The sequence below is a fragment of the Paenibacillus sp. FSL W8-0186 genome, assembly GCF_037969765.1.
Taxonomy (GTDB): domain Bacteria; phylum Bacillota; class Bacilli; order Paenibacillales; family Paenibacillaceae; genus Fontibacillus; species Fontibacillus woosongensis.
In genome coordinates this window covers 1559044-1616714 of record NZ_CP150207.1, presented here as the reverse complement: position 1 = coordinate 1616714, position 57671 = coordinate 1559044, and the positions used below count along the sequence as shown (strand labels likewise).

The following is a 57671-nucleotide window of genomic DNA, read 5'->3' as shown; positions in this document are numbered from 1 at the left end:
CGCGGTAGACTTCCCAGCTCAGTGCCTCGGCCTTTCCGCCTACCTTCTCCAATGCCTGGTAGAGCGGGACTGTGCCTACAGGCACCGGTGAATTGCGGATGATCCACTCCCGCGTCGTATGAATGTTTTTCCCCGTGGAAAGATCCATAATCGTGTCAGCGCCCCAACGGGTCGCCCATCTCATCTTCTCCACTTCCTCCTCAATGGAGGAGGCGACGGCCGAATTGCCGATGTTTGCATTGATTTTGACCAGAAAATGACGGCCTATAATCATCGGCTCGCTTTCGGGATGATTAATGTTGGAGGGAATAATCGCTCTGCCTTCGGCAACTTCCCTGCGTACGAATTCCGGAGTCACGTTCTCCCGGATTGAAATGTACTCCATTTCGGGCGTGATGATACCCTTTCTTGCGTAATGCATCTGCGTCACATTGCGGCCGGCTTTAGCTCTTAAAGGCTTACGGCGCAGGCCGGGGAATGTCTCCGTCTGATCAAGCTGCATTTCAGTTTGGTATCCATCATCCTCAGGTCTGATGCTCCTGCCTTCATAAACCTCCACATCCCCCCGCTCCAGAATCCAATTTTTGCGGTTCGCTGGAAGCCCTGTCCTAATATCCGCATGATAGTTAGCGTCTGTGTAAGGACCGCTGCAATCATATACCCGAACAGGTTCATTCTCTTCTACCGATTCTCCGCGAACGGTCGGCGCAAGTGCAATCTCTCTCATGGGCACTTGTATATCCGGCCGTGAACCTTGAAGATACACCTTGCGGCTGCCCGGAAAAGCTAAGAACTCGGGGTTGACTGTGTTGTTGCTGGTTTCGCTTGCCATTTCTATTCCTCCTTAGAATGAATGGGTTCAAGCGGAGATGCTGCTGCCAAGTGCAACACAAAAAGACCGCAACGAAAGAAGCGGTCTCTGTGTACACAAAGGCTCGAACGTTTCCTCCGCTGGCATTACCCAGATCAGGTATTACGGTCGACAGCGCATTAGCTATCCTCTCAGCCTGGTTGGCCCAAGCTCCCGTTTATTCAATTCACCAATATATAATATATGGAAAATAAGGAATTATCAACCCCAAACTAGAATTCCTTCATCAGCCTCAAACAACAAAAAACCTCCTAGTTCCTTTCCTCTCCGGACAAGGAATTAGAAGGCTTACGATTTTTGACGTGTTTTGCCCAAACCGTCAGATCTTCAGCTCCCCAAGCTTAATCAGCTCGACAACCGCCTGCGCACGACCTTTTACGTTCAATTTCTGCATGACATTAGAAATATGATTTCGTACGGTCTTCTCGCTAATGAATAATTGCCCCGCAATGTCGCGCGTCGTTTTATCCTGCACGAGGAGTTCAAAAACTTCCCGCTCACGATGAGTCAACAGAAATTTGCTGTTACGATCGCTGCTTTTCAAAATGCGTCACCCCTCCTTGCTCGGGTTTTGTGGTATAACAAGGTTAAGGGATACAGTCAAAACATATTATGAAAAACAGCGAGTAAGCGTGCGATACAAAGCAAAAATGGGCTGCTTTTGGCAGCCCATTCCTCATTTGAAGGCCATAGCGGCATAAATGGCTTTTTTCCAGCCATTGTAGAGCGATTCACGCTCATCTTCCGGCATTGTCGGTTCAAATCGCCGTTCCAAGCTCCAAATGCGGCGAATTTCTTCAAGATCCCGCCAATAACCGACGGCAAGCCCGGCCAGATAGGCTGCGCCTAGCGCGGTCGTCTCGCGCACAGCCGGACGTTCCACCGGAACATCGAGAATATCGCTTTGGAATGCCATCAGGAACGTATTCGATACCGCTCCCCCGTCTACCCGCATTGTATTCACCTTGTAGCCGCAATCCTTCTCCATCGCCACTAGAATGTCTTTGGTCTGATAAGCCAAGGATTCAAGGGTTGCGCGGATAAAATGCTCCTTACTCGTTCCCCGAGTGAGGCCAAATACAGCGCCTCGAACGTCGCTGTCCCAATATGGGCTGCCTAAGCCGACAAAGGCCGGCACGACGTATACCCCCTCCGTGGACTGGACGCGTTCGGCATACCTTTCGCTGTCCTTCGACTCCCTAAACATCCGCAAACCGTCTCTTAGCCATTGTATGGCTGAACCGGAGACGAAGATACTTCCCTCAAGCGCATACTCAACCTTGCCGCCGATCCCCCAGGCAATCGATGTAATGAGGCCATGACCCGACGAGACTGGCTGATCGCCCGTATTCATCAGCATGAAGCAGCCTGTGCCGTACGTCGTTTTTACCATGCCCCGCTCGAAGCAGTTTTGTCCGAATAAAGCGGCCTGCTGGTCGCCCGCAGCTCCCGCAATCGGCACCTCATGTCCAAAGAAATGGTAAGGCGCCGTCCGTCCGTAAACCTCAGAAGATGAGCGTACTTCGGGAAGCATGGCTTTCGGAACTTGAAGCAGCTCCAGAAGTTCGTCATCCCAGCATAGCTCATGAATGTTATACATCAAGGTCCTCGATGCGTTGGAGTAGTCGGTCACATGCACCTGGCCGCCGGTCAGCTTCCAAATGAGCCAGGAATCGATCGTACCGAAGAGCAGCTCTCCCTTTTCTGCACGCTCCCTTGCTCCCTCGACATGATCCAGAATCCACTTCACTTTCGTCCCTGAGAAGTAGGGATCGATCAGCAGTCCCGTCTTTTGCTGGAATACTGGATTATGGCCCGCCGCCATCAGCTCCTCGCAAATATCCGCCGTCTGCCGGGATTGCCATACAACGGCATTATAGATATGATTTCCGGTCTCCTTCTCCCAAATGATCGTTGTTTCCCTTTGGTTCGTGATGCCGATGCCGGCCACCTGTCCCGGCTTTACCCCTGACTCCGACAAGCAGGAAGCGATCACCGCGAGAGTGGAACCCCAAATTTCATTGGGATTATGCTCCACCCACCCTGGCTTTGGAAAATATTGCGGAAATTCGCGCTGCGCCAAATGTACGATCTCCCCTTGCTTGTTAAACAGAATCGCCCGCGTACTCGTAGTTCCCTGGTCAAGAGCAAGTATATATTGTTCCATAAACATCCTCCGCTCCTTGGTCTTTGCTCAATTTTGCTATTACCCGAGCCCAACATGCTCTCCCTTTCAAGTTCCAGCATCATTTAAAATTGCAGAATTCCAATACATTAAAGATTTAAAATTCGGAAATATTAACCTTATTCTACCTCGTTAGCGGATTGCGTTACAAATGAAAAAACACCCCCGAACCAGTAAAGTTCTGACGTGATGGTTTGTCCAAGGATTTTCCGCACTAAGCATCAGCTAGCACGTCAAACCCTGAATTACCTAGGTTCAACAAGTCATTTAAAGCAACGTATGTATCATTAAGCCAAAAGTATCTCTAAGTAACTAAATTTCTTAAGAAGACTAAAGTATCTTATGCGCAAAATAGCACCAATCGACCGGGAAGCTAACGGACATCAAAGCACTTATTCCCGCTTTTTGCTGATTTTGACGAGCTTACGGACACAGATGCTCTTATCTGCCAAAAAACGCATGTCGTAGACCTATTTTAGGCAAATAGCGGAACTACGCTCCCTTAACGTTGCATTAGGCAACTTTTTGCCTAAATAGCGGAACTACGGTCCGTTGGCGCTGCATTCGGCAGCCTCTCCAACATGGTGGAACCCGCTCCTCCACACTTTCAGCGAAACAAAAAAAGCACCCTCAAGGGTGCTTAATCGCTCTGACCATATACAAGAACTCCAAACTTAATTTCAAAATATCCCGATGACATCGTCAATGCGAGCAAATCCGCATAATATACAAACAACCAGCCGGGCTGGGAACAGGCATCCAGCCACTTCCTAGGATCTATCCGATTCCCTTTCTAGGCTTCACCAGCTTCTTTCTCTTTAAGGCGTAAACGCCCCACCTCATCAAACTTATTAATAACGCGTTCCAGCACTTCCTTCTCATTCTCATCCAGGCAAGCGAAGTAATTGGCCAGCACTTCCCTGGATTTCTTCCGCGCCTTATCATACACTTCCTTGCCATGCTCTGTAACGGATAACAGCACGGCACGGCGATCCTGTTCATCATGCCTGCGTTCGACGTATCCGTTCTGAACGAGACGGTCAAGCATAACCGTGATCGCGCTCGGCTTCACGACCAGTGCCTCCGCCAAATAAGTGACATTGCAGCTCCGCTCCTTCGCTATGAGCGACAGCATATGGAACTGAGGCCCCGTTAACGGCAGATCGCGGTGCTGCATGATTTCGTTTTGCAGCTTCTTGACGACTACCGAAAACTTCGATTGGAGCCGGTCTATATAGTGATCGAGATTCGGATCCACGCTATTCCTCCTCATCGGATTTAATACGGATAACACCGGTAAGCTTAAGCAAATATTAGTGTATTATGCGATTCTTAAAAATACAAGGAATTCGTTTCAAAAGTGTCACTTGGGTGTAATAAAACACCTTGCATTATAAAGTGGAATAATTTATTATGTACTAAAATAGTTTTCATGATACTTGATAAATTCACGAAAATTATTTTCATTGACTTATTGTGTATCTGCTACAGGAAAGAAGGTGAACTTGCATTCTTACTCCTATTCTGCATGCGTTGTCTACACAACTGAACAGCTTGCCGCCCCAAGAAAGACGACTGGCAGAACACATTCTAAACGCCCCTAGTTCCGTCATCCATATGGGCATTACTGATCTCGCTGAGGAGTGCGGAATCAGTCCATCCACAGTGACAAGATTTTGCAAGTCGTTTCATTTCAAAGGGTTTCCCGATTTCAAAATGAAGCTGGCTTTTGAACTCGCTCACAAACCTTCAGAAAGCCACTACCAGGACATTATCGCGGGCAATGATCTGCACAGGATCGTCCAGGCCATGGAGGCAAATCATCTTGCTTCGATTACGGACACAACGCGGCTATTGAATATCAGCCAGCTCCAGAAAGCGGTAGAGATACTTTGCCGCGCTAAACGAATCGATCTTTATGGGGTGGCTACGTCCTCCGTCATCGCGCAGGATTTCTACCAGAAGCTTATTCGGATCGGCAAAAATTGTACTGCGTTTGCGGATTCACACATGCAGATCACTTCGGCATCCAGCTTAAGCGAAGGCGATGCGGCAATGGCAATCTCCTATTCTGGAGAAACGCCGGAGACGATAGATGCGCTGCGCTGTGCCAAAGACAGCGGTGCGATCACCCTTTCGTTAACCCAATACGGGAGCAGCACCCTTGCATCCCTGGCTGACATATCGCTGTTCTCTTCTTCGCTGGAGGAAGGAATGCGCCGGGGAGATATGGCTTCAAGAATTGCCCAACTGCATGTCATTGATATCCTATTCACGGGAATGGTAAGTCTGGAATTTACGGAATATACGCCCAAACTGAAAAATTCATACCAGAACGTTCAAATTTATCGCAAAAGTACAGGAGGCGAATAATATGTTTAATATCATTAAAGTAAACAATGAACAGCAATTCAATGAGACCGGAGCAGGAATTATTGCAAGCCTGCTGCAAACGAATCCACGGGCTGCATTAGGACTGGCTACTGGCGGGACTCCTGTCGGAGTATACCAGCATCTGATTGAGCTTCACAAGCAAGGGCTGGTCAGCTTCAAGGAAGTCCGCAGCTACAACCTGGATGAGTATATCGGCCTTGCGGAGGATCACTCAGAAAGCTACCGCAGATTCATGAACGAGAAATTGTTCAATCATGTAGACATCGATTTGAACAATACGCATGTGCCATCAGGCGTATCCGGTGATGGGCATAAAGCCGCAGAGGAATATACCCAGCTTCTAGAGCAAGCAGGACAAATCGATTTGCAGCTTCTTGGCCTTGGCCACAACGGCCATATCGGCTTCAACGAACCCGCAGACGAATTGAAGGCTGCGACACATGTTGTCGAGCTGGACGAGGTTACCCGCAAAGCTAATGCGCGTTACTTCAACTCCATCGACGAAGTGCCAACTCATGCGATTACGATGGGCATCGGCTCCATTCTGAAGGCGAAGCAAATTCTGCTGATGGCTAAAGGAGCAGACAAAGCTGAAATCGTGGCTAAAGCACTTAAGGGCCCTGTAACAACGCAATGTCCTGCCTCCCTCCTGCAGCTTCATCCAAACGTCGTCGTCATCGTCGACCAAGATGCCGGGAGGTTGCTATAACCATGACTGCCTCGAACCGGAGTTTTCAAATCACTCACGCCGAAGTCGTTACGCCAAAAGGCATAATACACGACGGCGCGGTGGTCGTAGAGGAAGGCTTAATTGCATACGTGGGCTCGACATCAGGAATGCCTTCGGATTCTCCGGCTTCGGCATCCAAGGTTGATGCTGAAGGAAGCTACGTGTTGCCAGGATTTATCGATATTCATGTTCACGGTGGCATGCTGGAGGATTTCTCCATTCCCAGCAAGAAAGCCTTCGACGCGATTACGAAGCTGCACTGCAGCCAAGGCACGACATCAATGCTTGCTACGACGATGACGATGCCGCAAGCTGTGATTGATGAAGTGCTTGAGAAAGTAAACGAGTATATGTCAAAAGACATGCCATATGCTCAGCTGGCAGGCGTTCATCTGGAAGGCCCCTTTATCAGCCCAAAATGGCCCGGTGCCCAAAATCCTTCACATATCGTGCCCCCTAACCGTTCCTGGGTGGAAGCGTGGAACAATAAATACCCTGGCCTAATCAAACAGGTAACCTTTGCCCCGGAAAGAGAAGGAGCGCTGGAGCTGACCCGATACCTTCGCAAAGAGGGCATCGTCGCAGCGGCGGGCCATACTGATGCCACTTACGAAGAGATTATGGCGGCCGTCCAGGTCGGGCTGCATCATGCCGTCCATACCTTCAATGCGATGACTCCGCTTCATCACCGCAAACCGGGTACGGCCGGTGCTGTCTTGAGCACTCCCGGGATCAGTGCGGAAATTATCGCTGACGGCATTCATGTGCACCATGCAGCCATCCGTCTTCTGGCTCAGGTGAAGAACGACAACAATCTGATTTTGATCACCGATGCCATGTCTGCGGCAGGGCTTGGGGACGGCGAATATATGCTTGGTGACCTTCCTGTTGTCGTTAAGGACAATGTATGTACCCTTAAAGACAGTGATAATACGCTTGCGGGCAGCACCCTGACTATGATCCGCGGCTTCCGCCATCTGGTTCGGGAAGTCGGCCTTTCGATCGAAAGAGCCTCGGAAGCAGCCAGTTTAAACCCTGCCAAACTGATCCGAATCGACCATTTTACCGGCTCCATCGAGACGGGGAAACAAGCTGATTTACTGCTTGTCGACCCGGATTTGAATTTGCAGGATACATGGGTCAAAGGACGGAAATTTGAAGTATAATCATAAAACATAATCAAAAGCAGCAGCCAAGGATTTAATAATATTCATCCTTTGAGCTGCTGCTTTTTTGTCACAGCACTATATACTTCTTATCGGGTTACTCCGCCCGAGAAGCCTGTACCGCTGCCTGTTCCTGTGCCGGTAGTACCGGACATGCCCGTGCCTGTACCCGTCGTTCCAGTACCAGTTGTTCCAGTACCCGTATTTCTGTATCCGCTCGGACCTGTCATCGTACCAGCACGTCCTGGAAAGATCCGGTTAACCAGATGCTCGAAATCTCTTACATGCCCCTGCAAAGTACCTCCAGTGCGATGCTGTGTCGCGTAGTTGCTGACGTGGGTCATAAACTCTGGATTGCCGGATACATGCACATTGCGAATATGGGGAGCCGTTTTCTTGACAACGCTGGAAATATGGTCCTTAACGCTTTGTGGCACATTATCAACCACCGTCCCAGTTCCCGTACCAAAACCGCGAGTAGTTCCTACACCATCCACCGTATTTCTGCCGCGCGTACTCTTCATTCCAATCATCCCATCAGTGCCGCCATTCATTCCGTTTACCCCTCTGTTTCCGCGGGTAGTCGTATCAAACAAACTTCCAGCTACACCAGAACGGCCCATCAGTCCTCCGCCAAGCCCATCATAATTTCTTCCACCAGCGGTCCCGTATCCCGTTCCATATCCTGTTCCGTACCCGGTTCCAGTCCCTGCTCCAATACCTGTCCCAGTTCCCGTACCTGTGCCATAACCCGTCGAACCTAATCCCATGCCAGTGCCTGGGCCGTATCCTATCGTGCCGTTTCCAAGGCCAGTCCCCGTTCTCGTTCCATAACCGTAACCTGTTCCCGTACCAAATCCAGCCGTACCGTTAGGGAAAGTACCTGGAGTTCTGCCAAGACCTGTAGTTCCCGTACCTGTCGTGCCGGTGCTTGTCATGCCATAATTGCTCATGCCTTGATTGCCAAATCTTGTAGTCCCTTGATTAACTCCACCGGCTCTTGTACCGGTACCTTGATGGCCCTGTCCATGAAGGGTTACCGCAACATAAGCATCGCGATCGGTAACCACAACATGAGCCGATTGAACCTCTCGCATCTGCGCTACTTTGTTGCTCAAAGCAGGGCTGTACTTCAACGAGTTGATACGCTCGCTTTGACCGTTGCCAAGACTCCGCGTGAAATTCCGATCGCCTGTTCTCAGGGAATTCACGTCGTAATTTCCGTTGTTGCGGACGCTTTGAGATCGCATGTTCGTATTATCGGTTCTAGTCCCGCAGCCCGTTAATCCGACCATTCCGGCAATAAGCGTTGCCGACAAAGACAAGCTAACAACTTTGGCTATTCGCATTTAGTCATCCCCCGTTTTTAAAGTGATGGATAATGAACATCCGTTAGGATGCTCCGGGGAAAGTCGCTGCATACAGGTAAACATACCCTCACCCTTATTTTTTCGGCGCGTACTATATGATATACATTTTTCGAGGTGACACATGATGAAGGTTCTGTTTACGTTTTATGTTCCCAGCGGAGGCGTGGAAACGTTAAATCGCCTGCGATGCGAAGCGCTTCGGGAAGTGGCCATCAAGGGACATCTTCTATATACAAGCACAGGTTCTGGTCTGCAGAACATCTCGGACATCCCAACTTTTATCTCCCCAACAGACCCTGAATTATTCAAAATACTTCAAATGTTTCAATACGATGCCATTATTGCCACTTCCGATTACCTTATGCCGCAAAGAATCCGCAAACTTAAATATACTGGCCCCATATTATTCGAAGCACAAGGGTTCGGAACAATGACAGCAGCCAAAAATACGCTAAACGAAGGAGCATCCATACTCCAGGCTAACTGTCAAGGAGTACTTATGCCCCCTACCCCGCATCTTCTTCAGTTAATTGACGAGTTTTGCCCCTCCCTCTCAAAATTTACTTTTCCTAACCCGCTTGATACTGTTAAATTTTGCTACCAGTCTGGAGAAGTTCCTTCAAAGCCTGTTATTGCATGGATTGGACGTCTCGAAATCAATAAAAACTGGGGCTTATTCCTGGAAATCGCCAAATCTCTGTTTGAGCTTAAACACAACTTGGAGTTCTGGGTATTTTTAGACGATATGCTCAGCCCAGAGGAAACACTTCAATTATTTTGGCAGAAGGTGCACTCTTATGGGCTACACGATCATATAAAAGTTCATGCGAATGCCCCACATGCCGCAATGCCGGGTTATTTATCTCAGGTGGGGGACTCTGGCGGCTTTCTCCTCTCCACCTCCGTACTTGAAGGATTCGGCTATGCCGTTGCAGAAGCGATCGCGTGCCGTTGTCCCGTGCTCAGCACGGATTCGGAAGGAGTGCGTTTTTTTATTCGGCATAACGAAACCGGCAAATTTTTTGATCGAGACAATGAAGATGACGCGGTGCAGCAAGCACTAGAGCTCATGGAAAATTTACAGTTGCGTGAGCATATCCGGAATCAAGGAGCCGAATATGTATTGAACTTCATGTCTCCGCAGCAATACGCCGCAGACTTCCGCAACATGCTGCTAAATTTAAAAGCGAAGCAGGGCTGATCCCGCTTCGCTTTTCTGTTATTGTCCTAAGCTTGAGGCCGAAGTAGATTATTGAATTTGGATCGGTTGGCTAGGAGCTGCGGATCCTGCGGCAAATACTGGAGCGCATGTTCATTATGCCAATCGGCCTTCTCCAGGTTCCCTAGTTTTGCATAACAGATACAAAGCCGGCAGTGGGGAAGCCAGGTGCGAAAGCTGCGATTCTCCATAAACCCAAGTACAAATTCCTCTGCGGTTTGGAGAGCCTGACGATACCAGTAGATCGCTGTCTCCCATTGTCCTCGTTCTTCGAAGCATCCACCGATCGCACAGCAAACTTCACTCTGCGGCGAATCGTATTGAAAGGAACGAAGAAGTGTCTCCAGCTTTTTCTCCTTCAACCCCAGGTTTTCGTAGCAGTCCGCCAATTTGATGCATGCCAGTACACAATCGCTCAGGGCATTTCCAGGCTGCAGCAGGAATCGATTCAAATGAACCACCGCTTCCTCCAATCGGCTTATATCTGCCAGCTCGCTCCCGTAATGCAACAACAGCCGCCCTTCCAGCTGGCCGCCAGAAGCAATCCATTTATCAATAATCCGTAAATTGCGTTCTGCATGCGAGCCCTGCCTCCGGTGGGCTACGGCGACATTGGCAAAACAAACCTCCGCTCCTGCAACGTCGATATATTCATGGACTATTCCGATCCATTTCAATTTTTTGTCCCTTCGGACAAGGCGATGCCTGCGGGATAAGACGAGAGGAATTCCCGCAGAATCAAAGGACAAACAGTAATCCATCATTACGACTTCTCTTTTTGGAGACAAACTCTCCTTAAGCTTCTTCAATTTCTCTTGATCTTCTGGCAATAAAATGTCGTCCGCATCCAGCCACATAATATACTCCTGGGTTGCCTGCTCGAATGAGTAATTTCTTGCAGCAGAGAAATCATCGCACCAAGGAAAATCATAAATTTTTGAAGTATACTTTTGGGCAATCTCTTTAGTTCTGTCTCGTGAGCCGGTGTCCACGATAATAATTTCATCAACAATGCCGCATACTGAATCTAAGCATTCCGGCAGAAATTTTTCTTCATCTTTGACGATCATGCATAAGCTTATTGAAATCAGGAGAGAAAGCCCCCTTCCCGGAGAAGGTCGACGATTTCCTGGTTGGTAATGAGACTGTCATTCGAATGATACTCATCAAAACTTACCCGTGGAAGATGATTGTATTGTTTGAACAGTAGGGCAGAAGGATTGGACGGAAGGATTACGAAGTATTGCTCGTTATATTTGTATGTGTACGGCGACTCATAACGGGAGACCAGTACTTCATGCAGCTTTTCCCCGGGCCTCATCCCGATTTCCTGCAAGGGAACGGTATGGCCTAAATAATGCTCGGCTAGCGCATCTGCAATGTCAGTAATACGGCAGGCTTTCATCTTCATGACAAACATCTCGCCGCCGATGGCCGATCTGGCAGCCTTGAGCAGCAATTCAATCGCCTCATTTATTGTAAGAAAAAACCGAGTCATCAGGCTATGGGTTAATGTGAGATCTCTACCCGATTGCAATTGCTGAATGAACAGCGGTACGACGCTGCCATTTGTCCCCAACACGTTGCCACCACGAATACAAGTAAACCGGGTATGCTCGCTTAAAAGGTTGGCATGAATCATCAACTTCTCGCCAATCGCCTTTGTCATACCGTACGTATTGATGGGATCTACCGCTTTATCGGTAGATACGTCAATAACCTTGGCTACCTTCTGGGCGATACTGGCGCGGATAACATTCTCCGTCCCCATAACATTCGTCTTCAAAGCCTCTGCTGGCTGATGTTCGCATACTGGAACGTGCTTCAATGCTGCCAAGTGAAATACATAATCTGTCCCTTTGCACCCAGACTCAACGGCGTCATAATCACGAACATCGCCAATAACGAATTTAAGCCGGGGGTCATTTCCGAAATCCCGCTGCATTTGCACTTGAGCATATTCATTACGGGAGAAAATCCGGATCTCTGCCGGATTCTCCCGGAGAAGTGTTCGAGTCAACGTCCTTCCCCACGATCCGGTGCCCCCGGTTACAAGAATAATTTTATCCTTAAACATTAAAGCACCTTCCTTTCTTTCGACCCGCCGGAGCTTGCCTTCCCTCTACAAACCGGACTTGTAATCCTGCAATACGGCCTTGATCTCCTCGTGCTTCATCCGCTGCTCCTCCGGTACCTTCTTAGGAGATGTATTCGTAGAATGCACGACGTTGACCCAATTGCGCCCAGCAAGCTTCTCATGCGGAAATTTGATGACATGGCCATGGTCTCTGACTGTATATCGGTCGCCCTTCAAATAACTTTGGACGTTGTAGATCAGTACGTAAAATTGCGGGGAAGCATAAAATTTCGGAGCCATTACGTTATGATCCCGATCCCAGTAGTAACCATGCTGATTAAGCAAAGCCCAGGTCTCAGGCTGATGCTGATATTCATGCAATCTTTGAAAATAAGTCCGATGGAGCAGATCATCCGAGTCTGTTCTGGCAATATATAATTCATCCGCTCCTTGAATGTATTCAGAAACCGCCTGATCAATCTCTCCGACAGGAACAAAGCGAATATTATCCGGCAAATCAATTTGAAGATCGCGAAGCACCTCATATATCACGTCATGCGATCTTGGGTCGTATTTAAGCATCGTGAGAAAATCCTGATTCGTTTGGTGCATTAGGCTATTCATCGTCAAATCCCGAAACAGCTTGATCCGATGCTCTACCCAAGGCCGGGTCAATCGATCCTTGCACATGCCCATGTTATTGAACCGAATATCGATAACCAGCCGCCTAGTCAAACCAATTCCTCCTATTCATTAATTCATAAGTTATAGCCTACTCTTACGCCTTATCTATCCGCCCTCCGCCAAGCACTATAACTTTGGCCTTTCCGGCCAGGCCTGCCGTAGCATTGCGTGTATCGAAGACAAGCCGCGAATGCTCCAATACCTCCACAAGCGGCAGCTCCCGGTGGTCAGTGGCAATGATGACACAGTCCGCAAGACGAAACTCCGATTCGCTCGCCCGTGTTGATTGAAGTGCAACTCCCTCTATATCCAGCTCCTTAATGTAAGGGTCGTAATACAATACCTTAGCTCCCTCCCGGACAAGCAGTCGAATCAGCTCAATTGAACTGGAGCCCCGAATATCCGCTACATTCTTCTTGAAGGTTACCCCCAGTACTAATATTCTGTGCCCCTTTAATTCGTCATGACCTAACGCTTCCTTTACTTTGGACAGGACGTAGGCCGGCATGCTTTCGTTGATGCGGGAAGAAAGCTCTATAAATGAGCTGCTCCCTCCGATTTGCTGCGTTTTCCACTGCAAATAATGCGGATCTACGGGAATACAGTGTCCCCCGATGCCTGGCCCTGGATAGAATGCTGTATATCCGAACGGCTTGGAAGAGGCTGCTTCCACGACTTCCCATACATTGATGTTCAACTTATCGCACAAGACAGCGAACTCATTGATGAAAGAGATGTTCACAAAACGAAAAGTATTTTCAAGCAGCTTCGTCATTTCAGCCGTGTCTGTGGAGGACACTTTAATTACCTTGCTAAAAACAGTCTGATAGAGCTGTTCCGTCCGGTTGGCGCAATTTTCCGTTACACCGCTAACGATTTTGGGGATACCTGTTAGCGGAAACTCTTCGTTGCCAGGATCTACCCTTTCCGGGGAGAAACCGATAAAGAGATTCTTGCCCGTCGTAAGTCCGCTTTGTTCCAACAGGGGTAATAATACTTCCCTGGTCGTTCCAGGATAGGTCGAGCTCTCTAAGGTAACAAGCTGGCCGGGCTGCAAATGATCTTTCAGACTCTTGGCGGCATCGATAAGAAAGGAAAGATCCGGCACATGCTCCTTGGTCAAGGGGGTAGGCACGCAAATAATAATGCACTCGGCAGATTTAATATTGCTAAAATCATTAGATATGCATAATCTGCCCTGCTGAACAGCATTTTCGATGACCTCGTCCGCAACATCAGCGATATAGCTTTGGCCTCTTTTCAAACTCCGAATCTTATCCTGATCCAGATCTATCCCGATGACACTATACTGCTTCTCGAGGAACGCTGCAGCCAAAGGCAATCCAACATAGCCAAGCCCGATAATGGCAATGGTTCGACTCAATTTCAGCCCTCCTTCTCCAATACTGCTAGAGTAATATATGAAGGAGGAATTGTATTAGCTTGGACTTCTGGCTTTAGTTACGAGACTAAATTTTCATCTGCTTTTCACTATATTCTGAATAATTGTAAGAAGTTTCTGCGCACGGACTGCTGTCGTATGCTTCTCATGAATAAATTCGTAGCCTTGTCTCGTTATTTGCTCACGCAGGGCATCATTCTCCGGCCGCAAATAGAACTCTACCTTCTCTTCATAATCTCGCTCCGAAATCGCAACGAAATGTACTCCCGGCCTAAAGCCCAAATCTCTTAAATCCTCGTTCGGCGGGGCCATTAATAGCGTATAACTGGCCAGCACTTCGAAGTATTTGCGCAAAGAATATTTATAAATAGAATCACATGTCAGAAAGATTTTTGCACGGTTGGCTTCTATGGCAAACTTTTGAGCAACCAGCACTTGTTGATCAGATTCGAAATTGACATACCCCGGGTGCTTATGAAAGACAAAGCCCGGCCTTCTCATATACGTATTCTTCATTAAATGACGCAGCGGATATATTCGCCGGTTGATGGCTCCCATGAGCAAAATATCAATGTCCTTGGGCTGATTATAGTTTTGAAATACGGTAGGTTCGGCAAAATGGGGCAGCCAGTGTAATTTCCCCTCATATTCGGGATATCTTTGGCGAAAAGCGCTGCGGTAAATTGTAAAGATATTCTCCGGCCTGTTAGCCAGAAACTCCCTTCGCTTGTCAACATGTCCATGGAGGTCATGCATAATCATTCCCCAAGGGATTTGCAGATCGAATACCCCTTCTACCGGAGGACAATGCGTCGAGTGAAACATATCGTTCAACAGGATAAAATCGGGGGTAAACGGTATCCGTTGCAGAATCTCGTCCAGCCTGCCTCCCTCGTGACAAAGCGCCAGATCAGCATGCTTCGCCAGCTCCAACTGCAAATAATGAAAATTCCGTTCTAAATACTGGCTGAAATCTTTCGTAATAAATAATATTTTAAGCCGCTTCATTAGCCTCATCCTTTCCGAGGCGGCTTTCAAGATTTTTCAAGAAAAAGCTCGAAAGCCTGCCTGATTTATCTGACAAGCTTTCGTACAAGAACAATATTAAGGGGTTGACGCCATGCCGACGAATGATTCTGGGCCGTTTCGAACCGATGTCGAGATGCCGGACACGTAGCTGCTGTAAATGGTTTCCGGTGCAGCCGGCGCATGAATATCAGCAGCCACAAAGTTCGTCAATTGGGTATCTGTAGATTCGCTGACCACATTTTCAATTCTATAGATGACATTCTGGGGAGCGTACGTCGCCCCCCGTACAATTTCAATCGTTACTACATCACCGATGTCCCCGAGAATTCCTATGGAACCGTGCAGGATAACGATCGGATTAGGGACGTTTTGTGTTTGCAGCCCTATGATGCCAAATAGCTCCGGCGATGAAGACAGCGGAGTTCCAGGAAACCCCGGCCGATTTGAATTAACGGATGTTCTTGCATCCAAGAAAGTTCCCAAAACAAGCCACCTCCTGAAAATTTAAAAGTTACAATACTATATGCTCGTTCATTCAACATCGCTTAGACAGTTAACATAAGGCATATGCTTAAATCGAGCCTTTAAACGATAAATATGAATATTGCAGCCCGATCTAACTCATACATCCCGATGGCGGTGTATCAGGCGATGGAAAGGCCTTCTGTATCTGGAGCGTACGGAAGCAATTTCTTGTACGATGGAAGATTCATGACGGATCGTTCCCATCCCGGGATGGCGGCGATAAGCAATTAAGGGCTGGTTCACATAGTGAAATGAGTATCCCGCCAACAAAATTCGGCACCATAAATCATAATCATGGGTGTAAGGGAGTCTCTCGTCGAAGAGTCCTACCCGCTTAAGCAAGCTGCGCTTGATCATCACGGTACAGCCGTTGATAGGATTACCACGGGTCAATATCTCCAGCAGTTCTCGGCGGGTCATGGGCAAAGCGCCTGCCCCAAATTGGGTCACTGTTCCACTCTCATCGATATAATTGAAATTCGTGTGGGAAATGACCGCTTTGTGCCGCAGCATCTCATGTAGCTGAATGCTGATCTTCTCGGGATAAAATATGTCATCCGAGCTTAGCCAAGCGATATAATCTCCCGAAGCATGGCGTATTCCGTGGTTTAGTGCAGTAGCCGTGCCCCCGTTTTGCTTGCCCAGATAATGAATACGATGCCTATAAGGCGCGAGGAGCTCCGCGTAGGAAGTAGAGCCGTCGTCCACCACAATGATTTCAATATTGGAATAAGTTTGAGCCAGAGCGCTTGATACCGCCTGCTCTATATAAGGGCAGTTATAGAAAGGAATGATAATGCTGACCTTTGCACTCATAAATCATCCGCTTCCTCCCTTCGATAATATTGCAAAATATCGCTTACCGAGACTTCCCAAGGGATTGCCGGACTCCATCCCATCCTGTTCAGCAGCTCAGGCTGTATAAGGGCAGCCCTTTCCGGAATACCTTCTGCTGCTGCTTCAAGGACATCTTCCTCGAGCGGACATTCCGTCTCAGCCAAATTAATGAAGCTCTGACATACGTCACCAAGTCTTCTCTCCACTCCGGAACATACCGGATACACCGTGCCCGCACTTCCTTGGCGCAGAAGCAATTCATAGGCGTCTACCGCATCTCTGACATCGAGAAAATCCCTTGTTGCGCTGGCTGATGACAGCCGGAAACGCGGTCTGGGCTTCCCTCGTTCCAGCGCGGCAATATATCCCGCCAGCAGGGAGCAAATGCCCGTAGATGGGCCGGGACCGACAAGATTGCAAGGCTCTGCCAATATAACATGTTGATGGAACAGTTCCCCCCATGCCAGGGAGATCACTTCTTGAATGGATTTGCTCAGTCCATAAGGATGAGTTGGCTCTACAGGGAAACTCAGGTCAAATTTCAGGCGCGAGCCAGCAATTAATATGGGGATTCCCTCCCGCTCCCTCAAGGCGTTTAACAAATGAATCGTCCCCAATATATTGCTCTCCATATATAGGATAGGATTGGCCCAGGATTCAGGAACAGAATTTTTGCCGGCAAGGTGAAGTACATAGCGGGGAGATATGCGTTGAACAAGCTCGCATATATCTGCCGGCCTCTTCAAATCGCACACATGATAATCCACATGATCTATGGGGGACAGTGTTTTAAGGGATGAATGGGATCGAACAATCGCAGCCACTCTATAGCCTTTTTCAGCCAGTCTTTTGCAGGCATGCTGTCCGGTAAAGCCGGCGGCTCCGGTAACTAGTACGGTGCCTTTCATGTTCTTCCCATCCAGTCAGCCATTTCCTCAATCATGCCGCGAAAAGAAGGCAGGGCAAAATGAACATCCTTCCGAGTCGATACCAATGTGCGATCCATGACCGGCTGATCCACGGGAACAATGGTTACATCCTGCTTATTCCAAATCTCCTGAAATAGCTTCAGCATATCATGCTTCGTGAAGGTTTCTGGATGAGCAAGGTGCACCAGCCCGGATAAGGAGGAGTCCAGTACAGAATCGATGGCCTTCGCTAATTGAATCGTTGTCACTCCGTTCCAGAGAACGCGACGATACCCGTTTACTTTTCCTTTTTGGCCTAAGAACCACTGCAGCAATCCGATGCCCTGATCACGGATTTCGGGACCGATTATCGATGTCCGAATCGTAAGATGCCCCTCATCCCGAACCTCTCCTAGCGCCTTTGTGACCGCATAGGTGGATGTACCGTCAGTTAAGTCATTTTCCGTGTACTTCCCTTTACTACCAAGGAATACGCAGTCCGTACTAATGTGGATTAGCCGGGCAGACAGCGCGTCTGCTGCCCGCCGGAGACGGTGCGGGAGGAATCCGTTAATATGGTAAGCGGCTATTGTATTCTGGGCCGCGAAATGGTTCAGCACACCTACGGCATTAATGATGACATCCGGCCTGACGAGCTGAACGGCCCGTTCTACTGCTGAAATGTCATCCACATCAAGAATGAGCGACCCGGGGTCGCTCGTGTCCCGGGTCGTATAAAATACGCGATGCTTCCCCTGCCGCTGGAAATAACGAACCAATACATGACCTGCCATTCCGTTACCGCCGATGATGAGTATTTTCATGATATGAACCCTCCGCGAATCAGTAAATTCCGGATTTCGTCTTTATCCATTAAATTATGCTCCGAGCTGAAGCTCTCAAACGGAACAAGAGGGTACTGGCTGTATCGCTCCTTTAATTCTGGAATATCCAAATTGGGGAGAATAACCAGGTATTCTCGATCGTACACTATGGTAGTCATGCTCTCGTATTCACTCATCAGAATCTCGTGTATTTTCTCGCCAGGGCGGATCCCAGACTCGATAATCTCCACATTTTCCTTGCCCGACGCCTCAATCAGCACCTCTGCTAAATCAACAATCCGGCAAGTCGGCATAGACATCACGAAGATTTCCCCGCCGATACTTTCAATAGAAGCCTTGAATAGCAAGCTGATAGCGTCCGGAAGTGTGAAAAAGAAACGCGTCATTTTCAAATCTGTAATGCGTACATGATTTTTATTGGCTATCTGGCTTTTAAATAAATGAACTACACTGCCATTGGTGCCAAGTACATTTCCACCGCGCACACAGACGAACTTCGTATCGCTTTGCAGCAAGTTGGCATACACGATCAGCTTCTCCCCGATCGCCTTGGTCATGCCGTAGAAATTAGAGGGATTTGCCGCCTTATCCGTTGAAATATAGATTACCTTTTTCACTTTATTTTCCATTGCTGTCTCAATGACATTCTGTGTGCCGACAACATTCGTCTTCAAAGCCTCATAAGGCTGATCTTCACAGACGGGAACATGCTTCAATGCAGCCAAATGATATACGATATCCACATTCTTGCAGGCATCCATCAGGGCTTCTTTATCGCGAATATCACCGATACGGAACGTGAGTCGCGGATCCTCAAATGCCCGGCTCATAGCAACCTGGGTAGACTCATTACGTGAAAATACGATGATTTCCTTCGGCTGCTGAAGCAAAAGCTGCTTAACCAGCTCATATCCCCATGACCCGGTTCCCCCGGTTACGAGAATGACTTGATTAGTGAACATTCACCTTCCCCCCCAGCACGAATTTAACAACCTTTTGCGAGACTCGTTCTTCCAAGTATCCTTCGGGACAAGACCAGGACCGCTCCAGACCAATCATCAGCTCCACTGCAGCCGCGATTCTCTGTGAATCGAGTCCGGATACGACGTTGCTGCCGCAATCCACGGTTTCGGGCCGTTCTGTCGTTCTGCGAATCGTAACCGTGGGCACTTGCATGATGCAGCACTCTTCCTGTACGGTACCGCTATCTGTTAAGGCGCAGCGGGCATGCCGCTCCAACTTCACGAAATCGAAGAAGCCGAAGGGCTCATGGAACTCGACTAACGGATTCATTCTTATTTTCAAATCGCTGTCGATCCGGGACTTCGTTCGGGGATGAATGCTGCAGATTAAACGCTGGCCATGGGCCTCGGCTACTTTGTTCAATCCCTCCATGATCTCTTGCAAATGGCCGGGATGATCCACATTCTCCGCACGGTGCGTCGTAACCAGAAAATACTGGCCCTGCTTGAGTTTCAGCCGATCCAGTATATCGCTGTTGGCAATGAAGGGCTCGTAATGCTTCATGACCTCATAGATCGGATTCCCCGTCAAAATAATTCGCCTACTCGGAACCCCCTCCGCTAGGAGATGCTGCTTGCTTTGCGGGGTATAAGGCATATTAATTGTAGATATCGTATCTATTAGTTTGCGATTCTTCTCTTCAGGCACCTCTAGATCAAAGCAGCGGTTCCCTGCCTCCATATGGACAACGGGAATACCCATCCGCTCAGCCAATATGGCGCACAGCGCACTGTTCGTATCACCAAGAAGCAGGATCCGGTCCGGCCGCTCCGCGCTTAATATCGATTCCATCTGCGAGAACATGGCCGCCAGTTGATGACCTAGCGTAGTATTGCGGTTTTTAAGAATATAATCCGGCTGTCTGAGACCGAGCTCTTGAAAAAAAATATCACTAAGACTGGTATTGAAGTTTTGCCCGGTATGCACGAGTATATGCTTATCGGCATAACGATCCAGCAGAGGAATAATCAAGCTGAGGCGAATAATTTCCGGACGTGTTCCGAGGATCGTCATTATCTTCACTTTCTCATCTCCCTGTTCACAGTCTCTTCTTATCTTTTCTTCTTCGCATATGGCTAACCCGCCGGATGGAGCGTATACTCCGCGCGCCGCGTTTCACTCGAGCCTCGCTTCCCCTACGCCCCCGTTTTAGACGCTTCAGATTCATGACGAGCTTTCGGCTCTTTATGCTCTGCAGCCGTCTTCGCGCAGAGGGCAACAGCCTGGCCTTTTTAGCCCTGCGCCGAGTCTTTGGACTCGATCGTACGGGGCGAAGCGAAGGCAGATCTGCCACAGGGACCGCACTAGGAGTCGCGCGGCCAATATGGTTCAACATGGCCTGCAGATTAGCTTCATAAGCCTCAGGACCGAAGCAGGCTTCAATCTGAATTCGGTTGTTGCGGCCGACGGATTCTATTAAATCCGGCTCATCAAGGAACCGGGATACTCTTGCGCTAAGCTCGGAATACTCTCCGACAGGAGCGAGAAACGGCTGATTTCCTGTTAATCGCAATATTTCTTCCAGGCCTCCGGAAGCATAAGCAATGACCGGCTTTTCCATGATCATGGCCTCCATCGCCGTTAGGCCGAAGCCTTCCTCCTTCATACTAGGGACAATAACCACATCCATCGCGCTAAATGCTGATTCGATATCTGACACATAATCGATAAATATGAACCGTTCCGCATAAGGGGATTCGGTGATCCTTTGCCGAAGCTTAAGATAAAACGGGTTACTCAATTCAGCGCCGATAATCACAAATTTGCTCTGCTGATATTGCCCTGCCAGTATCAGGGCTGCTTCGATAAAATGATCCGCACCTTTCTCAGGGATCAAAAAAGACGATATATAGCCAATCACCCTGTCATCGGAATTCACTTTCCATTGCTGTCTCTGCTGCTCGCGCAGCTGCGGCCACATATGGGGGTTAAAATCACTCCAAGACCAAGAAGGATATAATATTCGGAGTTTCCCGGCAGAGCAACCGCGGAAAGGGGCGGCTGCAGATTCCGAAATGCATACAATCCAGTCACTGTACTGGTCGATATTTCGAATAGAAGTTCCCGTATAATCGTTGCTGGCAATCACTTCGGTAATATGCCAAATAACGGGGACACCCATAGATTTCGCTGCCATTGCCGGGACCACGTGGGTGCTGGTATTAACTAGTACATAATCCGGCCGTTCTGCGGCTAGAAGCCGGGAAGTCTCTTTAAACGCTGCTCCCCTCAGCAAATCGTCGGCATGCTGCGCTAAACCTTCATGAGGCAAACACATTCCGTATAGGAGCGGAATATTCTGTACAATCGTTCTTATGCCGCATCTGCCGGCTAGCCGTGTTAACAGTCCTTCTTTGGGAACGACGATGACGCACTGGAAATAAGGCGATAATCTCGTGGCCAGAAAGAGCAGCAGCTTCTCCGCTCCTGTAATATTCCTCTTGTTGCAAATATGCGAGAACAACAACAGCTTCTTCAATTTTGACATAATGGCCTCTCCTTCTAAGGGGCAAGGAGAGCCTCACCTCCCTGTACGGTAATGACAAACCGGCTAACTAAATATCCGGCTGAGCATTTCATGAAGTCGGTGGGAATACGTATGCTCGCGATACGTTCTTTCCAAAGCGCGCAGCGCAATCTCACGCCGCTCCGTCTCATGATCCAAATAAAAATTAACTTTGTCGTACAGCTCGCTTGGATTGCTGAAGGTCTCGATTTCCTGGCCTGGAACATAGAAGCTGGCCAAGTCATCCCGCACATCAGCAAGCTGCAATGTTCCGCAGGCGGAGATTTCAAATGTTCGGGGATTGGGAGATGCAGCCGTAAGGCCGACCGAATTGTTATTTACGGTCGTATCATAAGGAGAACGGTGCATATTCAGCACGATTTTTGAGCCGCTATATACTTCTGCCGTTTCGCCAGGCCCCATCCATTTACCAATTTCAATCCGGTCTGGATAGGATGCATATTCAGGCAGCCGGTCCCACCAAATTCCATTAATCGTTAAGCCCTTTTCCATGAGGCCGCCAATGATCGGCTGCAAAAATTCAATCCGATTCCAGTAGGCCGAGCCGATAAAACTGATTGCACGCCGAACAGGGGAACGGGTTAACGTAGGGCGGTAATGGCCTACATGAGCTGCAAAAGGTAAATAATGTACATTGTTGCACCCTGCAGAACGGTAGAAATCCAGGCAATTGCGCTCCAAGGTAAATACATAATCATAATGAGGCGCAGTTCTTATGGTTATATCCGTGTAATAAGGATCATCCGTCAGCCAAATAGCGGTTCGAATCCCTTTAGCACGTACCGCGTCTACTTGCTCAACAGGCAGCTCCATCCCATCCAGTACAAGCATCAAATCAGGCAAAGAGCTCGACGCAAGTTCCGACACCGGCTGCTTGGGCCCCGCTACGCTCACTTCTGCTGCCAGCGTTTGGAGAGTCGCAATAATGGCCTCATCGATGGGAGCATAAGGGAAGCCCTTGCCTGAGGACACATAGAGAACCTTTAAAGCTCTTTTCGGGAAATGAATAGGGGCTGCCTCCACGATCGCTTTTGCACGCCCGCGTAAATATCCCTCCTCGAAGCCATGCTTTAACCCAGCCTCCCTTCCCCTCCTGCTTGAATCATGAGCTTCTCCTTCCCGTATAGCCGTTGATTGTAAATCCGAATGAACGAACATATCGTCACTCCCTCTTGATTATCGCGTCGCTAGTTGCTTACTTGATTTCCAATGCAGCAAGCAAACTTGTAATACGCCGATGAAACGTATGCTTGGATCGAGTCGTCCACAAGGCGCGCCAGGCCATTTGGATACGTTCATGATCGTGGCTCAAATAATAATCGATTTTAGCTTGAAGCTCAGCCGCATCAGCAAATGTCTCAATGTCATACCCTGGTTTATAGTGCTGTGTCAAATCGCTCCGGCAATCCGTCATTTGCAATGTTCCGCATCCGCCGATCTCATAGGTTCTAGGATTAATCGAGCCCCCGGGAATGTTCAGCCCATTCCGGTTATCCGATCCGGCCTCCGTAGGACGATGAAGATTAATAACAATTTTGGCCCCGTTATAGTACGACACCGTCTCTTCTGGCTCGATCCATTTGTTGCTAATGAACCTGGACAACAGGTCATAGTTAGCCAGGCGCTCCCAATGCTGCCCCGCAATGAACACTTTTTTGTCTTGCAGGTAGGAAGCCATCTGATCAAATAGCTTTACTCGGTTCCAAAAAGCATTGCCGATAAAGCAAATATCGTAATGGTATTGCAGTGAAGAACGCACCGGGCGAAACATTTGCGGATTCGCCGCAAGCGGAAGATAATGAACCCTCCGGCAGCCGATTCTCTGATAGAGCTCGACGCATTCCAGTTCATGCGTAAATACTTCATCATAGGCTGGAGCCATCCGAACCGTATCATCCGTAAAATAGGGGTCGTCGACAAACCATATCGCCGTACGGATTCCCAGCCCGCGGATGGCCTGGATTTGCTCCTCATGCTCAGGAGGAAATACATGGAGACCATTCATTACGAGGACCAAGTCAGGGCGGAAGGAGACCGCCATAGCCAATGCGGACCCAGGGGCGGCCACAGCGGACTCTTCCGTCAGCTCGCTTAGCGCCTCCGCTACCCCGCGATCGATCGCCTCGAAGCCTTGAGGAACATAGAGGACGCGGCATTTGCTTTTGCTGGGCGATTCTTGCTTAGAGACTCGCTCCAGAACAGCCTGGCACCCGCCGAACCTATAGCCCTCAAGAAACCCATCCTGGTAGGCTTTGCTAGTATCCGGATTATTCAAAATTTCCAAGGCATTCATCCTATCTATATTGAAATTTCCTAGGTCTGTATAAATATATGCTTGGAGGGCATGTGCATCATGGACGACTACCCGGAAACCTCATAAATTGGCGAATGCCACGAGAAAGCGGGCCTCCCCGGTAGTGCCGGAGTAATAGCCCGCTTACAGTCAAACTCTATTCTTATAAGATAATTTATGGCCATCTTCAAAGCCTTTAGAGAATCCCGAATTGAATCCCTCCTGGTAGGCTTCATCATAGGCCTGTTGAAACAAGGCCGGATCATGTACCGGGGGCGCTGGCAAATCAACTGGCAGTTCTTGCTCTGGAATCCCTGCTGGGGAAGTTACAGCGCGAGCCGGCGAAACGGCCGTTTTTTTCCGCCGCGATCGCACACGCCTGATTCTGTGGCCCGATTTCCGGACAAGATGCCTGCGTCTGCGTCTAACTAATCGTTTGTGTTTGCCCCTTAAACCTGTTTTTCTTCTAACCAGCTTTGTTCGGCGTTTTCGCCGGGTCTTGGTCGTTAACATGGATTAAATCCTCCCGTACTCCTCGGGCTGCGATGTTTGCCGGGTAACAAGAATCCATAATCCAAGGCATTGAAGGAGTTCCATAGTGTACTTGATGCAGTCTAATACCGCATACCGTTTGCGCAATGGCTTGCTGATACCTGGCCAGAACTTGGATATTATGAGCTAAATGGCGGGCCGTCTCAGCCGAATGATCCGTCACATCCGCCAGACTGTCCAAAATTCGCGCCATCGCTGTTTGGCTCCTAGCAATCGAATCTATCAGCCGCAGCTTAGATGCCTCGACAGAGCCGATACCCGCTGTCATTTCTCCGTGTCCTCCAAATCAAAGGAACCGCTGAATAATCCGTCAAATCCGCCATCGTCAGAGCCCGACTCATCCTCATCGGATGTAAGCACAGCCTTCAAATTACTGTTAAAACCGCTCTGCAGCTTAGTTAACCCGTCTATCACTTCAACCAGCTGTTCATGAATATCGAGCGGTTCTGACAGCATCTTCTCGTGGCTTTCGAAGCTCCCCCCGTGCACATGGTTCATAATCCAGTTGCGCGCTTTTTCAACCTCTACTGCCTTTGCCTCTAAAATCATAGCCACATTCCATTGAACCTTGGCTGCCGCATCCAACACATTCATAAAAGACTGCTCTCTGCTCATGATATCATCCTCACTCTAGCAACCTATTCTTCATCCTGATCTTTTAACTCCTTGACCACGAGCTCCAAATTTTCCGCCATGGCTTCCTGCAGCTCGGCAATTGAATTCAAATAGGAGACAACACTCTTGTTAATCCGCCCTGCGCTTTCAATCAACCCATCGGTCCCATCGAAAGCCGGTTCAGCATCAGGAATAGCATGAATGATCTGCGCTATTCGTACTGCAACCTGCCTCTCCGCATCGAGGATTCGCGCGATTTGCGCATGTGAGTGGGACAAATGAATGATGAGTTCTGTGATCTTCTGTTCCACCGGGATTCCCCCTACTTTACTCGATTATGCCGGGTACAAAAGTATGATTGTGCATCGGTCCCGGCTTCACCTGTTCCAGCATATGCGAGGCTCACCCTCGCCGTTACTGCCATGAACGGGGATTTATAGATCCTCCGATTTCAATCGGGGAGGCGGCAGGATCGGCACGCCCTCCTCGAACTTTCTCAACTCCTCTGGTGAAATAGGATCCGGCTCGATAGATAGACCCCAAAGGCCGCAAGCATAATCTGAAGCAATTTCTCGCAGGCGGCCTTGATCGACTTGATATAAATAGCCGTTCCCGCACCGAACTACCGCCCCCTCCCGCACAAATCCTTTTTCCTGATAAGCGGATTTCCCCCTTGAATACCTGGTTCCCGTAGGAATTTGTACCAAATCAATGACCGATAGCCTAGTCGGATTATTCGGCATGTTACCGGACGACGTATCAATGAACGGATATTTAACGCCGTGCTCCAGCCAAAATAGCCTCCCAGCCCCTTCCACCCAGACATGCGTCGGAAAAAAATCACTGGATTTACGAGGGCAGAGCCTGCCCTTTTGGGGATTCAAACGTTGAACAAGTTCAAAGGGTTTTCCCCATTTCTCATGGAAGAGGCTCTCATTCCTATGATTCACGACTGAATATTGATCTTCGCCGAGCCCCTTCATGGTCACGCTTCCGATATGATGGACGAATGTATCCCCCGCAATAATTAAATGCTTGCCCTGCAGCCGCAGGCGCAGCATCCAATCATCATCCTCAAAGTTTCCAACCTCAAATCCCTCATCAAAATAGCCAACCTCTTCAAATAGCTCGCGTCGAAATAATACACAAAAGCCTACAAGCCGATCGGTTTCCCGCCATTTGGATCTGTCCGCCACATTGTAATTCGCCGCGAAAGATTCCATTTCCGATCGGCTGACATAATCAGTATCTATCTGCTGCTCGCCGCCGATATAATTCGTAACCGGACCGATCGCCGCATTAGGATTGCTCTCCAGTACGGCGAGCATTTGCTTAAGCCAGCGTTCAGACACGATAACATCGTTATTTAACAGCACGATCTTTTGCCCCTTGGCCATCATCAATCCAGTATTTACAGCGCTAGCAAATCCTAAGTTCTTGCGATGGCTGCCGACGCGAATTGCGCCCCTTCGCCGCTGCAGCGCCTCAGCTGTTCCGTCTGTAGAGCCATCGTCAACAACGATAATTTCATAGGGCTGCTCTGTATGAGCTTCGATACTGTCTATGCACTGCAGAAGCAGCTCTTTTTGATTATAAGTAGGAATAACAATGCTCGTGCCTTCAAAAGGAATGGCAAAAGTGCGCTGCCCCTCCTCTAACCCAAGCCGGTAACCGGCCTGAAATCCGGCCCGATACTCCACAGCAGATTTCCGCTTTGAGCGGTTAATCGCCTCTGCCCGTTCCTTCTGCACAGCCCGGCGCAGAGGCAGATACCCTCCTCGGCTCATCCATTCACCTCCACTCCCGGCAGCAAAAAGGTCCCCCCGCTCACCAGCAGATCTGCTAAATGCCCTATGTCAAATGACACCTTGCCTAATTCTTGAGCGATGGCTGTGCAAATCATAACAGCGGCTACCCCGGCTGCTACCAAGGCAAGATCAAATTCAATCGAAGCGGCTTGTTCTATAATCCGCTGCACGTCATGCACTCCCTTAACCGGAGTGATGATTCCGGTAACTTCCAAACCGCGGCTGCCTAGCACGTCCGCTAATCCGGCCGCCTTATTTCCGATAAGAAGCAGCTGCCGCCCGGAAAGCATTCGATATAGCAATCCTTGTTCATGCAAGGCGTAGTTCACCGTAGAGAAAGTCATTCTCAGCATACGGTGGGATATGCCGTGCTGATTCAAGGCCGGAAATAACAACCCTTGGAACGAAGGATGACGAGAGACGGGAATTCCAACGATATTCGCTTGGCGGATGGATTCCGCCAATGACCGGCGGGCAGCCGTATCAGGAAGTGTTACTCCCGCGTAGGGCAGGAATGGCCCCAAAAGCTTGGCCTCTTCCACGGAAATGATCATATCATGTGCCAAGGTGAGGACTTCCCCGTCGCCGAGACGTATGACTGATAACGGCTGCCGCTGTTCCAGAGCACGAATGACTGCCGCGCATACTGCCGTGGGGGACATGACTGGAACGAGCGACGCTGTTACTTGCTGAATCCCCAAGGCAATTACGTCGTCTATAGTAAGATCCGGCAGCAAGGTGAAAGGAGGGAGCTGGCGTTCTACCTTGGCTTCACCACCCTCATAATAACCTTGCCGGTAACCTTCGTCATAGTTACAGCCTGCGGCCTTCCCTGGTATAGCTATATCCTCTTCGAGAGGATCGGCCGAAGGCGCAAAAGAGGATTCCACAGAAAGCCGTCCATTTGCCAGTCCCGACCGGTTCCGTGACGGCGCTCGCTTCCCCGTCCTTGTGCGGCGTCTTGCCCTGTTCCAATTACGCCTTCGGCGCCTTGCCCGTCTGCTGTGCATTCTATCCAATTTATGCTCCCTCCTCTCACTCATTATGGTGATTGTTTAAGGAAGCACCCCCCTCATTCGCACCCCAGCCTCCAGCAATGATTCGAATGTTCCTGCATCTCCCCACCATAATTGGAGAATATCGTATTCCAGCTTCCCATCTCTAGCGTATAAATTGTTCACATCGGTAATTTCCAGCTCGCCCCGGGCAGAACGGCTGATCGCATGAATTCGATCAAAGACCACATCATCATACATGTAGATTCCCGTCACGGAATAGTTGGATTTCGGTTTTGCCGGCTTCTCTTCAATATAGGAGATCAATTCGGGACGTGACTGGTCAAACACCGGAACCCCATACCTTCTAGGATCATCAACCGGTTTAAGCAGCACTCTCGCACTTCCGTGGCCTTGCTTCATAAAACTCTGAATATAGGGCGTCAAGTCATCCAAAAATAAATTATCCGCTAAGAGCACAACAAACTTCTCTCCGGGCACAATAAAGCTATGAGCCAAATTTAGAGCCTCGGCAATGCCGCCAGCGGTTTCCTGTATGCGATATGTCAGGTTTACCCCCAGACTCTCCCCGCTACCCAAATAATTGGTATATAGTCCAGCAGATTGCTTGCCAATCACAAGAAGAATATCCTTTATACCTGCTTGCCGGAACCGTTCGATGCCATAGCTTATCATCGGATAGCTCCCGACCGGAAGAAGATGTTTATTTATGATTCGAGTCAACGGGTGAAGGCGGGTTCCCGTTCCACCCGCCAAAATGACGCCTTTCATCTGCTTCCCTCCCCAAAGCCGTTTTTGTCAAAGATATATCCATGGGTCGATCCCCCATTTATCGATAAATTTCTGGCGGTTGCTCTCGATCAAATCGTTCCAGCCGCCTGGATTTGCTGACGCAAAGCTGGCGCTTCCTGCATGATATACGAGTGTATCCCCGCTAATAATCAGCCGAAAGCCATGCTGACGGGCACGGTAGCAGTAATCATCATCCTCGTAATGCCCTGGCGAGAATCGCTCGTCGAACTGTCCGACGATTTCCCACAATTTTCGTTTGAATAAGAAGCACAGGCCGACAATACGCTGGGCTTCGAGCCACTTGGCCGGATTTGAGCGGTTATGCCTGCATGCAATTTGCATGAACTCTTCCTGTGTCTCCCATACAACATCCACTTGCTGGCGTCCGCTCGCATAGTTCGTAACCGGCCCCACAATTCCTACGTCTTCCGCACTGTAAAGCGCAAGAAGCATGTTGGACAGCCATTGCGGTGTTACGTTGACATCGTTATTCAGAAGCAGCAGTTGGTCGCCGGAAGCAATGGCAAGCCCTCTATTGCATGCTGCCGGAAATCCTTCGTTTGTAGGCAGCGCTATAAATGTAAGACCTTCTTGAATGCAATATTCCTGCGTCCCATCCGTAGATCCGTTGTCGACGACGATAATTTCATACGGAACTTCGGTATGCCGGCGGATCGATTCGATGCAGGAGACTAGCAATGACAATCCGTTGTGAGTCGGGATAATGATGCTGGTCAGCTTTGTCTCGCTCATCTGCCATTCCTCTTTCTAGCCAGCTCGCTCCGCGGCAGCCTTGTCATATTCAGTCTGCGCCCCTGCAGGCGCATTACCGCTTCAAACGCTTCAATATGATCGCCAAGGATCAGCCGGGATACTTCATTTCCGTCCCCGACATTGCCGCTGCGCAGCCGGTTGTTCCTCACCACATCCACCGGGCGTGGAGCCCGGATCTTCAATCCCTGCGCGATCGCCAGCGCCAGCGCCTTCGGCGGCACGATTAGCGCTGTGGCTCCAAGGGAAGCCAGGGCACGTCGGGACAAAGCATGGGGAACAGCCGTCAAGGAATTTGCCTTCAAATCGGGGCGCCCCAGCATATAATTAAGAAACATCTTGCTGTGGGTCACAGCATCCTGTTTGGAGAATGGCGGCAGGTAGGGGGAAATGTCATTCAGAACCACATCAATCCCATTTTCGACTTCCACTAGAAATGGAGCCAAGTCCTCAGCAGCAAGGACAATGTCGCCGTCCGCGAACAACACGGTATCGCCGCTAGCAAGTGAGGCTCCGATAGCGCGAGCCACGTCATGCCCCAGCCTCTCGGGGTAGCTTACTACCGTTACTCGCTCATTGCTTTCGATTGAACGGAAGCTGCCGTCCTTGCACCCGTTCAGTACGACGATAATTTCCTGAATGGGCAGCCGAAGCAATTCAGCTATAACGGCTGCGATCGTGCTCCCCTCATTGCAGGCAGAAACAACCGCTGACGCCTTACCATACAGCGGCAACGGAATTCCCTGTACCGTCTGCTTTGCGAACTTGTTGTACCCGCGGCGGTATGCATTCGAAATGGCCAGCACGCTGCGCCAAGGCAGTGTTTCATTGAATTTTTCCCCATACCATTCCTTATAGGAAGTCTGCATATGCTCATACGAATGCGGGTTTTCCGTCTGCGACACAGCCGCGGCATTACCGGCACGATAGGCCTTCTCCTCAAGCTCTTCCCATCTCATTCTGGATTTCATTTGCGGTTTTGAAGTTCTATTCCGCTGCTGATGGCTGGGGCGTCTTCGGACTTGAAATTGATCAGCAGAGCGCCGTCTGCTAATCAACATCTCGTATTTTCTTCTTGGCATGCTTCTCACCTCACCTTGTCTCGCCTGCGCCCGAGATCCCCATATCCCCCACGCGGGCCTTGTTCTAGAATGAGTCGATGCACAGCTTCCAAATGATCTCTAGCGATCAGGCTGGTTAGCGGATCAGCTCTCCTGTTTTTGTATTTAATCGGATTTATTCTGCCGACTTGAATGGCATGCACGGCTTTTACTTTGCATCCTCGAAGCACCGCAATGGCCAGGGCCAGCGGCGGCACCTCCAGCGCGCTATATCCTATGGATTCGATCGCCTTGCGGCTTATGGCATGAGGAACCGCCGTCAGGGAAGCTCCTTTCAAATCGGATCGGCCCAACATGGCATTCAGCGAAAATTTAGCCAACACGACGGGATGAACTTCCCGCCCTGCCATGGGCCCCGAGTAATCGTTCAAAGCCACGTCCACTCCCCCGTGTATCGCCTTGACGAAGGGGCGAAGCTCCCTAGCGGGAATAACCATATCGGCATCAATAAATAACAATATTTGTCCTCTTGCAGCCTCTGCGCCGACACGGCGTCCAACGTCATGTCCGAGCGGCTCCGCAACCGCGATGACGCGGGCGCCGCATCTCCTGGCCAAGGATTCTGTTCCATCCGTCGATCCGTTAGCTACGACGATGACTTCACTGCGAGGATGAACCCTGTGAGCTTCATAGAGAACGCCCTTTATTGTATTTCTCTCGTTCATCGCTGGAACAATGATAGACACTGCTGGGTTTGGATGATTTGTCACGCGCCAATTGGGCCGTTTGTAGTATGGGATCTGCCGCGCAGAGCGGCGTGCCAGCTTGCGTTTCCTAAGCATGTTATTCACCTCCCTGTCCCAGCTGCTTCTGCAATGGAGAACGAATAGGGCTTTTTGTACTACCTTTTACAGTGTATGTTTGCAGGGGGGCGTTGCAACGGCAAACGTACAGTCCTTTTCCGGCCGAAAAAAGACAAAAGACTATACTCGGGCGGATCGTTCCGCGAATCCGAGAATAGTCTTTTGTTTGGCCTGCTACCTGTTTGCTTCCTGGCCTTGCATCAAGCGGACCCAACGGGCCGAAGTATGCTGCCAGCGAAACCTGCGGCGCGCCAGCTCCCGGCCTGCCCGCCCCATCTTCTTGCGCATCTCTTCGCTGCCAAGCAAAGCAACAATGCCCTTCGCCAGATCCTTGGGCATAGAAGCCGGCGGAAGGAGCATTCCCGATTCTCCGTCAATGACGACTTCGGGGATGCCTCCAGCCCGGCTGGCCACGATGGGAACCGCCGAAGCCATCGCCTCAACATTGACCAAACCAAAGGCCTCTTCTTCCCCGGACGGGACGACGACAAGATCGGCCAAGTTATACCAATCGGCAACGCTTGGATAAGGTGCATACGGGAGAAACGCCACTCTATCCCCAAGCGACTCCGCCATTCTTTTCAAGCGCCTGACATACTGACTCTCCCGGTTGATCCCATAATATGCGCCGCCTACAATAACGAGCATCGCATCCTTCTCTTGCTGTAAGACTGCAGGCAGAGCCTTGAGCAAATGATGAACTCCCTTGGAAGGCAGCAAGCGGCCGATGAACAGAATAATTTTACGTTGCCTCCACCCCAAATCCGCAAGCCTGGCCTGTCTTAAGTATTCACCGGGCGAAGTCCACCGTGGCGTGAAATCTTCGAGACTTACCCCCAGTGGATTAACGGAAACCGGCGTCTGGAGCGATGGAAAACGCCGCCGAAGCTCCTTGTGCAAAAATTCGCTGTTCACGATGATTCGATCCACCTTATCCAATAAACAGCGCATCCCTGCAGCCGACTGATAGGAGGCAGAAAAAAAAGTCGTTGAATGAAAGGTCAGGAATACCTTGGCCATAGGCAGCCTGCTCTTCAATTGGTAAGCAAGCAATGGACGATTATGAACATCGATTCGGTCAGGATGCCACTTTCTCAAATGGCGCAGCAGCGAAGTTAAATATAGCCTGCCGCCAGGCATGCGAAAGCAAGGGATAGCTGCCGGGCTCCCCGGGCTCTGGACCTGGCCGTCCGATAAGCCGAATATTCGAATATCCAGTTCGCTTGCAGCCAATGAAGCCACCTTCTCGATTACCCGTTCGACGGAGCTGCTATGTCCTGATGGAATCATAAAGGTTCCTGGCGTAATGACGGCTACTTTTACTCTGCTCATTCGATCCGCTTCCTCCCCGCAAAATTACACTCACATTCCAAAATATGCATATTCCCCCGGTAAGGTTAATAACCCCAGAAAGCATCCTGCAGGATGTCCTTCGCCCTAAAACAGGCTGTTGCTACAGCACAGTCGTCCACGCTTTTTAGGACATTACACATAAATTATTCGTAAGAGACATAAACAAAAAGGAGGAAAATCCATGGGGCAAGACCGTGTCGGTATTCTGCTAAATTCCAGCATGTACCGGGGAATTCCCCAGCGTAAAACCGGCCAGGAATCAATAGCTAATTATGAAGAGGCGGCGCGGGCGAACGGATTCATTCCTTGCTTTCTGAGATTAGGGGATATCGATACCGGATCAAACAGATGTGTTGCGTACGTACAGGATGGCTACGATTATGTCAAAAAGACGATCCCTACGCCGAGGGTCATTCATAACCGTGCTCTCTACAAGGACGCAGGCTCGCACCGTAAAATCAACTCCCTTATATCACAAGGGGTTTGCATCTTTAACGTAAACAACCGTTATGGAAAAAACGTCATCCACCGTATCTTGCAGGAGGACCCTCGTCTATCAGAATATCTTCCGGAAACTGTGGAAGCTTCTCCCGCTTCTCTGCGAAGAATGATGTCGGAATACGACGATCTTGTGCTGAAGCCTGTACGAGGATCGGTTGGCTACGGAATTATGAGAATCCAGCGGGACGATGCGGCCTGGAAATTAATGTACCCCGGCAGAACAAAAAGAGGGTGGATTACGGACAGAATCGCCAAAGAGAACGTTCCGGCATGGCTTCATCGCAGGTTCGTCCAAACCCCCTATCTCATACAGCAGCGCATTCCGCTTGCTGAATACGATGCCAGGCCGCTGGATCTGCGCGTTACCGTTCAGCGGGGCGCTTTCGGCACATGGGGCATCACTGGGATGTTCGTCAAGATCGCTCCCAAGAACAGCTTCCTCTCTAACCTTGGCAAAGGGGGACAGCCATATCCCATAGAAGTGCTGGCGCAATGTCTTCCGCCAAAAACGGTACCCGATATCCTTTGCCATGTAGAATATGTTTCGCTCTCTATTGCGAAGCATTTATCCTCACGCCTCCCTCTGCTCGCAGACCTCGGGATCGACATTGGCTTGACTGAGAATGGGCAGCTCTATTTCATCGAATGCAATGGCAGAGATCAGCGTTACGGTTTCAGAAAGGCCGGATTGACAGGCATTTGGAAAGATACGTATCAGCGGCCTATGGATTTCGCGAGATATTTATATGACCGAGATAAAATTCAAGACTGACATAACTAATAGAAGTCCAAATTCGCACAGGCGAATCTGGACTTCTATGGTTCGTGCTATTCAGTATCGTACATCCAAAATTCCAAACAAAGGATATATATTCGCCAGACTGTAAGCCACTGCGAATGCAGAGGCCAGCAAAAGCAGCAGCCCCAGATCGTATAACGTAAATTCAGAGGTATAATAATAGGTTCTGCGCCGGCTATTGTGGAACGACTTGGATTCCATAGCTACCGCTACGCGGTGAGCCCGGCGAATGCTTTGCGATAACAGCGGCACAGCATACAGCTTGGCTTGCTCGATCCAGCCGCGGATGCCGCGGCTATGCCGTACCCCGCGAATCTGCAGAGCGCTGCGCCGGATCAGGAACTCCTCCCATACCATCGGCAGCAGCCGGACCGAGGCCATGAAGCTATAGGCGTATTTCGGTGCAAGCTTAACTTTCTGCATCAGGGCATAGAACAAGGCGACCGATGAGGTCGTTAGTACATACAGCAAACCCTCAGCGGCAAAAGTAACCGATTTGAAGCCGATATGAATTCCCCGATAGAAGCTTTCCTCTGATATGCGGATGATTCCCCATTTCCACCAAAGCGTATCCCCTTTGCCAAAGAGGATCATCGTAATGGAGGAGGATACAAATACAAACAGCAGAGGGAGAAGCAGCAGCATGATTTTCCATGGAGGATGCCCGCTCATCAGAAATAGAACGAGAAAGACAGCTATGGCCTGATAAGCAATAAAATCCAAGCTATGCGTAAATAAGGTCAATAGAAACAGCAGCACAATCATCCCCAGCTTGGCGGCAGGATTAGCACGGTGCAGCCAGGTTGTTCGCCGAGGCGTTAGAAATTGTTTCATCGGTTCCCCTCTTCCTGTGCAAGGTGCCTTATCCGCTCTCCCCGCTCTGTCCTCCGCTGGGACACGACTGTTCCTTCCCGGACCTCCCAATGATGGGTTGCAATGATATCGGCAATCTTCTCTTCATGCGTCACCATGATAATTGAGGTTCCCTGTCGGCGCAGCTTCTCGCAAACCTGCAGAATCGCAAAGGTATTTACGGCATCCTGGCCAAAGGTTGGTTCGTCCAGCAGCAGAATAGGTTTATTCAACACCGCTGCGCCAGCCACGCTTAATCTCCGCTTTTGCCCAAGGGAGAGCTGATAAGGATGGCGGTGATTCAGCCCCTCTAATCCAAAGGTCAACAAAGCAGCGTCGACCCGCTCCGCTACGAGCTTCTCCGTTAATCCTTCGAGCCGCAAGGAAAAAGCGATTTCCTCTGCCACCTGCTCAGCAACGAATTGAAATTCTGGATTCTGGAACACAAAGCCGATATGGGATGCAGCCTGCTCTATACGCTTATCTCGCTTGTTCCTGCGCCAGCGGCCTTTCCTTGCGCTCTGGCCGAACGGCCTGTCATCCAAAGGCTCTCCATTTAGTAAATAAGCTCCTTCCGAGCGGAGCAGTCCCATCAGGCTCAGCAGCAGCGAGCTCTTTCCCGCTCCGTTTGGCCCGGTAATCGCAATGAAGTCTCCTGGTGAAACGGAAGCCTGCTCGATCTTAATGACCGGTCTACCGTGCCTGAGGCCCTTGAACCGGGAGAGCTCCAGCAGCTTTAAGGTCGCTCCAGAGGATGCCGGCGCATCTTGGAGAATTGGTTCAAGAAGCGCCTCTCCCTCCGGCGATAGGAAATAATGCTCCCATACACCGGGATACCAAATACCGAACTCCTTCAGCTCGGATTGATACGTGCTGAACACCTCTTGCGGCGTTCCCTGTCCGAGCAGCTGTCCTTCCGGGCCAAAGAGAATGATCCGGTCGACAAAACCGGCAATTTCCTCGATCCGATGCTCGACAATAATTAGCGTCCGGTCGGGGGAGACCTTCTTGACTGTCTCCCAAACCTGTTCCCGGCCTTCCGGATCAAGCAGCGCAGAGGGCTCGTCTAGAAAGAGCACCTGGGGATTGGAGAGCAGCACAGAGGCCAGAGCCAGCCGCTGTTTCATCCCCTGGGACAATGTGTCGATCTGGACATGCAGCTCCGGCAAATGAAGGCCGACCGCCTCGAGAACCTCTCCCATTCGTTCCTGCATCTCGTTTTGCGGAACGGCAAGATTTTCGAGAACAAAGGCTAGCTCCTCATCCACATAAGGCATGCAAAATTGGGTATCCGGGTCTTGAAACACGAATCCCCAGGATGGGGGCTGTATCCGCTCTTCGCAGCGCATAGGCACCTCGACAAGCGAAGGTATAATACCTGAGAGCACCTGCAGCAGGGTAGATTTCCCGCTCCCGCTCGGGCCCAGCAGCAATACCTTCTCCCCCTGTTCTACATGCAGAGTAAGATCTTTAAAAACGAAGCGTTCCTCACCCGGGAACTTAAGCCGAAGCCCGGTTACGCCCGCTGCTATAGCCGCTGCCCGGTTCTGCTGGTCACTTGCTGCGGCGGATGTCAATATAGGCATCATCGCTTAATCGTCCAGCGCCGCATAATCTTTATCCTCAACAGGACGCAGCAAATTGGTTACCCCCGTAGCCTCTACTGCCTTCACGATTGCATATGCCAAGTATCCGCAAATCAGGGCAGAGCTGATGGCGCGCATGCCGTATTTGGCAATCAGCAGCCAGGTTTGATAATCCTGGATATATCCATAATAAATGTCCGGGATCAGCGAACCTACCGCTGCGGCTACACCCGCCAAAGCCGCCACCGATGCCGAATAGTTCTTGTAGCGGAATGCCGCGAATACCAATTCGGCGCCCAGCCCTTGGAGCACACTGTACATGACAAGCTGTATGCCCCACTCGCTGCCGAACAATATCGATACGTGCGCGGCGGCAATTTCAGCGATTAGAGCTACGCCAGGCTTGCGAATCAGTAAAAATACCAGCGTCGACGCCATGAACCACATACCGTAGACAAGCTCATCCGCCTGTGGAAAAAACGAGAACAGATTATAAACCGCGCTCCAAAAATAATAAACTACTCCCAGGACGATTGAGACGAAAATCGTTACGAGCAAATCGCTCAGCTTCAGCCCCCGACCGCCTTTTCTTTGTACTGCATTTTGCATTACCGTCATCTCCCCTTCTTCTTGCCTCTTTGAAATAGTATGGCTAAACACAACAAAAAAACCGCTGGATATGCTCAGGCGGCTGTATGGGTTCATAGGCACGAAGAAACCTTGAACAACGGATTATCTACGCTGGCATTATCCAGATCAGATTAACGGTCAGCAGCGGATTATACTGCAATCTCAGCCTGATTCCTCTCAAGCTCCCGTATCACTATGCGATTGATTTAACCATACAACAAGAGATGCCGCAGTAGCAAGCTTTATTTAATTATTACAGCATCGTTGTTGATTTCAATTGTATTATATGTCAATATAGTCGGAAGTGGAAAACGGCAGCACCATTGTTCAGCATAGGAATTAGGGGGAACCAATTTGATCGCAAAATGGATGAAATGGATGACGGAGCTTACCTCCCGGAAATGGATCTCCCGGCTGATGGGCCGGTTCTCACACTCGGAAGCAAGCCGGCTTCTTATTCCTGCTTTCGCTAAATCCTATGGCATTCCGCTAGATGAAGCCGAAAAGGACATTAAAGAATACCGGACGCTGAACGAATTTTTCACGCGCAGGCTCAAGCCGGACATGCGCCCGATTCATTCCCTTCCGGAAGGGCTGATCAGCCCCGTCGATGCATTAATTACTGCAATGGGAGAAATTCAAACAGGAACAATTCTTAACGTCAAAGGCCAGGACTACTCTTTGGAAGAGCTGCTTAATTACTCCCCGCGCGCGCAAAGCTACAACCATGGCTTTTTCTTCGTGCTATACCTTAGCCCGACCGACTATCACCGCATTCATGCCCCAATAACGGGAAGCAAGCTGGAGAGCGAGCATATAAAAGGGAAGGTCTATCCCGTCAATGATTTTGGAATGAGAAATATGAGGAAGGTACTCAGCCGCAATGAACGGCTAATCACATATATCTCCCACGACCTCGGAGAAGTTGCCGTAGTCAAAGTCGGGGCCATGAACGTAAGCAGCATTAAATATACGGATCCCGAAGCGAAGCACTGGAACCGGGGAGACGATATGGCTTATTTCGAATTCGGCTCAACCGTCGTCCTGCTGGTCGAGAACGATACATTTGAGCCCCTTCCTGAGCTTGCCCCAGGCTCTAAGGTCAAAATGGGAGAGCCTTTAGGGAGATTTCACACCGCTGGCAAGCGTTCCATGACAGCCCATTCTTGACTTGACGAACCAGCTAGCTGCACTGAAATTTTATACATTTTTCGAGCAGGCCACCCTCTAGTGAGGATGGCCTGCTTAACTATCTTAGGGCTAAAATCTACTCCACCGTAATTGAGCCAACTTGTGTTTGCAGCAACATTTCTCCTCCACCGCCATTGATCTGGCTCGTTCCTTCTGCAGCTCCGGTAATTTTCCCCACGTCGTTCTTAATCACAAGCGTGCATTGCACAGTATCGTCCAGGGCTGCATGGATATTTCCGATCTCTGTCTGGACATGAAGCTGGCCTTGGCCGCTCAATTCAGCTATGCGCATGTCAACGCTGCCCGTAGACGTTGCTACGGAAGATTGACCCGAAATGCGGACATTATCCATTTTAATCTGCCCGACTTCACTGCGGATGCTGTAGCTTCCTTTCAGGTCATGTAACTCAACATTGCCAACCTCAAGCCGGATATCATAGCTCTCTAAGGCTGCCGGCACCTCTATCTCGTAATCGATCATGAAGTCAGAGAACCCATATTTCTTTTCCGCCCATTTCCATAGACTCGAGTCAGGATCATCCTTCGGATGCGTCACGATCCTCAATTGCCCGCCCTTCTCAATCACGGATACCTCCGCTTGCTCCAATATGCGCTGCCTGCTCTCCTGGTGAGTCGATTTCCCAAACCATACCACGGCATGAACGCGTATTTCCTCCCCTTCATAAGTGCTGACTTTCATATTGCCGACCGTATGGTCGACACTAAGCCTTGTCGCCTTGCCCACCTGCTGATACGTAGAGATTTCCCGGAACAACCCTGCCTCCTTGCTCCTTTGCCCCCACTTATCCGCAGCATGGATGACCGATTGCTCCAGCGAACTTGCGGCCTGGACAATCACTTCATCGGATTTATCTTGAATACCGCAACCAGCCAGCATGGCCAGCGTTACTGCCGCCGCCGTCATCGTAATGGAATTCAGCCGGCTTCTGTGTTTATTTCTGATACGACTCATAATCCGCTCCTGCCTCCTATTGTTTTCCTTCTGCACTTTGCTTAAGTTACATTGTGTAAACCGGTTATGTAAGTGAAGAAATTCCCTTATAGGTACTCTCTTAATTGTAACCATTAATTTATTCGGCTCCACAGGCTGAAGACCGGAGTTAATCCCAGACCTGGGGCTAGGATGCGGGCTTCCCCAAGATGATCCGAAGGAATAAGAGACTGGCATCCATGTGGATGCCAGTCTCTTTATGACAATGCTGTATCACGCTATTTCGTTACTAATTTATATATGATTTGCGCTGCTTCGGCCCGGGTCAAGTAGGCTGCCGGAGCAAACTCTCCTTGGCCTCTGCCTTGAATCAGTCCTAGAGCATGAGCCGCATTTACGGAAGCTTGCGCCCACTCGGCGATTTGAACTGCATCTGCAAAGCTTTCCGCAGCTTCCGGCGTGCTCATCGTTCCTCCCTGGAGTGCATAGGCCTTCGTCAGCATTACGGCCATCTCCTGTCTAGTCACCGGCGTATCCGGCTCATAAGTCCGGCGGTCACGTCCCTGGACGAGACCAGCCTTATAAGCCCCTGACAAGGAGGGGTAATACCAGGCGTCCTGGGATACATCCGTGAACACATTCATGGCTCCCCCCTGTTCCAGCTTTAACGCACGCGACAGCATGACAGCGAACTCCGCACGGCTAACCGAACGCTCAGGCTCGAAGGAGCCGCTTGGCATTCCCGCAACGATTTGACGCAGCGCTAGCCCAGACACCGCTTCATGACCCCAGAACGTATCTGGAACATCCGCGAACCGCTTTGTAAACTCTAGTACGGCATATTTGCTGAAGTGGTGAACTGGTGCGCTCAATTCTCCGTTAGCCCAATGTCCGCCTGCAAATTCCAGCTTACCTTCGTCGGAAACATGGAAAATACCAGTTCGTTTGATATGACGGGCCTCATCCAGCTTGATCCGGATTGTCACCGGAGACCGGAAGCTCTTTAGCTCCTTCTCCGTCCCTTCGCCGGTCAGCATGCTTAGCTTGAAGTCGTAAGCCTGACCAAGTAATTTGATCGTAACAGACTCATCTTGCAACGCTCCCCGCTTCAGAGCGGCTTCAAGATCTTGCTGCTCCACAGCCGCAAGCTGCAGCGCAATTTCATAACCTGAAGCTTCGCTGCTCTCGATTAGCTGCTGTAGAACTTCCGCCGGAATATTCAGGGACAAGCTTCCGTTTGTCAGCTCTAACGGGCGCTTGCCAAGGAAAGCTACAGCCTCGTCGGTCAAAATGATCTTGTTCACGTCCTGAGCTACCGTCACCAATCCGGCCCCTGATCCATCGATGGTAATTTGCTCCGGCTTTATCGTCGCTTGACCTGGAGCAGGCTCTGGCTTCACCAATTCCGACTTGCCTCCATCCGTTCTAGAAACCGAAGCAGCTCCGCCTCCATTTCCTGGATTCGCAGGATTCGTTGGGTTCGTTGGATCAGTCGGATCTGTTGGATTCTCCGAAGTCAGAACCAGCTCTATGTCATCGAAATACCCCCAGATGTCCGCCGGTGCTTCGACCTCGAATCCGATTGTCAATGTACCGTCTTTTACTTCAATGTCTTCAATGACATACTGCATCCAATTATTCCATCCCCTATTGACCATGTCCACGCTGCGAATCAGTCCGCGACTATCTTCAGCAAACAGCTTCAGCACCGTTTCCCCGCCGCCTCCGGAAGCCCAGGCTTTCAGCGCATAGGTTCCATTTGGCAGATCGTTGATCGCTTGCGTCAACTTATAGGCATACGGCGAACCGTACCAATAATTGAAGGCATGGCTTCCGGAATGGGCATTCGCGGCGTTTTTCTCCACCTTGCCTGCCGCACTCGTACCGGACAGCTTCCAATGGCTCAGATCGCTGCTCTCAAAGCCGCCATTCTTCACCATATTCTCCTGAGCCAGCACCGTAACATCAATTTTGGCCTGTTGCTGCATGCCAGCTATCGTACCATAAACCGTAAATGTTCCCGGCGTTTGCAGCTGCGCTTCCGCAATGCTGTCCCATGTTACGCTTTTCTGTAAAATCGATCCCTCGTTATACAGCACCTTCACTGTCGACGGAAGCACTGGGGCAGCTCCCTTGGATACTGTAATCTTATCGGCGGGATAAACCAGAATCGGAAGAACATCAGTGATGCTTCCAGGCATGAATTGAAATACGTTCAGCGAATCCAGGGCATTGCCGTTATAGTCGAACATAGCTTGATTCTCCCAGGCATTGCCCTCTCCCGATTTCCAGCCTACCCCTGGCAGCCAGGCCGGTTCCCAATAAAAGACACCAAGTCCCTGATGATCCCTTACACTCGCTACCGTATTGAATACCGTTTCGATGACGAGTTTTTGATTCTCCACCGTGGCAGGGAAACCGGCGATATCCGTCTCACTCCGGTTAACGATATTGCCGTGGTTATCCCCGTTCTCATAGGTATAAGCATAAGCCGTCTCTACGACAACAACCTGCTTGCCATATCTTGCTACCAGGTCATCGAGATTGCTCTTTAAATCCTGGAAAGTCCCGTGCCAGTATGGATAATAGGACAAGCCAATAATATCGAAATCTACGCCGTGGGCCTTGATTTGATCAAAGAAGCTGCGGAATTTGCTGTTGCTTCCGCCTTCGGCAAGATGAAGCATGATTTGGGTCTCATGGTTTACGGGCGTCGTATCACGCACGGCTTGAATTCCTTGCTTCAACAGCTCGGCCAGATTGTCGAATCTGCTGGTCGACCCGTCAGGCAGCAGCATTCCGCTATTGATCTCGTTGCCGACTTGCACCATATCCGGATAAGCATTTACTGCCTCAAGCTCCGACAATACCTCCGCAGTGTAGTCATAGACCGCCTGCTTCAAATCCGCGAAGCTGTAGCTTTGCCAGGCAGCCGGTTTTACCTGCTGGCCCGGATCCGCCCAAAAATCGGAATAATGAAAATCCACAAGCAGCTTCATTCCCGCCGCCTTGACCCGCTGCGCCATCGCTACGGTATGCGCCTTGTCATTGTACCCGTCCGCCTGAACGGGATCGTTCCAGACGCGCAGACGAACGTAGTTGACACCATGATTTTTCAAAATCTCCAGCAGATCCTTCTCTACTCCGCCTTCATAATATTTGACCCCGATATCCTCTAACGCCTGCAGCGTAGAAATATCCACGCCTTTAATGAAATCATTCGGGTCAAACGGCTGGCCCTGTACCACCTTTACCAGTTTGATATCGTCAAAATATCCCCAATAGTCAGCCGGAGCGGCTACATCAAAACCGAAGGTTATTTCCCCTCCGGCAACCTCGATATTCTGAACGATGTACTGAGTCCAATTGTTCCAGCCGGTATTGACGATAGCCGTACTTTGAACAGAGGGGTTGCCACCAGCGTCTTTCGTTTCAGCGAACAGACGCAAATCCGCGGCTCCATTTTCTCCCGAAGCCCACGCCCTCAGTTCATAGGTTCCGTCCTCCAGCCCGCCGATCGTTTGCGACAAACGGAGCTCATACCCGTGAGCGTCATACCAGTAATTAAAAGCATGGTTTCCGGTATGGGCATCGCCGGAACTGTTCTTTACCAAAGCCGCGTAAGTGGCTCCGGTTACTGTCCAGCCCGTAAGGTCGCCGCTTTCGAACCCTGGATTGTCTATCGAAACTTCCACAGATGCCGCGCTTGCCCCCGCTGCTTCAGCCGTCTTTGCATCCGAGCTGAACACGCCTGGCAGCACCAGCAGCACAATCAAGAAAATGATGAACGGCTTTTGAATCCTTGGCATTGTCCTCATTGTTTTCCTGCCTCCCTGTACTTTATGTAGTTGCATTGAACATAAAACGATCCGTGCCATGTTACCCGATGATCGTCTATGCCTTTATTGTAGTAGGATTAAATTTGGACGAGGATTCAGTTCGCCAACAAAATATAATACTATTTCTACGATATTAAGTTTATTTCTACCGAGAACTTGACACGTCCGCTTGCGAAATATAAAAAAGCAGCCGGCTTCCGCAAGCCGCTGCTTCTATGATCAAGGTTATACTCAGCTATAATAATCAGAACCAATGATATCCTTCATGACCGGATACCCGGATTCGACGTATGCGATTTCGAAAAATGTTGCCGCCAGCCGCCAAACACTGACGGCTGCGAATCCGCCGTCTTTGTCCCATTAAGAATCACCTCCTTCTAGCCGCAAAGCTAAAATGATTTACCCGAAACGGAGGCAGTTGAAACACATTCCCTTTTTAATTTTTCCCTTACCTGATTTCAGAAGGGCTTTTTCCGGTATGCTGCTTGAATTGGCGGCTAAAGAAAAAGATATCTTTATATCCTAGCGCATCAGCCACCTCGGTGACATTCATCCCCGCATGCAGCAGCAGGTGCTGGGCCCGGTCGATTCTTGATTTAATGATGTAGGCCTGAACCGGCATGCCGATCAGCTCCTTGAATTTCATGGAAAAGTATCTTGGCGAGAGCCCGGCGCGTGCTGACAAGCTTTCTACTTTATGCGGCAGGCCCGGGTGCTGCACAACGTAATTGGCGGCCTCCAGAATGATTTCGGCCAGCTGATTGCTGACCTTTTTCTCTACGGGAACATATCGCTCCTCGCGCAACAAATGAATCAGCAGCTGCTTGAGAATCAGCTGGGCCTCTTGCTCGAAGGCGTACGCTTTAAGCAGGAAAAGGCGCACATAACGCGACAGCAAGTATTCAAAATCTAGCGTATCCTCAAGCTTGCGGTAAGGATTCGGCACCTCAGTAACGGGCTCGCTCAGGTCAAAATGAATATAGGTCAACACTAGCGGGCGCTGCGGATTATGGGTAGCGTAGGTGCGGTCGCCGCGCCGGAATAAAAAACAGCTTCCTTTGGCGACGGGGATCGGCTGGTCATTCAATGTGACCGTACCTTCTCCGCTCCATACATAGAATAAATCGTAATTTGCAAGCGGCTTATCCCGCTTATGCCATTTCCAGCCCGGCTCGCAGACGATTTTGGCAAAAGCCGGCTTCAATATAATCGAGGATGGTGATACGTGGAGCATGTCCTTTCCCTCCTGAGTCAGAATATCCCTACAGGCCATTTCTAACTATATTATATCGCTTACTTGCGCCTGCTTAAAATAACTTTCCACACATCCGCCATTCGCCGGATTCCTTCCTTCATCTGCTCTTGATCCAGGTGAGCGAAGCTGAAGCAGGCCGCAGGAGCTCCCGGTGCCCATTGGTAATCGGCAGTATCCCGGAATTGCACGCCGCCCGCGATCGCCGCTTCGCGAAACAGCTCGTAATCCTCCGCCAGGCCGCGCCAGCGCGCGTAAATGTGCAGGCCTGCATCCGAGGGTTGGAGCTCAAACAGCTCCCCGGCGTGCTTTTGCATCAGCGCCCGGAACCATTCATGCTTCTCCCCATAGTAGCGGCGCATCCTCCGGAGATGGCGGGCATACTCGCCGCGCCGCATGAAGCGGGCCAGCGCGCGCTGCTCCAGCCTCGCTGGCGATACCGGCTCGTACAGCGCCTTGGCGCGGATTACCGGCTGGACGAGGCTGGGCGGCAGTACAGCGTAGCCGATGCGCAGCGCGGCGAACATCGTCTTGGAGAAGGAGCCGACGTACACGACCCGTTCCTCGCGGTCGAGTGCCTTCAGCGGCTCCAGCGGGCGGCCCGCGAAGCGAAACTCGCTGTCATAATCATCTTCGATGATGACAGCGTTCCGCCGCGCCGCCCACGCGAGCAGTTCCCGGCGCCGCGCCGGGGACAGCACTGCGCCGGTCGGGAACTGCCGACCCGGCGTCACAAACAGCAGCCGCGCGTCCCAATCGCGCGGCACGATGCCTTCGCCGTCCACCGGTGCGGGGACGGCGATGCCTCCGCAGGCGGCGACGGCTCTGGAGATCCCCGTGTAGCACGGGTTCTCCAGTACCGCCGGCTCGCCCTGATCCAGCAGAAGCTGGGTCAGGAGCGCAAGCGCCTGCATGGAGCCATTGAACAGGCAGATGTGCTCCGCATCTGCCGCAATGCCGCGGCTGCGCCGCAGATGAGCCGCGATCGCCTCGCGCAGCTCGATATCGCCAGCCGCATCCTCGAGCATCAGAGCGGAGGCATCGAGCTCTTCCCGGACCGCGGCGGCAATCGCACTCTTCCACTCGGCAAGCGGAAATAGATCCAGGGAGGGGCCGGTGTCGGTAAATGAGATCATGCCGCCCATATCTGGGCACGTCTTTTTCATCCCAGACAGCGGGCCCGTTAGAGTACGTCCCCATGCCGACAGTTCGATCTCCGCGCCTCTGCGCGGCTCCTCCGCTAACTGGGGAGCCGCACCGGACACATATGTGCCGCTCCCCGCAGCTGACCGAATATAACCGTCGCCATGCAGCATATCGTAGGCCTGGTAGACACTGCCCCGGGATACGCCGTAAAACGCGGCTAATTCACGCGTAGAGGGAAGGCGGGTACCCTCGGGAAGGGTGCCTTCGTGAATGGCCTCGCGCAGCGCATGATAAAGCGCCAAATATTTATAGCGATACAGCTTGCTGTGCTTCTCCATCGGTAAAATAAAATCCACAGCTAACAACCTCTCTCCGTAAAGTGGACCAATAATTTTAATGTAAATTGGTTCTTTTTTATTGTCAATCGAGCCGCTAAACTAAGTTGAAACTGCTAATAGACAATAGTATGGAGGGAAAATGGGACTGATGAGAAGAAAAGAATTTTCGATGAGCGAAAACAAGCAGGAAATTGCCGAATTCCTGCGGGAGATGAGCTTCGGCTTTCTTGGAACCGTAGGCAGCGACGGCGCTTGCCGGGTTACACCTTTGAATTTTGTATATGGGGACGGCTATTTTTATTTCCACGGCAGTCTCGCCGGGGAGAAAATGAAGCATTTAAAGGCAAATCCGCAAGTCAGCTTCACGGTAGCCAAGGAATATGCGATTATTCCATCCTACTTCACTGATCCGCTGCTGGCTTGTCCAGCCTCTGCCTATTTCAAAAGTGTCATGGTTCGGGGGCATGCCGAAGCCGTAAGCGATTTGCGGGAGAAGGCTGATGCCTTCACGCTGTTCATGAAGAAGCTTCAGCCGGAAGGCGGATACAATCCTATCGATCCGGAAGATCCGAAGTACGCCGGGCAATTGAAGGCGGTCGCATTGTTTCGTATCGTCCCGGAGGAGATCAGCGCCAAATTCAAGTTCGGACAAAACCTGAATGACCATAAATTCGAGGATGTTCTTCAAGGGCTTCAGAAGAGAGGCGGGGAGTTAGACAAGGAGACCGTAGAGCTGATGCATAAATACTGTCCTCATCATGCCGGGAGCTAAGATGAAATCCATCGACTCTATACAGTCAAAGTGATATAATGTTAGGCAGTAAATTCGGAAGCTAACCATTATATCAAACTGATCGGAAGGATGATTACGCAATGAATCCACTTGCGGAGCAGTTGAACGAAAGTCTTAAAGCAGGTAACGCCCATTTATACGATATGTTGTCCACGCTGGGCAAGGAGATTTATTTTCCGAAGGAAGGAATACTCAGCCAATCTGCGGAAGCCTCCAGCCTTGCAAAGAAGTTCAATGCCACGATCGGAATTGCCACGGAGAACGGCGGCCCGATGCATCTTGCTGTCATTCAGGACAACTTGTCCGCCTATAAGCCGCAGGATTTGTACCCCTACGCTCCCCCTGCCGGCAAACCCGAGCTTAGGAGCGTCTGGCGCGAGAAGATGATCCGCGAGAATCCTTCCCTTGACGGTAAAAGCTTCGGCAACCCCGTAGTAACCAATGCGTTGACGCATGGGCTCAGCATCGTTGCGGACCTGTTCGTTGACGAGGGGGACGCCGTGATTTATCCGGACAAAAATTGGGAGAACTATGAGCTGACTTTCGGCATCCGCCGTCATGCTGACATCGTGAACTATCCACTGTTCACGGACGATATGAAATTCAACAGCGAGGGTCTCCGCGAGTCTCTTCTTGCGCAAAAAGACAAAGGCAAAGCCGTTGTTGTTCTTAATTTCCCGAACAATCCGACCGGCTACACGCCAGGTGCCAAAGAAGGAGAGCAGATTGTAGCCGCCATCCTGGAAGCAGCGGAAGCGGGCATCAACGTCGTGGTCGTTACGGATGACGCCTATTTCGGGCTATTTTTTGAGGACTCCCTGTCCGAATCCCTTTTCGGCAAGCTCGCTGGACTCCACCCGCGCATTTTACCGGTAAAAGTGGACGGCGCCACCAAAGAGGAATACGTCTGGGGATTCCGTGTTGGCTTCATCACCTTTGCAGCAGAGAGCAAGGAGGTTCTTGCGGCTCTGGAACAGAAAACGCTCGGCATTATCCGCGCCACCGTCTCGAGCTGCTCTCACCCGTCGCAAACATTTATCCTTCATGCGCTGAAGTCGCCGGAATTCGAAGGGCAGAAGGAAGAGAAGTTCCATATTATGAAAGGCCGGGCCAACAAGGTAAAATCCCTGCTCGACAGCGAAAAGTACGCTGATGTGTGGGAATACTACCCGTTCAACTCGGGCTACTTCATGTGTCTTAAGCTGAAGGGAGTTCAAGCGGAGGAGGTTCGTCAACGCTTGCTTCAGGAATATGGCGTCGGAACCATCGCCCTTGGCGATCACGATCTGCGCGTCGCCTTCTCCTGCATTGCCGAAGAGAATCTGGAAGAGCTGTTCGACATCATTTACAAAGCCGTACTGGACTTGAAAGGCTAATATCGTGCTCTGAAATCTGCGCAATCGCCCAAGCATGCTAAGCCCCCCTGACATACAATACGATGTAGACATTTACATCATGTCATTATGGAAAGGGGAATGTATATGAGCGACGGAATAAGAGGCGGTTGTGGCAGCTGTGGCGGGTTTGGATTTGGAACCAGCACAGGCGTGATCCTCGTACTATTTATTTTGTTAGTCATTGTGAGCCGTGCCTTTGTTATTTGATCCACGACTCTTTGAATGGAATACAGAACGCCCTGCAGCTGCAGGGCGTTTTGATGTTAAGCGAAACCTATTTAATTGCTTCTATTCATCCTCTTCCAGGCTGCTCCATTTACGGGTCCAGTTCGCGCGGAGCAGCAGCACAAGCAGCATGCCTGCGGCCAGTCCGCCTAAGGTAATCAGCAGATTTGAACCGGAGCCTGCCGCAGCCGCCAGCAGAGGCAGCCATAAAATAACCGCCAGAACAAACAGCAGCCGCGTAATGAGCCGCAGCACTTCCTTCATCCTTACCCCTTGCATAATCGGATAATAGGAAGCAGCCGGAGAATCCCGGTGGACATAGCGAAGCGCGGAAAGCTGTGTGCCAATAATAAAAATAAAGAACAGGTAAACCGCTGCCCCAATCCAGGAGTGTCCCGTCCAATATACGATCAGCAGCCCCAGCAGCGTTAAACGGGTGACGATGCCCAGCAGTTCACTTCTGACAAAAGTCTTCGTCAGCAAATAACGATACGAGGTTCCCGGCTTCCAAGGAATCCGGTTCCCCGCCATTGAAAGCCAGCGGCGGCGAACGACCTTCTGTCCTTCCGCCGGTATCTCCACAAACCAGCCGAGAATCATCATCGTCCGGGCTGCTCCCGCCTTCTCGTTAGCAATCAAGTTCTCCCAAGGGACAGCATGCTTCATCGGAAAACGCAGGGCAAGAACGTAATTCGCGCCCAGCAGCAGCATGAACAGCAGGCTCTTCCACCAATCCGGCAGCCAGATCCACGCCGCAAGCATCAGCAGAATAAAGCACCAGCGGAGCAGACGATAGCCCATTCTGGCCCGGGACGTCGAAATTCGAATCTCCTGCCAGGCTCCGTAGGCGCTTAGCACCTTCAGGAGCAGCAGAACGAGCAGCAGTGCCCATAACGGAACGGCAGCTGCCCCGCTTCTGGCATACATCGGCCATGCCGTAACGGCAATCAGGAAGAGTCCGAGCAGCTTGTAAATTACCCCGCTAAAATACGCCGGAGACAAGTATTGCTGCATTTTCGATTCCTGCGGCAGCAGGAAAACGACATCCGCCGGCTGTACATAGGTTCGAAACCCGGAATATACTGTCAGCGGCCCAAGCAGAAGCAGCATAATCCAGCGGACGGGCAAATCCGGAGGCAGCGCCTGAAGGAATGATGTGTACCATGCCGAGAATACAATGCACAATATGAGGAGCACGACCGCGACTCCACTTTGAAATACATAAGGCAGGTAAGGGATGATCTGACCCCAGAACGTTGATTTGCGCCGGCTGCGCAGCGCCCTCAGTTCCATCTCTTACTCCCCATCCTTGACCAAGGCATAGAACATGTTCTCAAGCGTTGCGCCCGGCATCTGGACCTGCTCGGCGATTTCATTCAGGGTCCCTTGGGCGATGACTCTGCCTTTGTGAAGTACGATAAACCGGTCGCAATAGTTTTCAATCGTTGATAAAATATGCGAGCTGAGCAGAATCGAAGACCCGCTCTCTTTCATCTCCATCATGAAATCCAGCAGGGAGCGGATGCCCAGCGGATCCAGTCCCAAAAACGGCTCATCAATAATGTAGAGCGGAGGCCGGGCGACGAAAGCGCACATGATCATGACCTTCTGCTTCATACCTTTGGATAGGTGCATCGACAGGCTGTCCGCCTTCTCCTCCATATGGAAGAGCTTGAGCAGCCGCTGTGATCGCTCCTCATAATCCTTCTGCTCCACATTGTAGGCTCTGGCCGCGAACTCCAAATGCTCTCTTACCGTCAGCTCTTCATACAACAGGGGCGACTCTGGCACAAAAGCCAAAGAGGATTGATAAGCCTCTGGCTCCTCGCTGCGCGTCTTGCCTTGAACGACGACGCCGCCCTGATGAGGCGTCATCAATCCCAAAATATGCTTCATCGTCGTGCTTTTGCCCGCACCGTTCAGCCCGATCAGGCCGACCATCTCACCAGGCTGCACATCAAATTGAATGTCGTGCAGCACAGGACGACCGATGCTATAGCCCCCGCTTAGTTCTTCTACCTGCAAAACGGGCGTTTCACTCACAACCGTTCCCCCCATTCCTCAATTCTTAACGCCTAATGCTTAATGCTTCCTTTTTCTTTAATACTGTTTGCTTGATTCCTATTCTTTGTTCCGCTTCTCTTTCAGCCACCGGGGAGCGCCTTTGTTCTTGCGGTCCTGTTCCCGGTCATTTTTTCTCCCGCCATTCGTGCGGTTTCCTTTTACCGCTCCTGTGCCGGCCCGTTTTGCCCCCCCGGTGCTGCCGGAGGCATTCCCGGATACAACCTCTCTCCCCTCGGCTGCTCGTACAGCAGGCGTTCGTTTGGCAGTCCCCTCCTTGGCACCGCTATGTTTAGCGGTACCTTGTCCGGATAAGCCTGAAACCCGGCCTTTCCCTGGAGTCGCCTTGCTTCGCCCGCTGGAGGATGCATTCGGCTCAATGACTTTGCCTGCATACATTTCCCGAGCGGAAATCGTAATTCTCAGTTCCCTCGCAAATTTGCGAATAATGAACTCTTCTTTAGGTGAAATGATTGATACGGCCAGCCCCTTGTGCCCCATCCGGCCCGTTCGGCCAACGCGGTGCACATAATGCTCCGTGTCCGGCGGAGGGTCAAGATTGACAACAAGTTCAAGCTCTTCGATATCCAGTCCGCGGGCTGCAATATCGCTGGCGATAAGAACGCGGATTTTCCCTTCGCGGAAACGGCGCAGCGTTGCGGCCCGAACCGTTTTGTCGGCATCCCCGTACAATGCTCCGGCGTTAAGGCCGACGTAATTGATCTTTGCCTCGACTTCAGCAATATTATCCGTATGATTAATGAACACGATCGTCCGGGACGGATCATAATGCCGGATGATTCGGCGCAGCATATCGATTTTATCGCGTTCCTCCGTCAGAAAATAAATATGCTCCAGGCTTTTGGCGGTACGCTGCTCGGGTTCGATACCGATCTCTACGGGGTCCGTCATCTCCTTTCCGGCCAGATTCCTGATTTCTCCATTGATCGTAGCCGACAGGAACATCAACTGCCGTTCCCTCAGCGTCCCCCGCAAAATATGCTCCACATCAGCTGTCCCGCCAAGCTGGAACATTTGATCCACTTCATCGACAACAACCATGCGCACCGTATGCAATTTCAGCTTGCGCAAAGCCAAGATCTCGCGGATTCGTCCCGGCGTTCCGACTACAAGCTGCGGATGCTGCTTCAGCCGCTCCAGCTGACGTTTGATCGCCGCTCCGCCGATCAGGGCTTGGACACCTACGCCCAGCGTCTCGCCATATTTCTCGGCTTCACGGTAAATTTGCATCGCCAGCTCCTGGGTCGGCGCCAGCACGATTCCCTGCAGCGTCTTCTCCGCAGTATTCATCTTTTGCAGCACCGGCAGCAAATAAGCCAGCGTCTTTCCCGTTCCTGTCTGTGACTGGGCCAGCACATCACGGCCGCTCAGCGCTGCAGGAATACTCTCCGCCTGTACTGGCGACGGCTCGTTAATGCCGTATTCCGCCAATCTGGACAGCAGCGGCTCCTCGATACCTAATCCAGCAAAACTTGTCGTATTCATCTCTGTTCATCCTCACGTAAAAGTCATATCTTTCATTATATGCGATAACAGCAAATCCCACCAAATTCGCCATGATTTTTATTCCAGGACCGCAAGCCTTAAAAAAACCGGCTGAATCCAGCCGGTCCAATTTCTATTTCTTATTTAACATCCGGTAGCTCAGCCTATCCGCAAGACGTGGAAACAACTGATAAAACTTCGCGCCCGCTCCGAAAGCCCATGGCATATTCACTTCCACCGGCCCTTTCTCCACGGCAGCGACAATCGCTCTCGCGACCCGTTCCGGCTTCAGCATGAGCCCTTTCACGTTATTCACATAATGACCGGTAGGATCAGCCAAATCAAAAAACGGAGTGTCGATCGGCCCTGGATTGATTGTTGTTACTTTTATGCCATATTCCCGGACCTCCTGACGAAGCGCGCTGCTGAAGCCCAGGACGGCATGCTTCGTGGCCGCATAGGCCGTCGATTTCGCTGTGCCCAGCTTGCCCGCAAGGGAAGCGACGTTGACGATCCGTCCGGCACGGGCCTGCTTCATATAAGGAAGAACAGCCTTGGTGCATCTTACAACCCCCATGTAATTTACGTTCATCATGGCGGAAAATTCTGCAAGCGGCATTTCGTCGCAATATGTAAATTTGCCGTAGCCGGCATTGTTCAATAAGCAGTCCACCCGGCCATACTGTGCGAAAATTTCTTGAAAACCGTCAGCCACGGACAGGTCGTCTCCTACATCCATCGTCAGCAGCTTGAAAGGGCCTCGAAGCTCCGCTCCGATCTTCTCCAGCTTATCGGCCGAGCGAGCTGCCAGGATGACGTCCGCACCCCGCTCCGACAGCATTCTGGCCGTCAATGCTCCTATTCCGCTTGAAGCTCCCGTAACGACAACGACCTGATTTTGTAACGACATGGTTATCGTCCTCTCTCTTCTAAAAAGATTGCCCGGACAGAAATAAAGAACCAGCATCCAAAAACGCAATTTCAGAGCTAGTTCCCGGTTCCGTAAATGCTATTCTTATTCTAAGAGATCATGACTTGAATATCCAGTTCTCCTATGCCATCCATCAGCAGTGGGATACATAAAGCTTTGCGAGGGGTTGCGTCATTCATGGCTGTGTCGGTCTTGATGACTTGGGGAGGAGTGATGTCGACGGCGTAGCCTTGGTTTGATAAAATCGTGCTGGCATTTCCACTGATCATGTTGCCAAGCTCTGAAATCGCACTTTGACCCATTTCGTCCATTTCAGTAAGTACAAATCCGCCCATCATGGCCGAGACGATCCGCAAAGCGACTGTCTCTTGGAGGCCGAACACGACCATGCCGCTGTAGTGCCCGGTCATGCCGATTTGTATCCATATATGGTCATGCTTCGGAATAATGTCCTTGACTCCAAGATTTCCCGTAGAAGGTGAAACCTGAATAACCTGCTCAATAACCGACCGTGCGGATTCCAGAAAAGGATTTATCACTTCCGCTTTCACTATTTATGCGCCCCTTTACACTTGGAAGTAATTAATTCATTACAAAAGTCCCGTTTTTTCACTTGTACAACATTATACTTTATTCCTACCAATAAGTCATTAAAAATCGAATAATGCAATTTGTTGGGTTATACATTTTTATCCTCTCAGCCGACGCTTTCCAGTAGGGGCCATGCCTTGCATTGCGTTATGAAGGGATCATCCCCTATAATTAATGAAATGAACATGTTCGCCATCGTGGCATCAAAATAAGCTGGCAAACAGCTGCGAAAGGAGAGTTCGGATGAACATAAGCCAACTGGAAACGCTGCTTATGATTTCCAAGACCAAAAGTTTTCGCAAGGCGGGGGAAATGCTCAACCTGACTCAACCCGCAGTTTCCGCGCAAATCAAAAGCCTGGAGGACGAGTTCAATACAGTGCTTGTCGACCGCAATCAGCCTGTGAAATTGACCGATCGCGGACAGGTATTTCTGGAGCGTGCCGAGGCTATCCTTGATATTGTCGAAGAGCTGAAGCAGAAGCTGTCCGATATGGAGCACATCCCGCAGGGACATATCGTGCTAGGCACGACCACTTCAATCGCCATACAAATTTTGCCGCGGATTCTATCCTATTTCCAAGATCAATTTCCTCTGATCAAAACGACGATTCAATCTATGCCCTCCTCGCAAATTTATCAAAATGTCGAGCAAGGTCTCGTTGATATCGGCATCGGCTATTTGATCGAGAATAATCCACAGGTTCATGCGTCCGTACTGTATTACGATACGTTCGCTCTCGTCGTATCTCCGCTTCACCCTTTGGCTCAGGCGAAATTCCCCACGCTGGACATGCTGAAAGAGGTTCCCATGATCATGCTGTCTCCAGATACCGTAGGCAGACGCTTCGTCGACGAGGTCTTCCGCAAGCATGCCATAGAGCCTGAAATCGTCGTGGAGCTGTCGAGCAGCGAGGAAGTGAAGCGAATGGTGGAAATCAATTTGGGCGCGGCGATCATTTCCAAGCAATCCGTGATGCGGGAGCTCCGCCAGGGTTCACTGTTCAACGTCCCCATCCCCGAGCTGGAAACGAGCCATCCTGTCGGCGTCATTTATAAATCAGGCCGATATATCAATTCGGCAATGCAGCAATTCCTAGGCGATTTAAAAGGTATGCCTGAAACCCATTTCATCGGTTCCGAGTAACCTATTCTAATCTAAAAAAGGAGCATCAGCATGAAATTCGATCTGCACACCCACCACTTCCGCTGCGGACATGCCGACGGCAACATCCGCGATTACATCGAGGCTGGAATCAAAGAGGGACTGTCCGTTATCGGCATCAGCGATCACACTCCGTATTTTGGCAGTCCGGAGGAGCAGCCATTCCCGAAGATTGCAATGGCGAAGCAGGAGCTTAGTAATTACGTCGAGGAAGTCCTTCAGCTAAAACGCGAATACGAAGGAAAAATCGACGTTCTGCTCGGAATCGAATCTGATTTTTTCCCCGAGCATGCCGAAATCTACCGCCAAACGCTGGCGAAGTATCCGTTCGATTATGTCATCGGGTCGGTTCATAGTGTCGGCAACGTCAGCATTTTCAACAAAAATCGCTGGAAGAAGCTCAATGAGAAGCAGCGCATCGCCGACAAAGAGGCCTATTACACCTTAATTCGGGAATCGGCCCGCAGCGGCATGTTCCAGATTCTCGGCCATATTGATGCCATGAAGGGCAACTATCCTGCGTTCTCGGACATTCCTGCAGCCGAAGCGATCGATGAGACGCTTAAGGTCATTGCCGAGGAGGGCGTTGCCATAGAGATCAACACCTCTGGCAAGACGAAGCTGTCCGGAGGCTGGTACCCCTCGGATTCCATTCTGGAGAGAGCATTGCATTTCGGGGTCGAAGTCACCTTCGGATCAGATGCCCATGTGCCTTCCCGCGTAGCCGATGAGCTGGAGCTCGTTGCCGCCCGCCTCAAGGAAATTGGCTTCACCGAATGGGTATATTACAAAAACAAAACCAAACAAACCGTTCCACTGTAAATTTGTTCTAAAGGCAAAAAAAGAGAACCCATACGAACGGCGTTGGGTTCCAAAGACAAATATATTCAAAAGGGGGTCATGTATTAAGTGTACCCCCTTACTGTTAGAGAACGATCACAGTAATATTTCATTTATGTAACAAACCATGTCATTTGATAACCTATCCGCAATATTACCCCCGGTTTATCGCATACAGCATAAGCATCTCTTCTTCCCCTCGTTTCCCCGATCCAGCCGGCACCGCTTTGACATAGGCCATCCCGCATTTTTGCAGAACGCGCTCCGATGCAGGATTCGCCTGCGAACAGCGAGCTTCAATCCGGTTGAGTTCCAAGGATTCAAAACCAAAATGAATTAACGATCTGGCAGCTTCCGTCGCGTAGCCCTGGCGCCAGCATGCCGGAGACAGCAAATAGCCAAGCCGGGCCTTGCCTTGGAGACGATCCCAGTGCTGCAGAGAACAGACCCCTATAATGCTGCGGGATTGCTTCGATTCAATAGCCCAATGGAGATCGCGGAGACCCTCGTAGCATGCCGCAAAATAACGGTACAGCCGGGCCGGAAACAGCAAGGTCTGCGGCTCAAACGAAATCGTGCGCTGTACTAGCGGATGAATCATGTATTGGTGCAGATCCTCGCAATCTTCCGGCGTAATCCGGCGTAAGATGAGACGCGGACTTTCCAGAACGGGAATTCCTTGGCTGCACTCCCGTTTGGTGTACATATTCATGCCTCCAGCCCCCTATTCACTTACAATCCTTCTTCTACTCCTTCTTCCTTGGGCTCAGATGATTAGCCGCAAGCTCCCGCCCTTGAAGAGCTTGTAAATCGAAGTATATACCCGGATGGAGGAGAATTGAGTACGTTTATCTGTTACTCTGCGATTGCTGGGCAATACCAAAATAATAAGCAGCCACATAACAGAATAAAGTAATCAGGAATATCCATTTGCAGAACCCGATCGCATGCCGCAAATATTCGAAATCCATCAAATATATGATTGTTTCGCCTACGATACGTACAGGGTCTTGAAGCACATCCCAGCTATTCCAGCGAATGAATCTTCCTATGTATACGCCAAAGCTGCTAAGCAGCAAAACGGCAATAGCGAATATCCAGCCCATAACCGTTCCCAAATATTTGCGCACGAGCGCATGAACCGATGCTAAAGAGGCCGTGGCGATGGCTAGCCCGAGCATTGCGGCGAAAAGTATCGTAAATAAATGATCCCAGAACAAATTTTCCTCCCAGAACCGAATTCCCATACCGGAAGAAATAGGATAGCGGTTAAACGGATGCAGCAGATCCGTAATCAAATAAGCGGCATTGGGATAGAAAAACAGCCACAGCAGCCCGACCCCAAGGAACAGCAACAGCTTCAGCATCTTTCCCCTCAGTAAACTGACCATATCCAACACGATCGCCAGGCCAAGTGGAATCCATGCCAAAAACGTGTTCCACAGCATAAATAAATACGGAGGTCTCCCTCCCTCCGGCAGCTGCGTAAGTACGACATATCTCATGCCGATCAGTGTGGCGATAAACAGAATCAGGTACAGTATCCATTTGCTCGGGTATCCAAGCGCTCTCCAATCATGCAATTGTGATGCCTCCTCCTGTCCAAACACAATTCCTTAAGCCAGGTTATGTCCTGTCAGGCTATAGACGTTCTGTGAAGTCGGAAAGTTACAATTGTTGACATACCAGCGCCTGGTAAAAATAGGGCAAGGAGGGCGTCATTTGACTGTCTTGATTTTATATTTGGTCAAAATATCCGTGATCTCTTCGTTAATAGCCTCGATATCGGGGCCGGAGGCCGGATCATCCTTCAATCCGTACTTCTCTTTCAGCTTCAAAATAGTGTATACCCGTTCGTCCAGCACCTCTGCCGGAATATCTCCACGCTTGACGGCCGCAGTCAGGGCATCGATTACCGCAAGCTGCCGTTCCCGCTCATGTCCAACCAGTACGATATTGCCCCCGCCTTGAATGAATTTCACGGCCGCCTCTCCGATGTCATAGTGCTTTACGATCGCTCCCATCGTCATATCGTCAGTCACGACAACGCCTTCGAAGCCCAGTTCCTCACGCAGCACATCGTGGATGACCGCTTTAGAGAATGAAGCGGGCTGTTCGGCATCAAGCTTCGGCATCAGCAAGTGAGCGACCATCACGACGT

General features: G+C 50.5%; 55 protein-coding genes and 2 riboswitches (2 of these 57 only partly in view). Of the genes, 11 read left to right on the top strand and 44 right to left on the bottom strand.

The genetic code is table 11. The features are described from left to right. The 4 genes from thiC to MKX50_RS06920 form a co-directional block, all read right to left on the bottom strand. Positions 1-832, bottom strand: the 5' end (the start) of a protein-coding gene (gene thiC, locus MKX50_RS06935) for a phosphomethylpyrimidine synthase ThiC (RefSeq protein WP_213589214.1). It extends 950 nt beyond the left edge of the window; 832 of the gene's 1782 nt are visible here — the first part of the coding sequence; its start codon is at positions 830-832; its stop codon lies off the left edge, out of view. A gap of 94 nt (positions 833-926) precedes the next feature. After that, a riboswitch (TPP riboswitch) is annotated at positions 927-1038 on the bottom strand. 152 nt (positions 1039-1190) lie between these two features. Further along, complete coding sequence (locus tag MKX50_RS06930) at positions 1191-1415, bottom strand: LuxR C-terminal-related transcriptional regulator (RefSeq protein ID WP_009225122.1); 225 nt, start codon at positions 1413-1415, stop codon at positions 1191-1193. Between the two features lie 132 nt (positions 1416-1547). Next, entirely contained in the window at positions 1548-3038 is a 1491-nt protein-coding gene (gene glpK, locus MKX50_RS06925; RefSeq protein ID WP_339158916.1) for a glycerol kinase GlpK, read from the bottom strand. 811 nt (positions 3039-3849) lie between these two features. Continuing rightward, positions 3850-4314, bottom strand: a complete 465-nt coding sequence (locus MKX50_RS06920; RefSeq protein ID WP_213589233.1) for a MarR family transcriptional regulator — start codon at positions 4312-4314, stop codon at positions 3850-3852. 275 nt (positions 4315-4589) lie between these two features. On the opposite strand from MKX50_RS06920, the gene MKX50_RS06915 reads away from it, so the two are divergent. From MKX50_RS06915 to nagA, 3 genes are read left to right on the top strand one after another with little or no spacing between them, the layout of a single operon-like run. Then, positions 4590-5429 (top strand): MurR/RpiR family transcriptional regulator, encoded by an 840-nt coding sequence (locus MKX50_RS06915; protein ID WP_339158914.1) that lies wholly within the window; start codon positions 4590-4592, stop codon positions 5427-5429. A 1-nt stretch (position 5430) separates the two neighbouring features. Next, positions 5431-6159: a glucosamine-6-phosphate deaminase gene (gene nagB, locus MKX50_RS06910; protein WP_155609497.1), complete on the top strand. Its 729-nt coding sequence runs from the start codon at positions 5431-5433 to the stop codon at positions 6157-6159. 2 nt (positions 6160-6161) lie between these two features. Continuing rightward, positions 6162-7346 (top strand): N-acetylglucosamine-6-phosphate deacetylase, encoded by a 1185-nt coding sequence (gene nagA, locus MKX50_RS06905; RefSeq protein WP_339158912.1) that lies wholly within the window; start codon positions 6162-6164, stop codon positions 7344-7346. 89 nt (positions 7347-7435) lie between these two features. Here the strand turns inward: nagA and MKX50_RS06900 are convergent, their stop codons facing one another. After that, positions 7436-8695, bottom strand: a complete 1260-nt coding sequence (locus tag MKX50_RS06900; protein WP_339158911.1) for a YhcN/YlaJ family sporulation lipoprotein — start codon at positions 8693-8695, stop codon at positions 7436-7438. Between the two features lie 142 nt (positions 8696-8837). Here MKX50_RS06900 and MKX50_RS06895 point away from each other — a divergent pair, with 142 nt between their 5' ends. Next, positions 8838-9917: a glycosyltransferase gene (locus MKX50_RS06895; RefSeq protein WP_339158909.1), complete on the top strand. Its 1080-nt coding sequence runs from the start codon at positions 8838-8840 to the stop codon at positions 9915-9917. A gap of 26 nt (positions 9918-9943) precedes the next feature. Here MKX50_RS06895 and MKX50_RS06890 read toward each other — a convergent pair whose 3' ends face one another. The 24 genes from MKX50_RS06890 to MKX50_RS06775 form a co-directional block, all read right to left on the bottom strand. Further along, positions 9944-11005 carry a glycosyltransferase family 2 protein gene (locus MKX50_RS06890; RefSeq protein WP_213589238.1) on the bottom strand — a complete coding sequence of 354 codons (1062 nt, stop codon included), beginning with the start codon at positions 11003-11005 and terminating at the stop codon, positions 9944-9946. A 17-nt stretch (positions 11006-11022) separates the two neighbouring features. Then, entirely contained in the window at positions 11023-12012 is a 990-nt protein-coding gene (locus tag MKX50_RS06885) for a polysaccharide biosynthesis protein (RefSeq protein WP_339158908.1), read from the bottom strand. Positions 12013-12057: 45 nt separating this feature from the next. After that, entirely contained in the window at positions 12058-12747 is a 690-nt protein-coding gene (locus MKX50_RS06880; protein ID WP_213589242.1) for a glycosyltransferase, read from the bottom strand. A 43-nt stretch (positions 12748-12790) separates the two neighbouring features. Next, positions 12791-14080 (bottom strand): nucleotide sugar dehydrogenase, encoded by a 1290-nt coding sequence (locus tag MKX50_RS06875; RefSeq protein ID WP_213589244.1) that lies wholly within the window; start codon positions 14078-14080, stop codon positions 12791-12793. A gap of 93 nt (positions 14081-14173) precedes the next feature. After that, the gene (locus MKX50_RS06870) at positions 14174-15106 is read right to left on the bottom strand and encodes a glycosyltransferase (protein ID WP_213589246.1); all 933 of its coding nucleotides are present in this window, start codon (positions 15104-15106) and stop codon (positions 14174-14176) included. 96 nt (positions 15107-15202) lie between these two features. Next, positions 15203-15610 carry a hypothetical protein gene (locus MKX50_RS06865; protein ID WP_213589249.1) on the bottom strand — a complete coding sequence of 136 codons (408 nt, stop codon included), beginning with the start codon at positions 15608-15610 and terminating at the stop codon, positions 15203-15205. A 138-nt stretch (positions 15611-15748) separates the two neighbouring features. Then, the gene (locus MKX50_RS06860; RefSeq protein WP_213589251.1) at positions 15749-16468 is read right to left on the bottom strand and encodes a glycosyltransferase; all 720 of its coding nucleotides are present in this window, start codon (positions 16466-16468) and stop codon (positions 15749-15751) included. Further along, a complete protein-coding gene (locus MKX50_RS06855) occupies positions 16465-17397 on the bottom strand; it encodes an NAD-dependent epimerase/dehydratase family protein (protein WP_213589253.1) in 933 nt (310 codons plus the stop codon). The genes MKX50_RS06860 and MKX50_RS06855 overlap by 4 nt, the downstream gene beginning before the upstream one ends. Then, the gene (locus tag MKX50_RS06850) at positions 17394-18221 is read right to left on the bottom strand and encodes an SDR family oxidoreductase (protein ID WP_339158906.1); all 828 of its coding nucleotides are present in this window, start codon (positions 18219-18221) and stop codon (positions 17394-17396) included. The genes MKX50_RS06855 and MKX50_RS06850 overlap by 4 nt, the downstream gene beginning before the upstream one ends. Then, positions 18218-19204 (bottom strand): polysaccharide biosynthesis protein, encoded by a 987-nt coding sequence (locus MKX50_RS06845; RefSeq protein ID WP_155609510.1) that lies wholly within the window; start codon positions 19202-19204, stop codon positions 18218-18220. Before MKX50_RS06845 ends, MKX50_RS06850 begins: the two co-directional genes overlap by 4 nt. Beyond that, a complete protein-coding gene (gene wecB, locus MKX50_RS06840) occupies positions 19194-20288 on the bottom strand; it encodes a UDP-N-acetylglucosamine 2-epimerase (non-hydrolyzing) (protein WP_213589257.1) in 1095 nt (364 codons plus the stop codon). Before wecB ends, MKX50_RS06845 begins: the two co-directional genes overlap by 11 nt. Before the next feature lie 16 nt (positions 20289-20304). Then, positions 20305-21753, bottom strand: coding sequence for a glycosyltransferase family 4 protein (locus MKX50_RS06835; protein WP_339158904.1), 1449 nt, complete (start codon positions 21751-21753; stop codon positions 20305-20307). A 63-nt stretch (positions 21754-21816) separates the two neighbouring features. Then, on the bottom strand, positions 21817-22950 hold the full coding sequence (locus MKX50_RS06830; protein ID WP_213589261.1) for a glycosyltransferase: 1134 nt from the start codon (positions 22948-22950) through the stop codon (positions 21817-21819). Positions 22951-22987: 37 nt separating this feature from the next. Continuing rightward, positions 22988-24076, bottom strand: a complete 1089-nt coding sequence (locus MKX50_RS06825) for a DUF3880 domain-containing protein (RefSeq protein ID WP_339158902.1) — start codon at positions 24074-24076, stop codon at positions 22988-22990. 475 nt (positions 24077-24551) lie between these two features. Next, positions 24552-24905, bottom strand: a complete 354-nt coding sequence (locus MKX50_RS06820) for a hypothetical protein (RefSeq protein WP_339158900.1) — start codon at positions 24903-24905, stop codon at positions 24552-24554. Then, entirely contained in the window at positions 24902-25252 is a 351-nt protein-coding gene (locus tag MKX50_RS06815; RefSeq protein WP_213589267.1) for a restriction endonuclease subunit S, read from the bottom strand. The genes MKX50_RS06820 and MKX50_RS06815 overlap by 4 nt, the downstream gene beginning before the upstream one ends. Positions 25253-25275: 23 nt before the next feature. After that, positions 25276-25563 (bottom strand): nucleoside-diphosphate sugar epimerase, encoded by a 288-nt coding sequence (locus MKX50_RS06810; RefSeq protein WP_213589269.1) that lies wholly within the window; start codon positions 25561-25563, stop codon positions 25276-25278. A 123-nt stretch (positions 25564-25686) separates the two neighbouring features. Next, positions 25687-27039, bottom strand: coding sequence for a glycosyltransferase family 2 protein (locus tag MKX50_RS06805; RefSeq protein WP_339158897.1), 1353 nt, complete (start codon positions 27037-27039; stop codon positions 25687-25689). After that, entirely contained in the window at positions 27036-28070 is a 1035-nt protein-coding gene (locus MKX50_RS06800; protein WP_244996351.1) for a GT-D fold domain-containing glycosyltransferase, read from the bottom strand. The genes MKX50_RS06805 and MKX50_RS06800 overlap by 4 nt, the downstream gene beginning before the upstream one ends. Before the next feature lie 45 nt (positions 28071-28115). Continuing rightward, on the bottom strand, positions 28116-28847 hold the full coding sequence (locus MKX50_RS06795) for a sugar phosphate nucleotidyltransferase (RefSeq protein ID WP_339158895.1): 732 nt from the start codon (positions 28845-28847) through the stop codon (positions 28116-28118). 27 nt (positions 28848-28874) lie between these two features. Further along, the gene (locus MKX50_RS06790) at positions 28875-29621 is read right to left on the bottom strand and encodes a glycosyltransferase family 2 protein (RefSeq protein ID WP_339158893.1); all 747 of its coding nucleotides are present in this window, start codon (positions 29619-29621) and stop codon (positions 28875-28877) included. Next, positions 29618-30610 (bottom strand): glycosyltransferase family A protein, encoded by a 993-nt coding sequence (locus tag MKX50_RS06785; protein WP_339158891.1) that lies wholly within the window; start codon positions 30608-30610, stop codon positions 29618-29620. Before MKX50_RS06785 ends, MKX50_RS06790 begins: the two co-directional genes overlap by 4 nt. 116 nt (positions 30611-30726) lie before the next feature. After that, entirely contained in the window at positions 30727-31542 is an 816-nt protein-coding gene (locus tag MKX50_RS06780) for a glycosyltransferase (RefSeq protein WP_213589275.1), read from the bottom strand. Positions 31543-31737: 195 nt separating this feature from the next. Further along, positions 31738-32895, bottom strand: a complete 1158-nt coding sequence (locus MKX50_RS06775) for a glycosyltransferase family 4 protein (protein ID WP_213589276.1) — start codon at positions 32893-32895, stop codon at positions 31738-31740. 202 nt (positions 32896-33097) lie between these two features. On the opposite strand from MKX50_RS06775, the gene MKX50_RS06770 reads away from it, so the two are divergent. After that, a complete protein-coding gene (locus tag MKX50_RS06770; protein ID WP_213589277.1) occupies positions 33098-34189 on the top strand; it encodes a YheC/YheD family protein in 1092 nt (363 codons plus the stop codon). Between the two features lie 60 nt (positions 34190-34249). On the opposite strand, the gene MKX50_RS06765 is transcribed toward MKX50_RS06770, so the two are convergent. The 3 genes from MKX50_RS06765 to MKX50_RS06755 are packed head-to-tail and all read right to left on the bottom strand — an operon-like array spanning position 34250 to position 37263. After that, positions 34250-35050, bottom strand: a complete 801-nt coding sequence (locus MKX50_RS06765) for an energy-coupling factor transporter transmembrane component T (RefSeq protein WP_339158889.1) — start codon at positions 35048-35050, stop codon at positions 34250-34252. Next, positions 35047-36657, bottom strand: a complete 1611-nt coding sequence (locus MKX50_RS06760; RefSeq protein WP_213589280.1) for an ABC transporter ATP-binding protein — start codon at positions 36655-36657, stop codon at positions 35047-35049. The genes MKX50_RS06765 and MKX50_RS06760 overlap by 4 nt, the downstream gene beginning before the upstream one ends. Before the next feature lie 3 nt (positions 36658-36660). Next, complete coding sequence (locus MKX50_RS06755; RefSeq protein WP_213589282.1) at positions 36661-37263, bottom strand: ECF transporter S component; 603 nt, start codon at positions 37261-37263, stop codon at positions 36661-36663. 107 nt (positions 37264-37370) lie between these two features. Further along, positions 37371-37483: riboswitch (TPP riboswitch) on the bottom strand. 155 nt (positions 37484-37638) lie between these two features. Between MKX50_RS06755 and asd the strand changes: the two genes are divergently transcribed. Then, a complete protein-coding gene (gene asd, locus MKX50_RS06750; protein ID WP_213589284.1) occupies positions 37639-38454 on the top strand; it encodes an archaetidylserine decarboxylase in 816 nt (271 codons plus the stop codon). Between the two features lie 97 nt (positions 38455-38551). On the opposite strand, the gene MKX50_RS06745 is transcribed toward asd, so the two are convergent. The 4 genes from MKX50_RS06745 to MKX50_RS06730 form a co-directional block, all read right to left on the bottom strand. After that, on the bottom strand, positions 38552-39448 hold the full coding sequence (locus tag MKX50_RS06745) for a DUF4097 family beta strand repeat-containing protein (protein WP_213589286.1): 897 nt from the start codon (positions 39446-39448) through the stop codon (positions 38552-38554). Positions 39449-39705: 257 nt separating this feature from the next. Continuing rightward, positions 39706-43245 (bottom strand): glycosyl hydrolase 53 family protein, encoded by a 3540-nt coding sequence (locus tag MKX50_RS06740; protein ID WP_339158887.1) that lies wholly within the window; start codon positions 43243-43245, stop codon positions 39706-39708. Between the two features lie 469 nt (positions 43246-43714). After that, positions 43715-44500, bottom strand: coding sequence for an AraC family transcriptional regulator (locus MKX50_RS06735; protein WP_213589289.1), 786 nt, complete (start codon positions 44498-44500; stop codon positions 43715-43717). A gap of 59 nt (positions 44501-44559) precedes the next feature. Then, entirely contained in the window at positions 44560-46020 is a 1461-nt protein-coding gene (locus tag MKX50_RS06730; RefSeq protein ID WP_339158884.1) for a PLP-dependent aminotransferase family protein, read from the bottom strand. A 130-nt stretch (positions 46021-46150) separates the two neighbouring features. Between MKX50_RS06730 and MKX50_RS06725 the strand changes: the two genes are divergently transcribed. From MKX50_RS06725 to MKX50_RS06715, 3 genes are all read left to right on the top strand, one after another. Next, a complete protein-coding gene (locus tag MKX50_RS06725) occupies positions 46151-46774 on the top strand; it encodes a pyridoxamine 5'-phosphate oxidase family protein (protein WP_339158883.1) in 624 nt (207 codons plus the stop codon). 101 nt (positions 46775-46875) lie between these two features. Continuing rightward, on the top strand, positions 46876-48171 hold the full coding sequence (locus MKX50_RS06720) for an aminotransferase class I/II-fold pyridoxal phosphate-dependent enzyme (RefSeq protein ID WP_339158881.1): 1296 nt from the start codon (positions 46876-46878) through the stop codon (positions 48169-48171). Positions 48172-48276: 105 nt separating this feature from the next. Beyond that, positions 48277-48399 carry a YjcZ family sporulation protein gene (locus MKX50_RS06715; protein ID WP_244996333.1) on the top strand — a complete coding sequence of 41 codons (123 nt, stop codon included), beginning with the start codon at positions 48277-48279 and terminating at the stop codon, positions 48397-48399. Positions 48400-48480: 81 nt separating this feature from the next. Here MKX50_RS06715 and MKX50_RS06710 read toward each other — a convergent pair whose 3' ends face one another. The 5 genes from MKX50_RS06710 to MKX50_RS06690 form a co-directional block, all read right to left on the bottom strand. Next, the gene (locus MKX50_RS06710) at positions 48481-49710 is read right to left on the bottom strand and encodes an ABC transporter permease (protein WP_339158879.1); all 1230 of its coding nucleotides are present in this window, start codon (positions 49708-49710) and stop codon (positions 48481-48483) included. Positions 49711-49713: 3 nt separating this feature from the next. Further along, on the bottom strand, positions 49714-50460 hold the full coding sequence (locus tag MKX50_RS06705; RefSeq protein WP_280530400.1) for an ABC transporter ATP-binding protein: 747 nt from the start codon (positions 50458-50460) through the stop codon (positions 49714-49716). Positions 50461-50538: 78 nt separating this feature from the next. After that, positions 50539-51984, bottom strand: coding sequence for a DEAD/DEAH box helicase (locus MKX50_RS06700; protein WP_339158878.1), 1446 nt, complete (start codon positions 51982-51984; stop codon positions 50539-50541). Between the two features lie 133 nt (positions 51985-52117). Beyond that, positions 52118-52894 (bottom strand): SDR family oxidoreductase, encoded by a 777-nt coding sequence (locus MKX50_RS06695; RefSeq protein WP_213589303.1) that lies wholly within the window; start codon positions 52892-52894, stop codon positions 52118-52120. A gap of 110 nt (positions 52895-53004) precedes the next feature. Next, the gene (locus tag MKX50_RS06690; protein WP_213589305.1) at positions 53005-53466 is read right to left on the bottom strand and encodes a chemotaxis protein CheX; all 462 of its coding nucleotides are present in this window, start codon (positions 53464-53466) and stop codon (positions 53005-53007) included. A gap of 283 nt (positions 53467-53749) precedes the next feature. On the opposite strand from MKX50_RS06690, the gene MKX50_RS06685 reads away from it, so the two are divergent. Then, entirely contained in the window at positions 53750-54652 is a 903-nt protein-coding gene (locus tag MKX50_RS06685) for a LysR family transcriptional regulator (protein ID WP_213589307.1), read from the top strand. Positions 54653-54682: 30 nt separating this feature from the next. Further along, the gene (locus MKX50_RS06680) at positions 54683-55492 is read left to right on the top strand and encodes a histidinol-phosphatase (RefSeq protein WP_339158875.1); all 810 of its coding nucleotides are present in this window, start codon (positions 54683-54685) and stop codon (positions 55490-55492) included. Positions 55493-55664: 172 nt separating this feature from the next. On the opposite strand, the gene MKX50_RS06675 is transcribed toward MKX50_RS06680, so the two are convergent. From MKX50_RS06675 to nagZ, 3 genes are all read right to left on the bottom strand, one after another. After that, positions 55665-56222, bottom strand: coding sequence for a GNAT family N-acetyltransferase (locus MKX50_RS06675; RefSeq protein WP_339158873.1), 558 nt, complete (start codon positions 56220-56222; stop codon positions 55665-55667). 136 nt (positions 56223-56358) lie between these two features. Next, entirely contained in the window at positions 56359-57093 is a 735-nt protein-coding gene (locus tag MKX50_RS06670; protein ID WP_213589310.1) for a DUF1361 domain-containing protein, read from the bottom strand. Between the two features lie 135 nt (positions 57094-57228). After that, a protein-coding gene (gene nagZ / locus MKX50_RS06665; RefSeq protein ID WP_339158871.1) for a beta-N-acetylhexosaminidase crosses the window boundary here: on the bottom strand, positions 57229-57671 show its 3' portion. It continues 868 nt past the right edge of the window; only the last 443 of its 1311 coding nucleotides appear in the window; the start codon falls outside the window, past its right edge; its stop codon occupies positions 57229-57231.

Coding starts and splice junctions, on each gene's coding strand:
- MKX50_RS06900 (WP_339158911.1), bottom strand. CDS start 8,695: ATGCGAATAGCCAAAGTTGTTAGCTTGTCTTTGTCGGCAACGCTTATT.
- MKX50_RS06675 (WP_339158873.1), bottom strand. CDS start 56,222: ATGAATATGTACACCAAACGGGAGTGCAGCCAAGGAATTCCCGTTCTG.
- MKX50_RS06800 (WP_244996351.1), bottom strand. CDS start 28,070: ATGCACAGCAGACGGGCAAGGCGCCGAAGGCGTAATTGGAACAGGGCA.
- nagB (WP_155609497.1), top strand. CDS start 5,431: ATGTTTAATATCATTAAAGTAAACAATGAACAGCAATTCAATGAGACC.
- MKX50_RS06745 (WP_213589286.1), bottom strand. CDS start 39,448: ATGAGTCGTATCAGAAATAAACACAGAAGCCGGCTGAATTCCATTACG.
- MKX50_RS06845 (WP_155609510.1), bottom strand. CDS start 19,204: ATGTTCACTAATCAAGTCATTCTCGTAACCGGGGGAACCGGGTCATGG.
- MKX50_RS06765 (WP_339158889.1), bottom strand. CDS start 35,050: ATGAAACAATTTCTAACGCCTCGGCGAACAACCTGGCTGCACCGTGCT.
- glpK (WP_339158916.1), bottom strand. CDS start 3,038: ATGGAACAATATATACTTGCTCTTGACCAGGGAACTACGAGTACGCGG.
- MKX50_RS06725 (WP_339158883.1), top strand. CDS start 46,151: ATGAGAAGAAAAGAATTTTCGATGAGCGAAAACAAGCAGGAAATTGCC.
- MKX50_RS06735 (WP_213589289.1), bottom strand. CDS start 44,500: ATGCTCCACGTATCACCATCCTCGATTATATTGAAGCCGGCTTTTGCC.
- MKX50_RS06740 (WP_339158887.1), bottom strand. CDS start 43,245: ATGAGGACAATGCCAAGGATTCAAAAGCCGTTCATCATTTTCTTGATT.
- MKX50_RS06850 (WP_339158906.1), bottom strand. CDS start 18,221: ATGAAAATACTCATCATCGGCGGTAACGGAATGGCAGGTCATGTATTG.
- MKX50_RS06830 (WP_213589261.1), bottom strand. CDS start 22,950: ATGTTCGTTCATTCGGATTTACAATCAACGGCTATACGGGAAGGAGAA.
- MKX50_RS06805 (WP_339158897.1), bottom strand. CDS start 27,039: ATGAGCCGAGGAGGGTATCTGCCTCTGCGCCGGGCTGTGCAGAAGGAA.
- MKX50_RS06870 (WP_213589246.1), bottom strand. CDS start 15,106: ATGAAGCGGCTTAAAATATTATTTATTACGAAAGATTTCAGCCAGTAT.
- MKX50_RS06890 (WP_213589238.1), bottom strand. CDS start 11,005: ATGATCGTCAAAGATGAAGAAAAATTTCTGCCGGAATGCTTAGATTCA.
- MKX50_RS06855 (WP_213589253.1), bottom strand. CDS start 17,397: ATGAAAGGCACCGTACTAGTTACCGGAGCCGCCGGCTTTACCGGACAG.
- MKX50_RS06720 (WP_339158881.1), top strand. CDS start 46,876: ATGAATCCACTTGCGGAGCAGTTGAACGAAAGTCTTAAAGCAGGTAAC.
- MKX50_RS06715 (WP_244996333.1), top strand. CDS start 48,277: ATGAGCGACGGAATAAGAGGCGGTTGTGGCAGCTGTGGCGGGTTTGGA.
- MKX50_RS06820 (WP_339158900.1), bottom strand. CDS start 24,905: ATGACAGCGGGTATCGGCTCTGTCGAGGCATCTAAGCTGCGGCTGATA.
- MKX50_RS06785 (WP_339158891.1), bottom strand. CDS start 30,610: ATGAAATCCAGAATGAGATGGGAAGAGCTTGAGGAGAAGGCCTATCGT.
- MKX50_RS06680 (WP_339158875.1), top strand. CDS start 54,683: ATGAAATTCGATCTGCACACCCACCACTTCCGCTGCGGACATGCCGAC.
- MKX50_RS06885 (WP_339158908.1), bottom strand. CDS start 12,012: ATGTTTAAGGATAAAATTATTCTTGTAACCGGGGGCACCGGATCGTGG.
- MKX50_RS06755 (WP_213589282.1), bottom strand. CDS start 37,263: ATGCAAAATGCAGTACAAAGAAAAGGCGGTCGGGGGCTGAAGCTGAGC.
- MKX50_RS06835 (WP_339158904.1), bottom strand. CDS start 21,753: ATGTCAAAATTGAAGAAGCTGTTGTTGTTCTCGCATATTTGCAACAAG.
- MKX50_RS06700 (WP_339158878.1), bottom strand. CDS start 51,984: ATGAATACGACAAGTTTTGCTGGATTAGGTATCGAGGAGCCGCTGCTG.
- MKX50_RS06860 (WP_213589251.1), bottom strand. CDS start 16,468: ATGAGTGCAAAGGTCAGCATTATCATTCCTTTCTATAACTGCCCTTAT.
- MKX50_RS06710 (WP_339158879.1), bottom strand. CDS start 49,710: ATGGAACTGAGGGCGCTGCGCAGCCGGCGCAAATCAACGTTCTGGGGT.
- MKX50_RS06770 (WP_213589277.1), top strand. CDS start 33,098: ATGGGGCAAGACCGTGTCGGTATTCTGCTAAATTCCAGCATGTACCGG.
- MKX50_RS06815 (WP_213589267.1), bottom strand. CDS start 25,252: ATGAGCAGAGAGCAGTCTTTTATGAATGTGTTGGATGCGGCAGCCAAG.
- MKX50_RS06780 (WP_213589275.1), bottom strand. CDS start 31,542: ATGCTTAGGAAACGCAAGCTGGCACGCCGCTCTGCGCGGCAGATCCCA.
- MKX50_RS06895 (WP_339158909.1), top strand. CDS start 8,838: ATGATGAAGGTTCTGTTTACGTTTTATGTTCCCAGCGGAGGCGTGGAA.
- MKX50_RS06760 (WP_213589280.1), bottom strand. CDS start 36,657: ATGATGCCTATATTGACATCCGCCGCAGCAAGTGACCAGCAGAACCGG.
- nagA (WP_339158912.1), top strand. CDS start 6,162: ATGACTGCCTCGAACCGGAGTTTTCAAATCACTCACGCCGAAGTCGTT.
- MKX50_RS06775 (WP_213589276.1), bottom strand. CDS start 32,895: ATGAGCAGAGTAAAAGTAGCCGTCATTACGCCAGGAACCTTTATGATT.
- MKX50_RS06795 (WP_339158895.1), bottom strand. CDS start 28,847: ATGAAAGGCGTCATTTTGGCGGGTGGAACGGGAACCCGCCTTCACCCG.
- MKX50_RS06695 (WP_213589303.1), bottom strand. CDS start 52,894: ATGTCGTTACAAAATCAGGTCGTTGTCGTTACGGGAGCTTCAAGCGGA.
- MKX50_RS06790 (WP_339158893.1), bottom strand. CDS start 29,621: ATGAGCGAGACAAAGCTGACCAGCATCATTATCCCGACTCACAACGGA.
- MKX50_RS06685 (WP_213589307.1), top strand. CDS start 53,750: ATGAACATAAGCCAACTGGAAACGCTGCTTATGATTTCCAAGACCAAA.